This is a genomic window from Legionella cardiaca (assembly GCF_029026145.1).
Taxonomy (GTDB): domain Bacteria; phylum Pseudomonadota; class Gammaproteobacteria; order Legionellales; family Legionellaceae; genus Tatlockia; species Tatlockia cardiaca.
Genome location: NZ_CP119078.1, coordinates 2,293,086 through 2,350,756, shown reverse-complemented (window position 1 = coordinate 2,350,756; position 57,671 = coordinate 2,293,086). Strand labels below are relative to the sequence as shown.

Genomic DNA, 57,671 nt, shown 5'->3' with positions numbered 1-57,671 from the left:
ACTGTTTAGCCAGTTGCTTTGAAGCCATTGCTTCCATGGCTGCGATAGATGGACCAATAAATACAATACCCGCTTCTTCACAGGCTTTAGCAAAAAGAGAATTTTCAGACAAAAAACCATACCCTGGATGAATGGCTTGGGCGCCACTGGTAATGGCCGCAGCAATGATCGCTTCAATATTCAAATAACTGGCCTTGGCGGGTGCTTCACCTATGCAAAAAGCACTATCAGCTTCTTTGACATGACGACTGTCTTTGTCGGCTGTTGAATAAACAGCAATAGTATGAATTCCCATTTGTCGGCAGGTTTTTATAATGCGACAGGCAATTTCACCCCGGTTGGCAATAAGAATTTTGGTAAACATCGCAGGTCCTAGTTCCAGTTTGGTGTTTCTTTATTAAGAAAGGCATGCAAGCCTTGCTGCCCTTCCGCTGAAACACGCTTTTTAGCTATCAAAGTCGCAGTATAGCGTAATAATTCTTCATCGATTGGTTTGTTGGCGACATCAGTGACTAAAAGTTTACAATCACGTACTGCAAGTGGTGCTAGTTTTGTCATTTGTTCAGCAAAAGTTAAGCTAAAACCCCACAGCTCATTTTCAGCAACGCAATGATGGACAAGTCCTAATTGTTTAGCATGTTCAGCATCAAAAGTTTCGGCCGTGATAAACAACCATTTGGCAGCTCGCTCACCAATTGCTTTAACAACATAGGGACTTATTACCGCCGGAATTAAACCTAATTTAACTTCTGAGAAACAGAAGCGGGCAGTCGTTGCGGCAATAGTAATGTCACAGGCGGCAGCAAGCCCGGCGCCTCCCCCAAAAGCGGCACCCTGGACAATGGCAATGGTTGGCTTAGGGCTTTGATTTAAAGTTGACATGACTCGTGCTAAAACCATCGCGTCGCGAAGATTTTCTTCTTCACTAAATTGCGCCATGCGCTGCATCCATCCCAAATCGGCACCAGCAGAAAAATGACGACCATTTGATCTTAATAAGATAACCCGTACTAATGGATTATTAATTGCTTCATCCAATGTGGTTTGCAATGTTGCTAATAAATTATCGTCAAAGGCATTGTGTTTATCGACTCGATTTAACGTAATGATAAAAATATGATTATGTAATTCGCTGAGTAATAAATCAGTCACCAATTATCTCCTTTTGAGCTCCCTGGTAGTCTAATAATATGGATATGGTTAATCCAGGACTCCTTAATTCTTTACATGCGAAACACGCCAAAATGGGTTGTTTCAATAGGTGCATTTAGGGCTGCAGATAAACTTAAACCAAGAATTGTGCGTGTATCTTCAGGAGCAATAACGCCATCATCCCAAAGTCTGGCGCTTGCATAATAAGGGTTGCCTTGAGTTTCGTACTGGGCGCGTAACTCGGCTTTAAATGCTTCCTCTTCTTCAGCAGGCCAGTTTGTTCCTTGTTTGTTGTGTTTGTCACGGTTGACTTGAGCTAAAACATTGGCAGCTTGTTCACCACCCATTACTGAGATACGAGCATTGGGCCATGACCATAAAAAGCGTGGACCGTAAGCACGTCCACACATGGCATAATTTCCTGCTCCAAAACTGCCGCCAACAATTACTGTAAACTTGGGAACATTTGCATTCGCTACTGCTGTCACCATTTTTGCGCCATGTTTCGCGATTCCAGCTGCTTCATATTTACTTCCTACCATGAAGCCTGTGATATTTTGTAAAAATAAAAGAGGTATTTTTCGCTGGGTGCATAGCTCAATAAAATGAGCCCCTTTAAGAGCGCTTTCCCCAAATAAAATGCCATTATTAGCAATAATCCCAATGGGATAGCCAAAAAGATGAGCAAAGCCACAAACGAGAGTCGTGCCGTAGAGTGCTTTAAATTCATCAAATTCAGAGGCATCAACAATACGTGCAATAATTTCACGAATATCATAGGGCTTACGTGGATCTGCAGGTACAATGCCATTGAGTTCCTTAGGATCATAAGCTGGCTCACGACTTTGAATGCGACAGAGCGATTGCGGTTTTTGACGGTTTAAATGACTTACCGCGATACGTGCCAGATGCAGCGCATGGGTATCATTTTCCGCATAATGATCGGCGACACCAGAGTGACGGCAATGAACATCGGCCCCACCTAATTCTTCAGCGGTGATAACTTCGCCTGTGGCTGCCTTAACAAGAGGAGGACCACCTAAAAAGATGGTAGCTTGATTTTGTACCATAATAGATTCATCAGCCATGGCGGGTACATAGGCACCACCAGCAGTACATGAGCCCATGACTACGGCAATTTGTGGAATATTAGCTGCTGATAAAGTAGCTTGATTATAAAAAATACGGCCAAAATGATCCCGATCAGGAAAAACTTCGTCTTGCTGAGGTAAAAAAGCGCCTCCTGAATCAACAAGATAAATGCAGGGTAGATGATTGATTCGCGCAATTTCTTGTGCACGTAAATGTTTTTTGACTGTTAAAGGATAATAGGTACCGCCTTTCACCGTCGCATCATTCACAACAAGCATGCATTCAATACCGGCTATACGTCCAATGCCCGTGATAATGCCAGCAGCAGGTACATAATCATCATAAACTTGAAAGGCTGCTAACTGTGATAATTCAAGAAAAGGACTTCCTGGATCTAATAACTGTTGTAAACGCTCACGAGGCAATAATTTGCCATGCTTTAGATGCCGTTGGCGTGCTTTTTCGTCGCCACCTTGTGCAATTTTTTTTATGGTTGCTTGCAACTCGGCAACCAGGTTTTGCATGGTTACCTGATTTTCTTTAAATTCGCTACTGCCAGGGTTTAGCTGACTAATAATTTTGCCCATGTTTGTCCTTTAACGTATCAAAATATTGCTGAGCACAATTACAAGCCACAAACACCAGGTTAATTCGATAAGATGAGGCATATCTTTACCTTTAACCAGCCTATAGGTCAGTGCTGGAATTGCAGCAATAATAACGGGGATAAATACCAAAAGAATAACTTTTCTTATGACTAAACCCAAACCAGTATGGCTAAAGATAGGGGTTAATTTAACATTAATAAACGCATAGAGCATATCAATGTAGACAATAAGCATATGGGCAAATTTAGCAAAAACCACGACTAAAATACTTAGTATCAGGTAAATTAAACTTTGTCTAAGCATGTACATCCTTTGTTATATTTACTAATAAGCGTTTATTATTCCAATAACATTTATGTTTTTCCACACCGGCGGAAATTCATTTTAAATCTGTCTTCTGGGTGGATTCCCTCCTGCGTGGAAATGACAAATAGGGAGCAGGTATAAAAATCACTGTTCCGCATAGGTTATGTCATTCCCGCGCAGGCGGGAATCTATTTTTCATTCAAATTTTGAACCTATTTTGCTGAGTAGATTCCCGCTTATGAGGAAGGACAAAAATAGAGTCAATTTTTTAAAATTACTTTTTCGCAGTATGCTTAATTGCTTAAAGCATTTCAATAGCAATAGCAGTTGCCTCTCCACCGCCTATGCACAAGGAAGCAACACCTCGTGTTTTTTGACGTTGTTTAAGAGCATGCATTAACGTCACGATGATACGAGCACCAGATGCACCAATTGGATGACCCAATGCACAGGCACCGCCATGAATATTAACGATGTCGTCATTAAGCTCTAATTGTGTTATTGCAGCCATGGCAACCACAGCAAAAGCTTCATTGATTTCATATAAATCAACATCGTTGGGACGCCAATTGGCTCTATTTAAAACTTTACGCATTGCATCTACCGGTGCCGTTGTAAACCATTCTGGCGCCTGAGCATGACTTGCATGGGCGACAATACGTGCTAACGGTTTTAGGCCACGTTTTTTAGCATTAGCTGCACTCATCAAAATAAGACTTGCTGCACCATCAGAAATAGAGCTTGAGTTTGCCGCAGTCACCGTTCCATCTGCTTTAAAAGCAGGACGAAGCTGAGAAACTTTAGCTAATTTGCTTTCATCCGGGCCTTCGTCTTTATCGACAATGACATCACCTTTGCGACCGGAAATGGTCACTTTGGCAATTTCTTCGTCAAATGCATGTTCTTTTTGTGCTTGTATGGCACGAGTCAAAGAGCGAATCGCATAATCATCCTGTTGTTGACGGCTAAAATTGAAATGCTTGGCAGTTGCCTCGGCAAAACATCCCATCAACTGACCTCGATCATAAGCATCTTCCAAACCATCGAGAAACATATGATCTTTAAGTTCTCCATGGCCCAGGCGATAACCAGCACGGGCTTTACTTAACAAATAAGGTGCATTACTCATACTCTCCATGCCACTGGCCAACACCACATTTGCAGAACCTACTTTAATTAAATCATGCGCTAACATAACTGCTTTCATTCCGGAGCCACACATTTTATTAACTGTGGAAGCGCCTGCTGAGTTTGGAATGCCAGCAAAGATTGCTGCTTGTCGAGCAGGTGCTTGACCTATACCTGCCTGTAATACGCAACCGCTAATTACTTCATCAATTTCTGAAGGAGAAATTCCTGCTTGTTCTATAGCTGCACGATGAGCCACAGCACCTAATTCAGGAGCTGATAAACCAGATAGAGTGCCTAACATTCCACCCATGGGTGTTCTTTTGGCGGCAACAATAACAATATCATTCTGTTCCATGTTTTATTTTCCTTATGCAGTTTCGTTAAAAAGTTCACGTCCTATTAACATTCGTCTGATTTCAGAAGTGCCAGCACCAATTTCATATAATTTGGCATCGCGTAACAGACGACCAGTAGGGTACTCATTAATATAACCATTGCCCCCTAGAGTCTGGATAGCCTGCAGAGCCATTTGTGTCGCTCTTTCGGCTGTGTACAAAATTACACCAGCTGCATCCTTGCGACTCACCATGCCTTGATCACAAGCACGGGCAACAGCATAGAGATACGCTCTTGATGCACTTAATTCGGTATACATATCTGCCAATTTACCTTGAATGAACTGAAATTCGCCAATCGCTTGATTAAACTGCTTGCGCTCATGGACATAGGGAAGCACGATGTCCATACAGGCTTGCATGATACCAACTGGACCTGCTGCTAATACCGTGCGTTCATAATCTAATCCACTCATAAGAACTTTGGCGCCCTTGTTAACTTCGCCTAAAACATTTTCCATAGGAACTTCACAATGTTCAAACACGAGTTCGCAAGTGTTTGAACCGCGCATTCCTAGTTTATCAAGCTTTTGTGCGGTGCGAAAACCTGGGAATCCTTTCTCGATAATAAATGCGGTAATTCCTTTACTGGCGGCTTGTTTATCAGTTTTTGCATACACGACTAAAACATCAGCATCCGGACCATTCGTTATCCACATTTTTGTGCCATCAAGAATAAATTTATTCCCCTCAGCACGTGCTTGTAATTGCATGCTGATGACGTCTGATCCCGAATTGGATTCACTCATGGCTAAGGCGCCAACGTGTTCTCCACTTATTAGTTTAGGCAAGTAATCTTGTTTTTGCCTGCTACTGCCATTTAAATAAATCTGATTGACGCAAAGATTAGAATGTGCGCCATAACTTAAACCCACTGACGCAGAAGCTCGTGAGATTTCTTCCATTGCAATGACATGAGCGAGGTAACCCATGTTAGCACCGCCGTACTCTTCACTAACGGTGATGCCAAGTAATCCCATTTCCCCTAACTTGCGCCATAAATGATTAGGAAAAGCATTATCTGTATCAATTTGCGCTGCTAAAGGGGCAATTTCTCGGCTTGCAAATTGATAAACGCTATCGCGCAAAAGATCGTAAGTTTCACCAAGTTGATATTGTAGGCCTGTGTGCATAAATTGACTTCCTGTTACTTAAGCAAATAGGCTAGACTATACCCAATCAAATTCAAGTTGCAATAGACTTCTTTAGAAACTGTCATGGGAGGGCTCTCATTATGAAAAAATGCCTTCAAAATGCGCATATACTCCATGTACACTGTAATTTTAATAAGGTTTTTTTCAATTGCAGGGAAGTCTAAATCAAAGAGTAGGTGTTGTTAACTAAGGAGGGAGGCATTCATGCGTAAACTTGTGCTTTGGGGACATCATGCCGATGAATATCAGGAAATGTTTCATCTGGCTGATACTGATAAGAATGCCCGTATTTTAGAATATGGTTGTGGACCCAGTGCGGTGAATGTGGAGCTTACAAAACAATCTCGCCCAATCATCAGTGTAGACCCACTGTTTAACCTGGATAAAGATACACTTTATAGCAAAGTAGATTTAATTTTTGCTGACATGATTAATCGTGTTACCAGAGATCAAGATAAATTTGATTTTAGTTTTTATGGTAGTCTTGATGCATTAATCAATAAAAGACGTGAGGGAATGAGGCAATTTTTTGATGATTATGAAAAAGGAAAAAAGGAAAAGCGTTATTGTGGTATTAATGATTATAATTTGCCGTTTGCTGATTTTTCCTTTGATTTTGCCTTAAGTTCTCATTATTTATTTGCTGATCTTGATGATCAGGATGTTGAGTTCCACTTAAAAGTTATCAAAGAATTGGCACGCGTTGCCAAAGAAGTCAGAATTTTTCCTCTTATTGACCGTCATAATCATCCTTCACCTTTTCTTGGGCCTGTTCTTCTTGGCTTGCAGCAGGAAAATTTTGGTGTAGAAGTGAAGGAAGTTGCCTACCATTTGCAACCAAGTGGCAATGCCATGTTGAGAGTGTGGGCACAACAATGTCCAGTTTAACCTGGGTTTGTCAGAGGTTTAGCTCTTACTTGCAAAGGATAATAAGTAAATAACAGGATGACTAATAAAAAAAGACTGAGCCAGCCCATGAGATAAAAACAATCATCGAGCGCTAAGGCAGTAGCCTGTCGTGTGAGGAAAAAATTTAATTGGGCAATAGCCTTTTTTCCCTCCGCATGCCATTGTTGCGCGCGATTAAGAAAATTAATTGTATTATGAGAAAAAGCAGTTAAATTTTCACCTAAGCGCTCGTAATAAAATACCTGGCGACGATGCCATAAAATAACAAATAAAGACGCACCCAACCCGCTGCTCAGTAATCTTATAATATGAAAGAAATTAGCAGATTCCCCTCGTTTGTCAGAAGGCAGGTCCTGTATAGAAAATCGAAAAAGAGGGGGGAGGAAAAGAGGAAGACCCAGACCTGCCAAAATTCTTGAAAAAGCAATTCGATTGAAGTTAATTTCTGTATTAAAAGATGTAGTGTAAAAGCAAGAGATGGCAAAGAATATCAAAGCAATCGCTAAAGGCAGCCGTGGGTCAAAACGTTTATAATTTAAAAAAAAGGGTACCCAGGCCGCAAAAGCCATCGTTCCAATGATTAACGCAATCCAGTTAGGTGTGTAATTGACATACAGTTTAAGCCACAAAGATAGCAGAATGACCATGCCAAAGTACATACCAAACAGAAAACCAATATTAAACATGGCAAAAGAGAAATAAAAATTTTTTAATAGCTTCAAATCAATAATGGGATTGGGAGATGATAGGCTATAAACAATAAAAAAAAGTAGACTCAAGCTGCCAGAGACAATGAGGAAATTAATGAGTGAAGAGCGAAACCAATCAAGTTCCTGTCCTGTAATTAAAGCGCTACTAATAAAAAATACGCCGATGAAATAGAGAGTGTAGCCAATTCCATCAAAAACGATTTTTTCTGTTGGTTTATGAAAATCTTTAAATTTATAGCTGATATAAATAATGAGAAGAAGACACCAGGGAATATTGGCAAAAAATAGTAGACGCCAGTTATAAGAATAAGCAATCCAGCCCCCCCAACTTGCACCTAATACAGGAATGAAGGTAAAACACACAAATATAACAGGAAGCAAGTTAGCCTGTTTTTGTGGAGAGCAAATACTGGGAATCAGGCTTCCCAGAATAATTAAATAAAGAGGCCCTGAGGCAAAACCCTCAAGAAGACGAAACAAAATGAAATGAAAATAATCCTGGGAGGTTGCGCACTGCCAGGAAAAAAGAGTCATTAACACCAAACACAGCAAATAAAGTTGCACTGCACTTAGGCGGGTCATATTAGGTTTACCTAAAGGCATTCCTAGTACATTGCCAATGCAAAAAAAACTAACCCCGTAAACACTAAGAAAAGTGCTACTACCCAAGTCGCCAACAATATAAAGACCTGCCATGATAGGCAGGGTAAGATTAAAGATAACAGCGCACAGAGAGAGAACGAGGATAAAGAGTGTCATTCTTCTTTTCCGGCGATAGAAATTTCGTTAAGAGGAAGGGGATTATTCGCGTAAGCTTCTAAATTGGGATCAATATTACTGGCAATAATATCGGCAATGAGTTCTCTATTCCCTGTTTCTTCATTGTTAAAAATATCCGTTGTGTAAGTAGGAGAATTCACTGAATCAGGAATCAGGAGGCCATCGGTAGAAATGTCAGTGGTAGTCTCAAGTGATAAGCCAATTCGTAAAGGATGCTCCTTTAACTCCTTAGCATCCAGTGCTACACGTACGGGTAGTCGCTGGACTATCTTTATCCAGTTTCCTGATAAATTTTCCGGCGGTAATAAAGCAAAGACATTTCCAGCAACCCCGGGTAAACCGACGATTTTTCCATGAAAAACGACACCTCGACCATACAAATCAGAGGTAATATTCACATGTTGGCCAATGCGAATGTGCCTTAATTGTGTTTCTTTGTAGTTGGCGTTAACCCACATCTGATCCAGGGGAATAACAAACATAAGCGAATCATTTTGCTTCACTGTCGTTCCGACTTGCACTGTTCGTTGCGCAATAAGACCATCCACGGGTGCGTAGATTTTACAGCGATAGAGTTGAACCCAGGCATCTCTGACTTCTTGGGCCGCATGTTGAACTGAAGGATGTTGGGTAATTGAACTTCCTTGGACAAAAGCCAGGATTTTCTGATAATGATCTTTGGTGCTTCTTAATGCAGAAAGGCTGGCTTTTAAATCATCACTCGCATTCTGGTAATCCTCTAAAGAAACTCCTCGGGCCTTGATAACTCCGGCGCGATGGCGAAAATTCTGCTTTGCTTTTAGGTGTTCTGCTTTCCTGACTCCAACTTCAGCTTTAAGTCGGAAAACATCATGAAACGCCTGACAAACTTCCCGCACAGTTAGTGCAAGTTTTGCTTTGGCTTTCTCCAAGGCAATGAGAGAATCAGTTTCATCTAAAGTAACTAATAACTGGCCTTTTTTTACAAGAAACGTATCATCTGAATAGATTGAGGTAACAAATCCTTCTCGCAATGCATTAATGCGTACCTGATTACCTTGAACATAAGAGTCATTGGTATAGACCTGAAGTCGCCAAACGAATAACCAATAAATAAAAACACCTAGTAACAATACCAAAGTGATAATAGCTAAATAATAGATTGGTTTCCTTTGTTTCATGCCTGCCTCACCAAGGGAACATTAGCGTCACAATAACCACCTCCTAAAGCTTTTGTTAATTTGATGGAGGCCAAATATTGATTGTAAAGCAAAGTGAGATTAATAAGTTTTTGTTTAATCAATTCTTCCTGGAGAGAATAAATATTAAATCCATTGTCTAGACCTTTTTTTTCCCGCAAGCGAACTAAGTCGTAGCGTTTAATAGCATAATTAAGAATGCTCATTTGCTCGTTTTTCTGCTTATAAACACTTTGAGTAAATGCAAGAATATCAAGGATTTCCTGAGTACTTTGCAATAACAAATTATTGTAGGCAAAAATTGCTGCATCAAATTCTGCTTTGTTTGCCCGAATATTTGCAGCAATAGCGCCTGCTGTAAAAATAGGTAAATGTATGGCTGGCCTAATTGCCGTTGTAAAGCTGGAGACTCGTAAGAGTTTATCCCAATGCGTGCTCTCTAAACCCACTAAACCTATGAGATTAACATTGGGATAATAATCTGCCATTGCGGCACTGGTTTTGTAAGCTAAGGCTTTTGCACGCCAAATTTGCGCCATAAGATCGGGGCGGCGTGCTACAAGATCAAGCGAAAGTGTTTTGGGAATCTGTAATTTTTGTGGGAGAGGGGGCAAGCCCTTGTCGATTAGTAAAGGGGAATCCGGGGCTCGTCCTGCTAAAATATTAACCAGATGCTTATCAATAGCAATTTCTTCATCAATACTCGCAAGCAATTTTTTAGCTTCGACCAGGTTTTCAAAAGCCGAATAAGCTGGTAAGTCGTCGGCAAGACCTTCCGTAACCATTAAATTTTGCAATTTGACGATATTATTTCGCACTTGAACTAGCTGTTCGTAAAATTGCTTTTTAACTAGATTTACTTTATAGGCAAAATAGGCTTGGGCAATTGCCGTTGTAATTATCAGTTGCACTTCAGCGGCTTCAGCTTCCTCAGCTTTTTCACGTCCGATTGCTTCATAAAAAAGATTATGATTTTGACCCCAAAAATCGAGATCATAGGTAAATGCCAGGGATAAATCCAAGAGATTGGCGTTTAGGGGAATTTTGTGATTTAAAGCTCGATATAGACCATTTTTACTTAAATATTGCTTGTTTTCTTTTGCATTAAAAAAAATCAATGGAAATAGGGTCGAGCGGGTAACGATTGCTTCTTGCTTTGCCTTTTCAATACGGCTTTTGACTTCCTGGATAGAAGGATTGCAAAGCAAAGCTTCTTTAATTAATTCATTTAGTTGAGGTGAGTTATAAGATAGCCACCATTGTTGGTTTGGCCAATCTCCTTGCTGAAAGAATTGTTTTTCTTTTAGTTTTGCATGAATCGTGTTGTCCATTTTAGGCGTTGCTTGCAAATGCTGCACTTGTTTTTGTGGAGGGAGGGCAATGCGGCAGGATAGCAAGAGGCATAATCCAAGATAAGTTGCTAGCTTAATGATGCCCCGCATGCACTGCCCCATAAGTTGTAACAAAATAAAAATTAAAAATTTACTTTAACTCAGAATAATAAGAATGACTATAAGGATTGGTATTTTGTCGTATATTAGGAGCGAATACAGTGGCTACCTGCAGTAGTTAATTAATAATTTGTTAATCAGTTTATGCTATTTTTGTTGATTATCTGGTCAGTAAGGATGATTTATGCCTAACCTCAGAAATAAAAAACAGTACCAACAAAATAGCCAAATCATTGCGCTTCTAGTAAAGGAAAATGCTTATGTAGTAACAGAGTATGATCAGTCGCGGGTGGTTAAGTACTTTGCTGAAGCTAATTTTTTATTTGATTCAGATTATGATGATGAATTGTGGAATCTTTTAGCGGTGCCTTATTTTTTAACCAATGCCATGAAGCTTCATTCAGATTTTTCTGCCGAGTTACTAAATTACCTTAAGAAAAAATGCCTTGAGGGGAAATTTCAATCTGCGCAATTACAAGGATTATTAAAACAAGCGGTTAGGGCGCTTCCACATCAACCGCAATTAGTTTCCGAAATGATAGAATTATTAAAATTCCTACCTGAAAACGAGAGAAAAGAGATTTTTCAGGACAAATATGTGATTGAAACTATAGGCTGCAATACGCAGGCAATTTCTTTGTTAATGAGAGAAATCAAACCTTTGGATTCAGAGTTAACCAAGAGTGTCTTGAGAAAGGCTTTTGTACATGCCACTTTCCACGCGAAACCCAAGGTAATGGTAGACTTAATAAAAGCTGTCGAAAGTTATGGTGATGAGTTCTTACAAGAAATCATTCAAAAAAATACATTAGCTAATGCTATAAACAACAATCCACATCTCGTTCCTTTGTTATTAGAAGCGGGTAAAAAAGCTGACTTGAATGTTAGAAGGAGGATAGTTTCTCATGTCTCTATAGGAAATATTTTAATGTCAGCTACAAAAACGTTATTACCAGATGTTTTTGACGCGTTGTTAAGAGAGATAAAGGACATAGGTCCAGACTGTTTAGCTCCTCACTTATTGGCTGCTAATGCTGATGGGTGGAACGTTCTAATGCATGCAATATTTCAATTACCGCAAGTAGTACCTTCGTTAATGGCGACAATTAGAGAATTGCCTCAGGAAATCCAGGAAAAAATTTTTACGAAACAAATTAGCTGTGGCTATACAAAAAGAAAATTGGATCCTCCCTATGAAGAAGTGTACACAAAACAAGGGATGACTGCACTAGATCTTGCCCTGGCCTGTCTTGAAAATGCGCCTTCTCATACTAGTCTTTGCCAGCGTTTAAAACGCAATGTATTTCTTATACTTGATGCCATAGGTCTTCTCTCTATTGCAACTCGTTTTCAATGTCTTCGTAGAGCAGCAATTTCTTCCCGACAATTGCAGTTGCCTCACCAAGTTAAAGAAGCTCTTTTTACGAGTATATTTTCATTAAATAATGAAAAATTAATCGCTAAAATTTTACCAGAGGAAAACCTCTCATTTTCGCAGGTTCCTCCTGGCGTGTATTGGATGGTTACCTATTTAAACGGAGATTATCGCCTGGCCTTAAATAGTTTTTTTATGGATAAAGGGGCAAAAAATGATTTTCTTCTAGGACGAGCGTGTCAGGGGCTTATTGAGGAATATACCTCATCTCCCTTATCTAGCAATTCATGCGTGCGATTTTTCCAACGCCCAAAATATAACAATACTGAATTGCTGATTCTCAATGGGATTATGGCTATTTCCGATATTGAAGGTCTTGATCCGAAAGTATGCGAAACCTTGGGAAATTTCCTGATGCTTGATGAAAACTATGAATTGCATGCTGTTAAATTTTTACTTAAAGCGAGTGAGGCGATTAGAGAGGAAGGCGCCTACAATATTTATGACAAGCTAGTTTATAATATCTTACGTAAAAAATTTGCCCCTGAGTTACCTGAAGTTTCACCTCAAGATAATATCGGCCCTCCTCCAGTGCAGTGGGCGATATTGCCCCCTGAACAATTATTTGCACAATGGCAAGCTAGTTCATCTGCAAATCCCGATCCTTTAAATTCAGAATTTGGGGTTGGATGATAAAAATCAGTTTTTTTCTTCCTGCTTCAAATAGGTATAGCGTAAAAAGCATGAGGACCTAAGAAATCCTGATATCACTTACCATAAACTTAAGTTATCATTCGCTCACTTGACAGCGTTTGCTGAGTTATATTTGTGATTTGGAGTTTTAAGGATGTATTCACTCATTCGTCCTCTGCTTTTTAAGCTGGATGCCGAGAAAGCTCATGAGTTGACATTGTCAGCGTTACATTGGGTACCCAAATGTTGCTTTAAAAAGCCTGTAAGCCAACCCATAAATGCTATGGGTTTGACTTTTCCTCACCCAATTGGACTTGCTGCAGGTTTGGACAAAAATGGTGCGCATCTTAATGCTTTAAGCAAATTAGGCTTCGCCTTTATCGAAATTGGTACGGTAACTCCTCGTCCACAATGGGGAAATCCCAAGCCACGACTATTTCGTCTACCTCAATCAAAAGCAATCATTAATCGCATGGGCTTTAACAATTTAGGCGTGGATGCACTAGTAACGAATGTTAAAAAAGCGAATTATAAGGGCATATTAGGCATTAACATTGGTAAGAATAAAGACACACCATTAACAAGTGCAAGCGAAGACTATTTATATTGTTTGCGTAAAATTTATCCCTATGCTTCCTACGTGACGATTAATATCTCCTCGCCTAATACACCTGATTTGCGTCTATTGCAGCAAGATAAATTTCTTACTCAACTATTAGGTAATTTAGGTGAAGAGCAACAACGTCTATACGATAAATATCAACGCTTTGTCCCTTTAGTGGTTAAATTATCGCCTGATGAACCTGATGAAACCTTAAAGCAAATGGCGGAAATTGTATTGCAAAAAAGGCTTGCGGGAATTATTGCCACGAACACTACTTGCACGCGTGAAGCAGTTGCTCATCTTCCTCATGGTAATGAACAAGGAGGGCTGAGTGGGCGTCCTCTTGCTGAACGATCAACACAATGTTTACGTTTATTAAAAGAAATCGTTGGCAACGAAATCACCCTAATCGGTGTCGGGGGAATAGATAATCCCGCGGTGGCACAAGAAAAATTACAGGCCGGTGCTTCCTTGTTACAACTCTATACCGGGCTGATTTACCAAGGGCCAGGATTAATTTCAACATTAATAAAAAGTCTGAATAACGTAGCAGTTAACGCTTAATGTCCTGATTATTTTTGTGTTTTCCCTCTGGGAAATGACATATTAGACATAAGAGTGAAAAAAATTTACAATGGTGAAATTTTTTTTAACACATTCTTTATTTTAAAAGCATTTAATATGTAGTACAATTTGTACTAATTTTTATCAGCAGGGGGCTGTAATGACCAATCGAGTTAAAAAAGTTAAACCTAACGCAAAACATACGCAAGATTATTTTAACAAAGTTGAATCGCGTAAAGGCATATACATTAGACATCTGGAAAATAATAGCCTTAGTAATTCCATGGAGGCTTTGATTAAGGCTAAAACTACATATCAGGAAGAATTAGCTAAAATCAAAAAGAAAGACACGGTTAGCCTTAGTAGTGAACAGCAACAAGTGTTAGACGACTTAGATAAAAAAATTCTTGAATTAGAAAGGATGCGAATTATTAAAATTAATGAAAAGGCAAAGCAAAAACCAGTTGTCACTGATACAGTTACTCCGCCTAAGGAGCAGGTTGAAGCAACGAAGGAAACTGTTGTAGTAACTGAGATACCTAGTGAAGTAACTAAAGAAACTGTTGTAGTAGTTGAGAAATCTTCAACAACAGAAAAAGAGGTTTTAGACGAAAAAAGTAAAAACACTCAAGAGACACCATTATTCTCTGCATCTGAGAAACAAGAGCCTTTAACTATAGAAAAAGCAGCTCGAGCAATCAAGTTAAAAATAGTCAATGAACGCTTAGGCGAGTTAGCGAAAAAGATAAAAGACCTTGATGCTTACCCAGATGCTGCTAAAGCCGTAACTGGTATTCATAAAAAAATGATGGAGCTTAATGAGAACTTTATTAAGACTGGTGATGCTAAAACTTATGGAGAAGAAGCAAAAAAACTATTTTCTCAAGAAAATCTTACTGAACTGGAAAAGTTTCGCGGTTTTAAAATGAAAAAAGTTGGTGAAGTATGCCTGAATATTTTAGCGGCTGTTGTTTCTTTAGTGATTCCTTATCTTGCAGTTGCCGCATACAGAAAAGACTTAAGTCTCTTTAAATTTAAGCCTGAAAGCTATAACCGAGCAAAAGCTCTTGAGGCTGCCGTTGAAACAGCCATTGCTCCTTCCGCTTAATTCTTCCGAACTGGTTTGTAAAGCTTGGCTGTACAGACCAGTTCTTTTATCTACTCCCTTTGCAAATCTTTAGTTGGCGTACCTGTCATTTAAGAGTACAATCCGGTCTTTCATCGATTCCAACCTTATTTTAGTGCTAATGAACAAAAAGCCCCATGGCAAAACAGGTCCTCTTTATCGGCGTCTGTTATCTTACGTTAAACCTTTCTGGTCTATTTTATTATTAGGTATTTTTGCCAATATTCTCTATTCAGCGATTGATGCCATTTTTACTTATATGATGCGACCTTTTCTTGATAAAGGTTTCATTGATATTGACATGGCATTCGTTAAGCAAATCCCTTTAATTGTGCTTTTAGGCATTACCATTCGTGGTTTAGTAAGTTCTGCAGGTAGTTATTGCATGACTTGGGTCGCCAGATCTGTCGTTAAGGTCTTACGTCAACGGGTTTTTGCGCATATCGTTAGACTTCCTGCGGATTATTATGATGAAGCAACTTCAGGGCAGCTACTCTCAAAAATTTTATATGACGTTGAGCAAGTCGCCCAAGTTAGTGCGGACGCATTAACGGATTTTGTGCAAAATACCTGTCTAGTAATCGGATTGTTAATTGTCATGATGGTAATTAACTGGCAATTGTCCCTGATGTTTTTACTCACTATCCCTTTTGTTGGCATCATTGTTAATTACACTAATAAACGCGTGCGACGCATTAGTCACAAAGTACAAAAATCCATGGGCGAAGTGACCGAGATTGCTGGTGAAGTAATCGAAGGTTATCAAGTCGTTAGAATTTTTGGTGGTGTTGACTATGAATTGGCCAAATTTAATAAAGCAACAGAAATGTCACGCAAAAATGACATGAAAGTTGCTGTAAATAAAGCAATTAATGTTTCAGGGGTACAGTTTGTAATTGCGGTGGGAATTGCTGCTATTATTTTAGCGGCTATTCAATTAGCTACGGTGATCACGATTACAGCAGGCTCGTTTTTAGCAATTATTGCGGCCATGCTTCAGTTGATTAAGCCTATGAAGACCTTAACAACATTAAATGCGACCATTCAACGAGGATTAGCTGGTGCTGAAAGTGTTTTTGATCTTCTAGATAGACCTGTAGAGAACGAACAGGGCAAGCAATTGCAGCAAAAAGCAAAAGGAGCTATTGAATTTGATAAGGTAAGTTATTCTTATCGTAAGGGACAAAGGGTTCTTCATAATGTTAGTTTTAGTGTTGCCGCTGGAGAAACGGTTGCCCTGGTCGGTCACTCGGGTAGTGGAAAAACGACAATTGCTAGTCTTCTGCCTCGGTTTTACGAGCTAAATACAGGTAGTATACGCTTAGATGGTGATTCCATTGCTGATTTGGCACTTAGTAGTTTGCGTGAGCAGATTGCCTTGGTCAGCCAACATGTGACCTTATTTAATGATACCTTGGCCAATAATATTGCCTATGGATGCGCAGATGCCAGTCGAGAGCAAATTATTCAGGCTGCGAAACTTGCTTTTGCTGATGAGTTTATTTGTCGTTTACCAGAGGGCTATGATACGAAAATTGGTGAGAATGGGGTTCTACTCTCAGGAGGGCAGCGGCAACGTCTTGCTATTGCACGCGCTATATTAAAAGATGCACCAATTTTAATCCTGGATGAAGCAACCTCGGCCTTAGATAGTGAGTCAGAGAGGTATATTCAGGCGGCTCTGGAAAAGGTTATGCAGAATCGCACCACACTTGTTATTGCTCATCGATTATCAACCATTAAACGAGCAAATAAAATCATTGTAATGAATCAAGGGCAAATTGTAGAGCAAGGTACTCATCAACAGTTACTTGCCTTAGAGGGACAATATGCTCAGTTATATAGTACGCAAAAACTGGGGATTGAACATGAAAAAGCTATCGCATAAGCTTTTGGAAATAACTGGTCCACATGAGTAACCGTAGCGTAATCAACTTCGATAAATTATGGTATGGTAAACACCCAATGCGTTGGTTGTTATGGCCTTTAGCCCAAATTTACAAAGCAATAATCTCAATTCGCCGGGTTTACTTACGGTTCTTTTATCAAAAAAAATTTCCTGTTCCTATTATTGTCATTGGTAATTTGACTGTTGGAGGGGTGGGAAAAACGCCATTAGTCATTGCCTTGGCAAAACAATTGCTGGCAAGAGGTTTGCGTGTCGGTATTGTTAGCCGGGGTTATGGGGCCACAATAAAACAATTTCCTCATGAAGTTTCCGTTACCGATGATGCCCGATTGGTCGGAGATGAGCCTTTATTACTTGCCAGAAAGAGAATTTGTCCCGTTGTTATCGCACCAAAGCGCAATGAGGCAGTACAATATTTGCTTGATAAATATCAGAGTGAAATCATAATTAGTGATGATGGTTTACAGCATTATGCGATGGGGCGAGCTGTAGAAATTGTGGTTATTGATGGTATGCGTGGTTTTGGCAATGGATTATGTTTACCGGCAGGACCTTTACGTGAAACACAAAAGCGATTGAAAAAAATTGATTTAATCGTGGTAAATGGTGGCGAAGGAAATAATGGATACTCAATGACCTTAGAGCCAGGAAAGCTAACTAATATTTTAACTGGGGAAGAAATTAATCAGGAAGCGGTTTCTACTCCAGTGGCGGCAGTTGCCGCTATTGGCCATCCACAACGTTTTTTTTCCACCTTGCATAATCTTGGAATATCCTTTAAAAAGTATCCTTTTCCCGATCATCACAATTTTCAGCTGCATGAACTACACTTCAGGGAAAGGACCGTGGTGATGACAGAAAAAGATGCAGTCAAATGTCAATCATTTGCAGATGATTCCTGGTATTTTTTACCAGTAGAAGCAAAATTAAGTGATTCTTTTTGGCAAGCATTATGGTCTCATGAACAATTACAAGGCTATATTTAAGATGAACGTACGATGGCAGAAGTTGTTTCTATGCTTTGCACTATTTACAGGAAGTTACGCGATTGCGGATACAGTAGAACCTGAAACGAGCAGCTCAGAAAAGAAAATTCTTTCTTTAGAGGCGCCACAAGCAGAGTGGGTATTCGCCGGGACTGTAACAAATGAAAGTGGTGAACGCTATAGTTATTATTTTCAAATGCATCGCAAGAATACACAATTTCATGCAGTGGCAGCGCTTATTGATGGACAAACTAAAGATCTTTTATTATTTGAGGAAAGCAGTGCAACCATTGAAAAGCCTGATGTTAGTAACTGGCATGTAGGACATGCTTTTTTACAATTTAACCCAATTAATAACAGCTGGGTCTTTGGTATTAAGACCAGGGAGAAAAAAGGCTTTAATTTCAAAGCTGACATGCTAAGAAAAGTACCTACCACCGCAACGGTCCAAGGCTTGCGCTCAGGCGTAGAATTATTAGTCAACCAAACTGGTAGATTAAATGGTCATGTGCAAACTGGTGCAGACAACAACGAGCAATTCGTAACCGCTCCTAAAGCGTGGTTTCGTCAGATCTGGGTAAGTAAACCTCAAGATACGTTACATCCCTTTACGGGAGTTTTGTGTCAATTTAATGATGGCAGTGCTTTTTATGCGGTGAACTTACAGGAAGCGGATGCTTTACGAGGTGCAATAGCCGGATGGCGCGATGCTCAGGGAACACCCCTATCAATGTCTCAATTTGTAACGGTCAAAGAAGCCAAAGAAGGTATGTGGAGTATTAACATTGCCTCCCCGAAAGTTAAATTGTTGTTGCAGGATGCTCTTGCTAAAGAGACGGAAAAACACCAACTTATTGCAGGTCTTACTGATGATTTAAAGCCCGGCTTTTGCTCCATCAATAAAGATGAATTTGGAAAAAAAGTGCAGGAAGATAAAAAATTAAGTTAAAAAAATGGTAACTGCTCACGCCCTATGTTATCCACAGCCCCCGTGTCATCCAGAGTTCACCCGTCATCCAGAGCGAAGCGAAGGATCTCCTAAATGTAAGATATTCATGCCACATTCAGGAGATCCTTCGTCGTAAACTCCTCAGGACGACATGGTTTGTGAATGGGGTACAAAAAATAAGAATATGTTCTCAATCATAAACAAGATTGAGGATATTCTTGGTTGGCAGCTTTATCAGGCAAGAAAAAGACAAGGCCGCCCGCAATAAGAACACTGACTGGAATAATAAGTAAGGCTGTTTGATAAGCTTCAAGTAAGGAGCCTGAGTTAAGCCTATCTAGAAGAAAACCCACTAATGGTTGTAGTAATGGGGCTGTCAGCATTGCTAAGGTATTTGTAAAGCCAGTACATGTGGAGAGTGATTCGGTTGGTGCCAATTCATTCGCTATGGAAAAGGCAAGCATATATGCCCCACAGCACAAACCAATCATGAACATTAATAATCCCATGATTAAAGTACTATGAATAGGTAAATAAAGAGCACCCAATATTAAACCCGTTGTGGTAAGGCAAGAGGTCAGCATTAGTGGTCTGCGGCGTTTAAATAACGCTGCTAAATATCCGAAAAGAGGACAACTTAAAGCAGCGCCAAGAAAAATCAAAGAATCAGCCAGGCTTGCTAATTTTAAACTGCAACCCAGTTTTATTTGGATAAAAGGAACCGCCCACATCGCTCCAAAAACAGTGATGACAGTAAAACTTAAACCCACAAATAAACCATTAATCCATGCGCGACCGTTCGTAAAAATTTGGAAAATCTGTTGGCTGTATTTAAATTTAGGTAACTCTTTGGGGTAATCAGGTAAATATTGCCAAATAAAATAAGCAATACAAAGACCAATAATAGCAGCTCCATTAATAAAACTGCGCCATCCCCATTCGGTAATTAGACTTCCCATACTTATCATGCCAACCATGGTTGCGATGAAGCCCAAGGTTTCTGATAAGCCAATCATAAAACCAAATTGTTTTAAGGGAAAATGCTGCCGCAATAGTTGAGATAAACCGACAAAAGCAAAGGCAGAACCTGTGCCTATCAAAATACGACCAATCATTAAAAAGAGAAAACTATGACTATGTGCAAAGAAAAAGCAACCAATACTACAAAGGGTAGCATTTGAAGCCAATAAAAGTCGGGTGTTTTTACGATCAAACAGCATACCAACTGGAATTTGTAAGCTAGTATAAACATAATAAAATGCACTACTTAAAAGTCCTGCGCTCAAAGCTGAGAGAGGCATCTCGTGCATAATGGAACCAATGACTACACCAGATGACAATTGTAGGAAAAATTGAAACAATACAAATGAAACACCGATTAACCAGATACCGTAGCGTTGTACCGTTTTTACAAGAGGAATACTAACAAGAGTCATTAGTTTTTTGTTATATATTAGAAAAGGGGTGACTATACACAACTTCATAGGGATTGGATATATCTAAAATAATATTGTGAGCGAGTATGAATTTACGTGACCTGCATTATTTTGTTGTTTTGGCAGATGTTATGCACTTTGGCGAAGCGGCAAGACGCTGTCATATTAGTCAACCAACGTTAAGTATGCAGATAAAAAAACTTGAAGATGAGTTGGGTATTCTTCTTTTTGAACGCAATAATAAACAAATTATGCTAACAGATGGAGGACGAGCCCTTTTGGGACGAGCACAACAAATCTTAGCGCAAGTTCGTGAAATGAAGGAGGTTGCTCGCCAAGTTTCCGATCCTTTTGCAGGTGAATTGCATCTGGGTGTTATTCCTACTCTGGCCCCTTATTTACTTCCGCATGTAATGCCCTTAATTCAAGATGCATTTACCCAATTGCGAGTTTGGCTGGTGGAGGAAAAAACACATCGTTTAATTGAAAAATTAATGACTGGCCAATTAGATGCAGCTCTTATGGCAACGCCTATTGCTGAAGAATTCGCGATGCAAGTTCTTTTTGAAGAACCTTTCTTTTTTGCTGCTAAAAAAGGGGTTTGCAAAAATAAATCAGAAATGAAGCTTCAAGATCTAATGGATCAGCAGGTGATGCTCTTAGAAGAGGGACATTGTTTGCGTGAACAGGCAATGGCAATTTGTCAATTAGCGAAAGCGAAAGCGCGAGCTGATTTTACAGCGACGAGTTTAGAAACATTACGTTTTATGGTACAAGCTGGGGTTGGGGTGACGCTGTTACCAGCTTTATCTGTGCATGATAATAAAGAGGGATTACAGATTATTCCTTTTGCAGAACCAGTCCCGTTTCGTACTATAGCGCTTTACTGGCGTCCGGGAACTGCAAAATTGCAATGTTTGCAGGCTATAACAGAAATAATAACGAAGGCCGGCAACAAGTTGCTAGCCTAGGCCGCAAGTTTTAACTTACTTGATGTACCTTAATAAGCACTCCCGCATGAGGGTTATCCAGGTAATAAATGCTGCCTCCTTTTAATCGCTGTTTTTGTACAAAAGCAAAGGAGGCATCATTAGATGCAGTAGAAAATAATAAATTGGTATCCAATAAATAATAATTTGAACGTCGAATTCGAATACTACCCTCTAACTGCCAGCCATCTTTACTGAGTTTAGGCAACAAAACGGCTTGTTGATTATTAAAGGGTTGTAACCAACTGTAATGTAAAAGTACATGATACTGTGGCTTGCGATTCAAAGCCCAATACTCTTGACGTAATTTTGAAGCAGAAGATGGTAATAAATGATAAGGGACATTGGATTTTGCTTCTGTACGCAAGGGAATACCCTGTAAGGTGTTAGGAGCGGCCTCGTTTAGTTCATTTAGTAAAGAAGAGGCATTTTGATGCGTAAAGACAATCAGATCAACTTGATAAAGCGGCGTGCTTTTTCCTTGCGCCAGACATGAGAATAAAATCATGGCTGTGGAGATTAATATTTTAAACATGGTTTTTTCTTATTGTTTGTTAACCCGAATTTAATATTCGGCTTGTATTAAATCAATGATTATACACATCTCTTTTCAATCCTGTCACGGATAGATTTGGAAGCAATAATTAGGGTTGCTCTTAAGATAATCTCTTTGTTACATTGAGAAATTTTCTTATGCATTGACGTGACAAGATGACGCAATTAGCTGAAATAAAGAAGTTAAGTGTTGGCTTTCAAACTCCAGAACAGACTGTAATGGCGGTGGATAATGTAAGTTTTTGTCTGAATCCGGGAGAGACTTTGGCAATGTTAGGTGAGTCTGGTTGTGGAAAATCATTAACATCACTCTCCTTGATGCGACTTCTACCTATGAATGCTGCTTATGGACAAGGCAGTGAAATTTCGGTGCAAGGGGAAGATATTCTTGTCCTCCCTGAAGTTGTGATGCGTAGTTTGCGAGGACGCCGTTTGGCAATGATTTTTCAGGAACCAATGACCGCCCTCAATCCAGTTTTAAATATAGGTGAACAATTACAGGAGGCGTTACCTCAAAAAAAACACCTGACACGAAAACAAATTAAAGCGCGTTTAATTGAGTTATTGAATGAGGTGGAAATACCTAACCCGCAGTTGCGTTTGCGTCAATACCCTCATCAATTATCAGGAGGCCAAAAGCAGCGTATTGTAATAGCTATGGCATTGGCAAGTAACCCAGAAATACTCATCGCTGATGAACCTACAACTGCGTTGGATGTTACTATTCAAGCGCAAATTTTAACGTTGTTAAAAAAACTGCAACTCCAACATCATATGAGTATGTTGTTGATTACCCATGATCTTGGCGTAGTAAAAGCAGCGGCTGATCGTGTATGTGTCATGTATGCGGGACAAGTCGTTGAACAAGCTTCTGTTGATGAATTTTTTACTCAAGCTAAACATCCTTATTCGCAACAGCTCATGGCTTCTGTGCCTAATTTTAAAAAACGTGGCCAGCGCTTACAGACTATTTCTGGAGCAGTGCCGACACTCGATGCTTTACCACAAGGATGTCGATTTCATCCGCGCTGTGCTCATGTATTTGCTCCTTGTGCGCAACTGGAACCACAATTACAAGGAATAGAAGATCGTGTGGTTCGTTGTCATCTCTATCCACAACTAACTCAGCCTCCTCCTTTGCCAATTTATCAAGAAAATTGGCAGGCTAATTTTACTGGGGAGAAGGAATTGTTGCTAAGTGTAAAAAATTTAGCAGTCTATTTCTCCACAAAAAGAAACTTATTCAAGAGAGGAGAGGTTATTAAGGCAGTTGATGGGTTGTCTTTAGAGTTGTATCAAGGAAAAACATTAGCACTGGTTGGAGAGTCTGGTTGCGGTAAAACCACAGCCAGTCGAGCCTTGTTACGCTTACAATCTATTAGCGGTGGTGAAGTTTTCTACCGTGGTGAAAATGTAAGAACGCTAAGAGGGGAAAGGTTGCGTAATTACCGGAAAAAAGTACAAATTATTTTTCAGGATCCCTTTTCCTCGATGAATCCCAGGATGACTGTGGCTGAAATTTTAGCAGAAGGAATGCTTGCTCAAGGGACAAGTTCATTGCTTATCAGAAAAAAACAACATCAATTGCTCGAACAGGTTAATCTTCCGCGAAATAGCTTGCATCGTTATCCTCATCAATTTTCAGGTGGGCAACGTCAGCGTATTTGTATTGCCCGAGCACTTGCAATTGAGCCAGAATTATTAATCTGTGATGAGCCAACCAGCGCGCTTGATATTTCTGTTCAAGCCCAAATTCTTAATTTACTTAAAGAGTTGCAATATGAGACGGGTTTGTCTTATTTATTTATTACCCACAATATGGCTGTCGTTTCGTATATGGCTGATGATGTTTTAGTAATGCGTGAGGGTCGAGTGGTCGAAAGTGGTCCATGCGAACAAATACTAAAACATCCACAACATGCTTATACACAGCAGTTACTCGCCAGTGTTTTGCAAATTTAGTGGTTTTATCTTCAGGCACTGGAACAGTAATAAATTACAGAGCGGTGGGTGGTTCATCGCTTTTTAGCAATGTTTTTTTTCGTGATAATTCAGCCTTCAATGCTTCATAACGAGCTTGCAAATCAGCAATAATTTTTTCAGGTTGACTTTGCTGCAATTTGTTGTCCAGCGTTGCAAGTGCCTGTTTTAATTCAGACAGTTGTTTAGCGAGTTCTTTTGATGGTGCATGTTCATATTGTTCGGATAATTGTTGGAAAAGGGCATGCTTAGTGTCTGAAAATGCCAAAATTTCCTGGAGTTTTACAAGACGATTGTCTATTTCCTGTTTCAATTGCTGTAATGCTTCTTCCGCCTTTTCAATGCGCTTCTTGCGAACATTTTCTTCATTTTGTCGCAATAATTTATCATAACCGGAAGTGGCTTTTTTATCAAAGAATACATTCATCTACGATCCTAATCAAACTGTATGCTCATGCCCTGTTGATGGTAAAATGTGCTCTGAAACATCTTTTTCTTTAGGTGTATGGCTGGCAATGACCAGATCATTTGCTGAATGTCCAGGATCAGGGATGCTGTTAATTAATTTTTCTGCATTTTCCAATTGTGCCGGCGGGGATGCTAATATTGCCAGGGATTCCAGTCTTTCCATTAGTTCTGGGTTCTCAGCCAATGCTTCTTCCATTCTCCGACGAAGTGAGGAAAATTCTTCATTATTGAGGCCAGAAAATTCTGATTCTAATTCAATTAGTGCTTCTTTCACCTTCTGACAAAGTAAGGCAAATTCTCCATCCTTAAAGTCAGCTGCTAAAATGGCTCTTAGCACGGCCTCTGGTTGATTCTCAAGAACAATGTCAATATCGGCGATTATTTTAATTAGCTCATTTTTGGTTATTGATCCTTGTAAATGGCTAATATCGATGTCTGGATTAATTTCCTGCAATTTCCGCTGATAATTACTAAGCGACTCTTGTGTGATAGATTCGCATGCTTGTTGATAAACTGACAATTCTTGCTCATCAAGTACTAATTTAGTTACACTGCTAATCGTAGCAATTGTCGTAACTACTGCACCAACAATGCCGATAATAGATGCTAAGCCGGTTAATGTGAGACCAAGTGGAGCAAGTACTCCTGTTAACGTTAAAATAAGTCCTATGGTAAGCAACAATGAAACTATCCCAACAGATAGAGTCCCTGCATGCCTTGCCGGAAATGATTGCTCCGCTTTATAATCTAACTCTGGATCTACAATTTCACTGGCACGTTTCTTATATATGGGAGCTAATTGGGATTCAAACCACTGCTGAGCTTCCAAAAAACGTTGTTTTTGTTTTTCCTTTAAGGCTTTTTCTATTACGGCAAATTGCTCTTGTGTCAGTTGCGGCCATGCGGATAAAACCCTATATTGCTGATCGAGGCGTGCTGTTCTGTCATTCTTGTGAGTGTGAAATTGTGTCCCCAGTGCTGTTAATCTCTCAATATTAATAGTTCCATTAGTTAAGAAAAGTCCTTGTAGCTTTTCTTCCATTTGCCTGGAGTGCAGAAATCGTAAAAATGCTTTTCTGGCTGTCGTTGCCGATTTGGGCTTATCTTGCGGTGAGTCAATAATATCTTCAGGACTGAGTAAGAGGACTTCTCTGTCTTTAGGGTCGGCATTCGTGTTACGAATAATTGCTGCAGTCCATAATTCAGGAGCTAACTTAGAGGCAGTAATACTTACACCACAAGGAATTCCATCGTCATCATAAAAAGCAACGCTTACATTAAGGTTTGCAGAACCTGCACTAAAATTTTCCCGAGTTTCTTCTGTACGGTTTGTTCCCGCTTTAATAAAGTTGGGACTGTTTTTAATAAAAAGGCCAAGGATGAGTGAATAAAATGATCCATTCATATTGCCTTGAGAATAGGATTTAGAGGTTGTCGGAGACATCCAGGTGGTAAGAAAATCGCTAAAGGTTCTACCATTTGAATCAATAAAAGGTTGGCGCGTCAGATCTTTTATTAGTTCGTGAGCAATATCAGTAGACGGCTGGGTAAATACTTCTGCATAGTCTATTTTTGTATCTTTAAAATCAGGTTGTTCGGTAATGAGATTTTTTCTTAATAAATCAACATAGTTACCATACATTATTCTAACTTTAGACGTTTTACGATTCGACATAGTATTGGATTCAGTAATACTTTAAAATCACTATAGCATAGCTACATTAACTGAATATGAAGATAACAGTTTAACAACTATATTACAAAAAATATGTCATGTTATGCAGGTGGCAGCCATGGTTCTAAGTGAACTTCTGGTAACTGATTATGAAAGATTCGCACCGAGTGAAGTTGAGCCTTGTTCAAGCGATTTTTCTCGGTTGCCTGACAGACTGACAGAGGCAATGCCAGACAGATTATTAATCGATTTTTCCGCCTCGCTTAGCTCAGGTGCAAGAGATTCCAGCCCGTTAATGGTATGAGTGACGTTATTAAACTCTTCTGGTAAATCGTCTACTTCTTCTTTTAAAACATGCTCCATAATTTTAGATGTTAACTCAGTAAATTCGAGTGAAAATTTCTTGGTCTGACGTTCATTCTTTTCCTCGGCTTCGCCCAACTCCTTTTTATACTTGTTGGAAGCACTAAAAAACTTTTGTTGACTAGCTAAAAACTGTTTTTCATCATAACCCACTTTAGCACTTGCAGCTATGCCAATAACTCCAGCAATTGCTGCAACAACTAATACGATGGGGCCGGCTGGAACAAAAAAGAGGCTAATGATAACTAATAACGAAAAAACTTCTACCAGAAGGGATGGGTAGTGGCGCTGCAAAAAACTTTGACTAAATTCAGGCGGTGGGAGAGGCTTGTTAGCATTAAGATGTTCTAATGCTTTTTTATGTTCTTCTAGACGAGCAGCTATTTGCTTTTGATAGCTCTGGTTTAACGCTTCTTGAACCCACTCAGAGAATTTGCGATTTTTAACAGTCTCTGGTGTTGTTGTTAAGCTCTCACGCTGTGCTAGAAGTTTTTCTGACTGTTCATTGAGTGCTAAATTTATAGGCTCCGAAGCTACTGAGCTTGCAAGAAGTTTGAGTCGAATTGCAAAGAAGGTAAGTTTATTATTAAGTTCCAGAGTGGCTGCTAATTCTTTATTAGCTATTTTTGAAAGAGAGATGTCTATTCTGTTATACATTTCCTGTAAGGTTTGTTCAAAGTCACCCTTTTTAAAAAAATCAATGTCTACATTCGATTGCGTTTCTAATTCGTTAATGTAGCTTTCTAAAACGGTATTGCTGAGGCAACGTGTTCTTATGAATTGAATATAATCGTGTAATTGCGCCTTTTTAAAATCGCGATTATCAATGTTTGCATTGTTCATAATCCTTTGATTTAGTTCTGTTATTTTTTTAAAAGAAACAGTGCCATCTTCCTGTATAAGTGTGGAAACTAATTCAAAGACTTTCATAGAACCCAATGCTTTTTTAATTTGTTGGGGTAATTCAAGTAACTCAACTTGGGTGCCGGTTTCGGGAGAAGTGAATTCATCATTGGCAAAAAGATTCATTGTTCTGTTTGCAATGGGTGCAGTAGTATTCTTGGAAATTTGTAAAACCCATTTGTCTGGATAATGTTTATTAGCAATAAAACCAAAAGAGCATAATTGTCCGTCATCATCTCGATAAGCGAAGCGTAATTCTTCTTTGTTATCTTGTCCAAACCAGGAACTAATAAAATTTTGGGTTTCTATATCTTTTTCTGTTCTTGGAGCGGATGTTTTTGAAAAACGTTCTGCCTCCTCATAAAGAGCAGAAACTTTTTTATTGACATAGTTTGTGTAAATATCAACTGCTAAGCCACCATCTAGATTTCCTTGTAGATAGTGCTGTTCAAAGGTAGATTCTGAGAGACAAACGGCTGAAAAATCATCAAATGTCCCAGTAAAATCGACTAAAGACGTCCTTGGGATATCCCGTTGTAAGACATCTTTATTTTCTTCTTTCCCTCGATGGTGTGCAAACTCCTGTAAACTACTTTCGTCTTGCCACTGCGCATTAAAGACTTCCAGTAAGTTACCAGCTAATTTCTTAACCATTTGAACACTCAAAGGTGGGAGTAGTAAATTTCAGTATAAATGGTAAACATTAAGTCAGTATTACGTGTCGCTTTCAAATAGCGTGTTTAGTAAAGCATCTAAATTTTAATCAAAAATCTCCTGCCTTATACGGGGCATCCAGGCGAGAACCAGATTCCGCGCATAAAGCGCGGAACGTATACACTTGAATATCTTCAAACCATTCGAGGCGTTTCCTAAGAAGGTATTTTTAAAGGTTGAACAAATCACAAATAAATTTATTTAAATCAGAGAGCGATATACGACTTATTTCTTCCTTATTTCTGGCTTTATATTCCACCGCATTTTGTTCTAAATTGCGCTCACTAACTACCAGGCGGTGAGGGATACCAATAAGATCACTATCGGCAAACAAAACCCCAGGACGCTCATTACGATCATCAAGCAAGACATCAATTCCTTTAGCACTTAACTGTTGATAAAGCGATTCAGCAGTTTCCTTGACGATTGTTGAGCGATGGCCGTTAATAGGAATAATAACCAATTGGAAAGGGGCAATGCTTTGTGGCCAAATAATTCCGTGGTCATCATGATGTTGTTCGATGGCGGCAGCGACTACACGGCTGATACCCAAGCCATAACATCCCATGATCATGGTTTGTAATTGCCCTTGTTCATTAATTACTGCAGCATTCATGGCGCGTGCATATTTATCACCTAACTGAAAAACATGGCCCACTTCAATACCGCGGCAGGCGTGTAAGTTACCTTTGCCATCAGGACTTGGATCACCTACTTTAACATTGCGTAAGTCATAAGCATCTTGATACCTGGCATCTCGTTCCCAGGCAACATTCATATAGTGTTTATCAGCTTGATTGGCTCCACAAATAAACGAGGTCATGGTCAGGGCATGATAATCAGCAATAACAGGAATATCCAATTCTACTGGACCTAGAGAGCCGATAGGTACTTTTAATTTTTGTAAAATAATTTGCTCGTCGGCAAACTGTAGGGGCGCTTTAACTAAGGGATGTTTACTTGCTTTCACTTCGTTAAGTTCATCATCCCCTCGAAGTACGAGTGCTACAAGAGGATGCTCTTCGCCGATAACAATTAAGGTTTTTACCGTTTGAGCCGTGTCAGTTTTTAAGAAGTTAGCAACTTCAGTGATAGTCTTTTGGCCAGGCGTATTAACAAGAGTCATTTTTTCTTGCGTTGTTACAGTCGCTTTCGCAGGAATTATTGTAGTCGCTTGTTCAATATTCGCAGCATAATCGCTGGCATCGCTATAAAAAATTAAATCTTCACCAGAATCAGCTAAAACCTGAAATTCGTGAGAAGCCGAACCACCAATAGCACCAGTATCTGCTTCTACAGCACGATAATGCAGACCTAAACGATCGAAAATACGACAGTATGCTTGATACATTGCGTCGTAAGTCTCTTGAAGGGACTCTTGACTTAGATGAAACGAATAGGCGTCCTTCATGATAAATTCACGAGCGCGCATGACGCCGAAGCGAGGACGGATTTCATCGCGAAATTTCGTTTGAATTTGATAGAAGTTCGCTGGTAATTGTTTATAGGATTGCAACTCATTGCGCATTAAATCGGTAATGACTTCTTCATGAGTAGGGCCAAAACAATAATCGCGGCCGTTGCTATCTTGCATCGTTAAAAGTTGACCGCCAAACGTCTCCCAGCGCCCTGTTTCTTGCCACAGCTCTGCCGGTTGTACAGCAGGCATAAGCACTTCCATTGCGTGAGTACGATTCATTTCTTCACGTACGATTTGTTCGACTTTACGCAATACTTTAAGGCCAAGAGGCAACCAGGTATAAAGGCCAGAACCAAGTTTGCGGATCATACCAGCCCTCAACATCAGTTGATGTGAAACGATCTCAGCATCATTGGGGGTTTCTTTGAGAGTAGCTAATAACCATTGCGATGCGCGCATGCCTGCTCCTGCTGATTACAAAAGCAAGTATTATATACCGCAGTGGTTAACAAACAAGATGGGTTCTTGCAATAAGAAAAGAGTTCGTTATTCTTGTAAGAATAACAGTTCACCGATTGATCAATGAATACTCTTGCCCTTATTCAAACCTTTTGTAAAGTGGTCCAGTGTCGCAGTTTTACTGCTGCAGCAAAATTACTGGATATTTCCGCGGCCGCCGTTAGCAAGCAAGTCAGTCTTTTAGAAACAGAATTAGGAGCTACTTTACTTGAGCGTACAACCCGTAAAGTTTCTTTGACTTCAGTGGGGGAGGCTTATTTTCAGGAAGTACAAGCAGTTTTACAAGCTTTGGAACAGGCAAAAAGTGTCGTGGCTGCAGCACATGCTGAACCAAAAGGCGTTTTGCGCGTAAAGAGTTCACGCTATTTTGCAGAAAATATTATTTTGCCTCGTATGCCTGCGTTGAATGCGCGATACCCACAGTTAATTTTAGATTTACAAGTAGCAGAGCAGGTGCCTCATTTGTTGGAAGAGGAACTTGATGTTGTTTATGGTATGTCTATGCAGGTTGCTTCCAATTCAATACAAAAAAAAATCACGACTACACGCTATGTATTTTGTGCCTCACCTTACTATTTAGAGCGTTGTGGTTGTCCACAAAGACCTGCTGATTTACAGCAACATGCTTATTTAACGCATAGCATGCGTAATCCTAACAATAACTGGACGTTTGCTTCGGGAGAATCAGTTAATCTAACGCCAACCTTGTATTTAAATGATGCAGCAGCATTAGCTGACTGTGCACGACGTGGACTGGGGATAGTCGCCCTACATCATTATCAAATAGCCAACTTTCTCGCTTGTGGTGAATTGATTGAGCTATTTCCTGGTTTAAAAAAGTCTATCATTCCAGTTTATCTTTTTTATCACCCAGCCCGATTTCTACAGCCAAAAGTACGCATCTGGATAGAAACCATGACGAAGGATCTACCCGAATTTATGTAAAGAAATGTTACTGTCATTCATTGTGAAAAGTAACTTTGCGCCTTGATTGGGACTGGCTTTCGATGGATGAATTGCCCGCCTGCGCGGGCATGAGAAATTTTTGTTCGTACTTTTATTTATTATTGGGAACAACTACTGGCATTTTGTGGGCTGCTTCAATGACTTTTTTGCTCTTTTCTAGTAAGGACGTATTTTTATTACCTAAATTACAAGAATAATCATCAAAATCAACTTTACCCGTTTTAACATCATAAATTGCTCCGACAATTCCTATTCTCTCCTCTTCGATCATCTGCTTTAAGATCTCACTATCTTTATAAATCTCTTGTAAGGTATTGCTTACATTAAGTTCAGTAACGTGTTTTACAAATTCACTATTTTTACTTGTCCGATTAAGTTTTGTTTGGGTTTCGGCGGCAACAGCGGGTTGAATTTTATCTAACAATTGCGTGATATGTCCCATTTGCACGTTGTCACAAGCAGCCTGAATAGCACCACATCGTGTGTGCCCCAAAACAACAATTAATTTGGCTCCGACAACGCTACAAGCATATTCAATACTGGCTAATACATCATTATTAACTACGTTACCCGCTACACGGACAATAAATAAATCACCGAAGCTCATGTCAAAAATGGTTTCCACCGGAACGCGCGAGTCAATACAGCCCAAGACCACGGCAATGGGATGCTGCGTCTCTGAGGTGTATTTTATATCCATTTTAGCGCTGCGATGAATTCTTGTGTCCTGTAAGAAGCGCTGATTTCCTTCACGCAGCAAGCTTAAAACTTGATAGGGCTCTAATGTGGCTAATACGTCATAAGTTGTGACATTGATGAAATCGATATAATTATGAATATCATATTGCTCCTGAAAACCAATGAGATTCAATGAAATTTGTTTCAAGGGAGCTTGTTCTTCTTTAAATTCCTTGAGTAATTCGATAATTTCTTTATCAATATAATTGGAGTAGCGGGCATCAATAATGAGTTGCGAATTTTTAGGGATGGAATCAAGCTCTGCTACTAAAGAAGCTTTATTTAAAAAGGTGATTTGTTGAGGAAGTACTAAACGGTTAGTAATTCCCGTAGGATAGATTTCTTTAATAATGTCTAAACGAGCTTTACTATTTGACTTTAAAATATAGAAAAGACTAATTGTTAAGCCAATTAAGATACCTGCAAGTAAGTTAAAGGCAACGATGCTAATTACAGTTGCTATAAAAGGAATAAATCTATCTGTACCTTGCGCATAAATATCTTTATAGATTGATGGCTTTGTCAATTTATAACCAGTAAAGATTAGGATTACGGCCAACGATGACAAGGGGATTTTATTAAGCCATTTAGAGAGCATTAAAACAGCAAGGAGAATAAAAAGACCATGTAAAATAGCCGATGTTTTTGTCTTGGCACCTGATTGAATATTTACTGAAGTGCGTACGATGACAGAGGTGATGGGAATGCCACCAACAAGTCCTGCTGTGAAATTACCGCAACCTTGAGCAACGAGTTCGCGATCTTTTGAACAATATCGTCTTTTCTTGTCGAGTTTTTCCCCTGCTTTTACATTAAGTAAGGTTTCTAAAGAAGCGACGATAGCTATGATAAATGCATATAAATAAACTTTGGGATTATTCCATGCGCTCCAGTCTGGAAAATCCAGCTGACTTAAAAAGTCTGAAAAACCATCGTGGCGCGGAATATTGACCAGGTGTGGATTATTCTGAGCAAGCGACGAATTAGAGAAAATAAAAATCTCATTAATCAAAATACCAGCAATGACGACAATAATAGGCGCTGGAACACTTTGTACCCACGCGGCTTTTGACTTATCAGCAAAGATTAAAATTGCAAATGAAATGAGAGAAATAATCGCAGCACCTTCATTAAGATGATAGGACAAAAAATAAAGGGGGCTAAGTGCTAGGCTTTCTGTCGATTCTAGTAAGTGTGTTTTTAATTCGGCTAAATCACTGGATAAAGTAAAAGCTAAAGGTAATTGTTTGATAATAAGAAGAATACCGATAGCACACAGTAGACCCTGTACGACATTGGAGGGCACATATTCCGCTACAAAGCCTGCTCGTAAGCTGCCAACAATAATTTGTAAAATTCCCGCTAATGTTAATGCGAGAAGGAAAGAATTAAAGTCACCTAACTGGCCAATTGCAGTAAAAACAACTGCTGCCATTCCTGCGGCGGGACCACTAACGCTGACATGCGAACCACTAATTGTGCCTACTACAATGCCGCCTATAATGCCACTCACAATCCCAGAGAATAAAGGAGCTCCTGATGCCAGGGCAATGCCTAAGCATAAAGGAATGGCAACCAGAAAAACTACAATGGCAGAGACGATATCAAATTTCAGAAAACGATGTTTATAAATGCGAAATTTCCGTAAATTTGTAGTAAATGCTTCACTCATGATTATCTTATCCTAGATTTAATGCACCCAATGCTAACGCAGTTTGTGCATTTTGTGAACCTTTTTCTTTACAAGAAAGATAACATTCTTAACTTTTATGTTAAGTAGCTAGAGTTAAATAAAGCATAAATTCAAATTTTTCAATACAAAAATAACTATAGTGGATAAAAAATCGTAATTCCAAGTTCTTAATAATATTAAAAATTAATACCCCCCTTGATGGAGATTCATCAAGAGGTTTTATTTACTCTTCGAGCGGAATTAGCTCATCCTCAGAGAAAAGAGCTTCCTGGTCAAGAAGTGAAGGAGTTATTAAATGATTTTCTAAATTTTTGAATTGCCAAAGATCTTGGTCCATCAGCTGACTTGGCTTGATACTCTGCAAAGCGTGTAAAATATTGCTAGGAACTTTAGGATTCTCTTCTGCCAGTTGGTCGATAAGTTTAGCCACACGTTTACGCATTAAATTTTCCTGCGATCCACATAAATTGCATGGGATAATGGGGTAAGCCTGCTCTTTTGCGAAACTAATAATATCTTTTTCCTGTACGTAACAAAGGGGACGAATCACGATATGCTTTTTATTGTCACTCAACAACTTAGGTGGCATTGAACGAATATCGCCATTGTAAAGAATAGACATCATAAGAGTTCGAATAAGATCATCACGATGATGGCCTAGAGCAATTTTGGTGAAGCCATGTTCTTCTGCATAGCGATAGATAATTCCTCGGCGCAAGCGTGAACAGAGTGAGCAGTATGTTTTACCCTCCGGAATTTTTTCTTTAACAATGCTGTACGTATCCCTCATAAGAATTTCATGGGGAATGTTTCTCTCATTGAGCCAGAGTCGTAGTTTGCTGTCATCCCAACCAGGTTGTGCTTGATCCAGAGTAAAAGCAAAAACGTCGAACTTATTATTTGAACGGCGTCTTAATGTATGTAATAGAGTCAATAGGGTAAATGAATCTTTACCTCCAGATAAGCACACCATCACTCGATCACCCCGTTGAATCATATTAAAATCGGCGATAGCTTTACCAGTGTAATGGAGCAGTTTCTTTTCAACAAATGAGGGTGTGGCAGACATAATTACAACCTAAAAACGAAATAAAAGAACAAGTTTATCGCAAATTTTACTGAATTGCCCATAAAACCTTTGTTGTGTAATTTTGGTTTTGCTTCTGTCGCCGTTTTGCCCATTACTGTGTCTAATAAAATATCGTGCCTTGATAAAGCCCTCGTCTATTCGCAAGCTGAAGTGTCGTCACATTTTATGTATAAATTAATAATTAATATTAAATCATGTCATTTCCGCGTAGATGGGAATTCATCTCACAAACAAAGTAAAGAATTAATAGGATGAATTAGATTCCCACCTACGCGGGAATAACATTCTATGCGGGAATGACACTACTTTTAAGGTATTAGGGGGATACCCCACTATTTCCTGGTTGCACTTCAGTGTCAACCAGGCTACTTAATTTGTGGAAGTTTTAAGCACCAAGAACTCAATTGAAGGGTTCTTTAGATTGAGTCTCAAATAAATCCATTTGCTTTTGCAAGTCCTCTTTGCTCTTATTTTTATTGTTGAGCAAATCGTTCTTATTGGGCACAGCCTTATTGTTGGTTGTATCTTTGCTGTCGAGTGTATCGATGCTGTTTAAAATATCTTGACTACTCTTGATTGTATCATCAGGTTTTTTCGTCATTGTATCCACAGCGGATTCAACAGCTTCATACTGTGTATTGGCTTCGCCATCAACTTTAGTAATAGATTGATCCTTGCCCTTTGTTGTGGGTTTGGCCGATTTTTCTGGTTTAATCGCGGCTCTGCTTATCTTCGCTCCCATTTGTGGGGGAAAGGCAGTAATGCGAGTTGTTTCTAGCCAGGAATTTACTTCTTCCAAATCATTAACATTTAACGTTCCTGCAAGATATTTTAAATTAAGTATGGCGTTGATTAAACCGTATTGATCGCGTGCTAACTGCTCTTGTGCTTCAAACAAGCGTTGTTGTGCATTGACAACGTCCACCATTGTGCGCGTACCAACCTGAAACTGAGCTTCTGTGCTTTCCAATGAATTTTGTTGCGAAATAATAGTTTGCCTGTCTGCCTTAACTTTACTAATACCGTCAATAATAGTATTAAAAGCAATACGGCTGTTCACAACCACATCGCGATAAGTTTGCTCCATTTTTTCACTTGAAGTTTGGAAATCAAATTGTGCCTGGCGAGTTTGTGATTGCACTAAGCCGCCTTGGAAAACGGGAAAATTAAGTGCAATAGCCACATTGGCAGTAGTCTGTTTACTTGGAATAAAAAAGGAAGATCCAGAAGATTGATTATGTGTCTGGAGGGCATTTCCCTGAATTGCCAATGTAGGCCAGGCGCCCGCATTCTGAACTTTAATATTGTCGCGAGCTGCTTGTAAGCTATATTTAGCAGAAAAAAGTTTATAGTTTTGCAACAGGCCAGTATTCACCCATTCATCCACATTGTCTGGTTCTGGTTTGATCAAGGGAATACGACTGTCTCGCAAAGGAGACAAATTTTCGTAGATATGATTTGTTAACTTGCGTAAATCTTCATTTCTATTAATTTGGTTATTTTTTGCTGAAATAACTTCAGCTACTGATTGGTCGTAGGCTGCCTTTGCTTCATAAACTGAAGTAATTGCATCCAAACCCACTTTAAATCGCTGTTCAGCTTGTTCATATTGACGTTTGTTAGCACGCTTTTTAGCCTCGGCAAAATTTAATGTATCCCTAGCCAAAAGCACATCAAAATAAGCTTTTGCGGTTCGCAGAATTAAGTCTTGAGCGGCATCATTAAATGTTGCTTGCGCTGCTTTAACAGAGGCTTTGGCCTGCTGAACTTGCGCCCAGGCTTGATAATTAAAAACAGCCTGCGAGGTAGTAACTTGCCATTGATTACTATTATAAGTAGCTTCTACTGATGCTCCACTTGCTCGAACATTTTCCACATTACGTGCGGCCTGCGTATTGAAAGTTAATTGTGGAAAAAGCGCTGCTCGCGCCTGTGGGATAGCTTCTGTGTTAGACATGTAGGTGCTATAAGCCTGTTTGAAAGTAGGATCATACTCTAGTGCCTGCTGATAGATATCCATGAGATCAGTTGCATGCAACAAAGAAGAAGAGCCAACAGTCAATATCAAGCACAAAAGCGTTTTTTTCATACGGGCTTGTCCTAGAAAACAAATTCTTTCGGTTTTAATTTATCAATCAATGGAGGAATATTGGTTTCAAATAATAATTTTGCATGCCACTTGCCATCATAGTCCAAGCTGTGTAATTGCCCTTGCATGACAGGCTCCTTACCGATAATGGCAAACAACCTTCCACCAGGTAAGAGTTGCAAGCGATGGGTTTCAGTCAGTGCTTCAATAGATCCAGTAAACACCATTACATCGTAAGGAGCTTTATCAAGCCATCCACGGCAAGCATCGCCCGTGATTAATTCAACGTTTGTGCAGTGATGTTTGTGCAATTTTCGTCGGGCATCATTTGTAAAGTCTGAAAAATAATCGACACTAATCACTTTTTTGCAAAGCTTGCTTAACAAGGCAGTCAAGAAACCTGTGCCAGTTCCTACCTCTAAAACTGTTTCATGTCCCTGTAAGGCCAAGGCCTGTAATAAAATGCCTTCCTCAAGAGGAGTCATCATGCGTTGCTCATGAGCTAGCGTGATTTGCAGATCAGAGTAGGCAAAATGTTGCAGATTATGAGGCACAAATTCATGACGAGGAATTTCCTCATAAAGGGCAAGAATGGTTTCATCAAGAACATCGCCTGTGCGAAGTTGTTGTTTGACCATATTAATTCGTGCATTTTGACTAGTCATTGAAAATTCACCATTACTTTGATTGTGTAGGTTAAAGCGTTGCGGAGATTTTAGCAAGAATTGAGAAAAGGTGCGATTCCTTAAATAAATATTCGCTCATTTTATGAGGATTTATTTTGTCAATTTTTATAGATGCATGATTTCATAGTGGTGTTGTGTAAAATTTGTTATTATCTGCCGCTTTGCTACTACAGGAGATTGACGTGCTTGAGCGATTTACTGAATTTTTGCAGTCTGAGTTGGACACACTGAAAAAGGAAGGTTTATATAAAGGGGAACGTGTGATACTCAGTCAGCAGCAAGCTGCAGTAACAGTAAGGGAAGGGGAAGTCATAAATTTATGTGCAAATAATTATCTAGGATTGGCTAATCACCCGGTTTTAATCGCTGAGGGACAAAAAGCTCTGGAAAAATATGGCTATGGTATGGCTTCTGTTCGTTTTATCTGTGGCACCCAAACACCCCATAAAGAATTGGAAAAGAAGATTAGTCAATTTTTAGGAATGGAAGATACAATTCTTTATTCATCTTGTTTTGATGCAAATACTGGACTATTTGAAACCTTACTGGGTCCTGAAGATGCTATTATCAGCGATGCTCTTAATCATGCCAGTATTATTGACGGCATTCGCTTGTGCAAAGCTGCTCGTTTTCGCTATGCCAATAACGATATGAAAGATTTAGAAGAGCAACTTAAGGCCTCTAAAGACGCCCGTTTTCGTTTAATAGCTACGGACGGTGTTTTTTCTATGGACGGGATTATTGCCAATTTACCAGCAATTTGTGAATTAGCAGAACGCTATGATGCCATGGTGATGGTGGATGATTCGCATGCAGTTGGTTTTATGGGTGAAACAGGCCGTGGAACGCCAGAATATTGTGGCGTTGCTGACAAGGTACATATTGTTACGGGGACATTGGGTAAAGCATTAGGTGGTGCATCAGGTGGCTACACTTCAGCAAACGCCGTGATTATAAATTGGCTGCGTGAACGGTCCAGACCTTATCTTTTCTCAAATACTTTGGCACCGATGATCGCTCAAAGCTCAGTTGCTGTATTAAATTTGCTACAAAATAGCAATGAATTAGCGCAAAAACTGAAGCGAAATAGTCAATATTTTCGTGAAGGAATGACGAAGCTTGGTTTTAATTTGGTCCCTGGTGAGCATCCGATTATCCCTGTGATGTTAGGAGATGCAACTCTAGCCGGAAAAATGGCTTCCCGCCTTCTTGAAGAGGGAATTTACGTTGTTGGTTTTTCTTATCCTGTGGTTCCCAAAGGTAAAGCGCGGATTCGAACGCAAATGTCGGCAGCTCATGAGTTGGAACATTTAGATAAGGCATTGGATGCATTTGCAAAAGTAGGTAGGGAACTTGATGTTATTAATTAGCATCTGCCTGATTGAGATTTTTAGTGACACTATTTTTCAGAGGTAAAATGCATGAAATCCTTAGTAAAAGCAAAACGTGAACCAGGAATATGGATGCAAGAGGTTCCTGTACCAGAATATGGGGTAAATGACGTTCTTATTAAAATTCATAAAACTGCCATTTGTGGTACGGATATTCATATTTATTCCTGGGATGATTGGGCGCAAGCGACAATCCCTGTGCCAATGACCGTAGGGCATGAATTTTATGGTGAAATCGTTGAAATAGGTCGTGAAGTTCATGGTTTAAGCGTAGGTCAGCGAGTTTCCGGTGAAGGTCATATTACTTGTGGAATGTGTCGTAATTGTCGAGCTGGTAAGCGACACTTATGTCGAAATACATTAGGGGTTGGTGTGAATCGTCCTGGTTGTTTTGCGGAATATCTTGCCATGCCCGCAAGCAATGTGTTGGTGCTGCCAGATAATATTACAGCTGATCAGGCTTCTATTCTTGACCCTTTAGGAAATGCTACTCATTGTGCCTTGGCTTTTGACGTTGTCGGGGAAGATGTATTAATTACCGGCGCAGGTCCAATCGGTATTATGGCTGTTGCTATAGTGCGCCATATTGGTGCTCGTCATGTCGTTATTACTGACGTTAACGAGCATCGTTTGGAGTTAGCTCGTAAAATGGGGGCGACAAGAGCAGTCAATGTTAAGCACCAGCCTATTAAAGAAGTAATGAATGAATTAGGAATGGTAGAAGGCTTTGATGTGGGCTTGGAAATGTCTGGTAACCCCATGGCTTTCAACGACATGGTGAGAGCCATGAATCATGGTGGTCATATTGCCATGTTGGGTATTCCTCCTCAGGAAACGGCAATTGATTGGAATCATGTCATTTTTAAAGGATTAGTTATTAAAGGAATTTATGGTCGCGAAATGTTTGAAACTTGGTATAAAATGATAGCCATGTTGCAAAGTGGTTTGAATATTGAACCTGTAATCACGCATCACTTTCCTGTCGCTGAGTACCAACAGGCTTTTCAAATTATGGCTTCAGGACAATCTGGAAAAGTAATCCTTGATTGGTCTTGAGTAATTTAGAGCTTAATTGAAGTCATTTCTAATGGTATAACCAGGACAGGGAGGTCTTGAATAATTATGTTGCAGTGTTTAGCAACGGTTATATCGAATTATCTCTTGAGAAATTAGGCTGTTTAGTTTAACTTCTGCGCCTGCTTTAAAGATGGAGCATCCTATGTCGCAATATATTTTTACCATGAATCGTGTTAGTAAGGTAGTTGACAATCAACGCTTTATTTTAAAGGACATCTCGTTAAGTTTTTATCCAGGGGCCAAAATTGGCGTTCTGGGTATCAATGGTTCGGGTAAATCAACTTTATTGCGCATTATGGCGGGTGTTGATAAACAATACGAAGGTGAAGCAAGACCGCAACCGGGCATTAAAATTGGGTATTTGGCTCAGGAGCCGGAACTCGATCTAACGAAAACAGTTCGTGAAGTTGTGGAAGAGGGTGTTGCAGAAATTAAAAGCAAACTTGCAAAGTTTGATGAAATCAGTATGCGCTTTGCTGAGCCAATGAGTGATGATGAAATGACTGCCTTGTTGTCTGAGCAAGGTGAATTGCAGAATGAAATCGAAGCCTGTGGGGGCTGGGATCTTGATCGTAAATTAGACATTGCCGCTGATGCGTTGCGATTACCCGATTGGGATGCAAAAATAAATCAGCTTTCTGGAGGTGAGCGACGTCGTGTAGCGCTATGTCGTCTACTATTATCAAGCCCAGATATGTTGTTACTCGATGAACCGACTAACCACTTGGATGCTGAAAGTGTTGCGTGGCTTGAGCGTTATTTGGAAGAGTTTACTGGTACTGTTGTCGCGATTACTCACGATAGATATTTTCTAGACAATGCGGCAGAGTGGATTTTAGAACTTGATCGTGGCGAAGGTATTCCTTACAAAGGAAATTACACTTCCTGGCTGGAGCAAAAAGAAGCACGATTAGCGATGGAAGAGAAGCAGCAGTCCGCTCATCAACGTGCCATCAAACATGAGTTGGAATGGGTACGGACATCTCCCAAAGGACGTCACGCCAAGAATAAGGCGAGACTGGCACGCTTTGAGGAAATGAACTCCAAAGAGTTTCAAAAACGTAATGAAACTAATGAGCTTTATATTCCACCTGGAGAGCGTTTAGGCGATTTGGTAATCGAAGGAATTCATTTGCGTAAATCCTTTGGTGACCGCCTGTTGATAGACGATTTGAATTTTCTCTTACCGAAAGGTGGGATTCTTGGCATCATTGGTCCTAATGGCGCAGGTAAGTCAACCTTCCTAAAAATGATTACTGGTCAGGAAACACCTGATAGTGGTGAAATTCGTATTGGTGAAACGGTTGATTTGGCTTACGTCGATCAAATGCGTGATGAGCTCGATGGTAGTAAGTCTGTTTGGGAAGAAATTTCTGATGGCCATGATATTATGCAGATTGGTTCTTTCCAGATGCCTTCACGCGCTTATGTTGGTCGCTTCAATTTTAAGGGTTCGGATCAACAAAAGAAAATGTCCCAATTATCTGGTGGTGAACGAAACCGTGTGCATTTAGCCAAGCTTTTAAAGCGTGGTGCGAATGTTATTCTACTTGACGAACCCAGTAACGACCTGGATGTTGAGACGTTAAGAGCCTTGGAAGAGGCAATTTTAAATTTCCCGGGTTGTGCCATTGTTATCTCGCATGATCGTTGGTTCCTTGACAGGATTTGTACTCACTTGATGGCTTTCGAAGGTGATTCACAAGTTGTCTTTATTGAAGGAAATTACACCGATTATGAGGCTGATAGAAAACGACGATTGGGTGATGATGCTGATAAGCCTTCACGCATTAAATACCGTCGCTTAAAAGAGTAATTGTATTTAGGATTATTGTTCGTAGGGCAGGCCGCGACAATAATCCCAGGAAGCAAGTAGTCTAGATGGATTTGAGGAATTAAAAAATTAAGATGAGGTATGCTGAATACCTAGAACTTGATGATATCAATAACCAAAAAGAGAGAATGATTTACCATGAACAAGTTGTTGTGGGCTAGTTTATTATGTTTTGTACTTGCAGGCTGTACACAGTTTTGTGATGAGTCTTGCTATATTACCGATGATGTTGGCGTGGTTCATCGCACAACGCATTATACAGTTGATACACGCGGTAGAGATTATTTCCCCGAAAAGGCACCAGCAACAGGCAAAAAGCAATTTATTTTTGATCCACGTGCCTATGCTTGGGCTGCTTATGATCCGGATGGTAATAGGGTAATGACTGGTAGTGCTTCAGGTGGTAAAGATGTTTGTGATGAAAATAACAGTCAATCATGCAGGACTGTAGTTGGTACTTTCCATGTATATAATAAAAAGGGAATCGATTGTCGTTCCGGAGAATATCCCGTGGAAACAACCGGCGGTGCAAAAATGCCTTACTGCATGTATTTCTTCCAAGGTTATACTATCCATGCCGGATATGAAGTTCCCTATGCTAATACCAGTCATGGATGCGTCCGCGTATTACCGAGTGCTGCAAAATGGCTTAACGAAGAGTTTATAACCATAGGCACACAAGTTACTATTCTTCCTTACGCCGATGACGATAAGGCTGCTTAAATCAATAAGCAAATCAGCTTGATGTGAATTTCACATCAAGCTGTACATTACCCCTGCTTCTGCTTTTCTTCAATAAGCTTAACACGCGAATATTGATTTATATTTATTCTACGGATGGAGGTCATGATTACTTCCTTAATAGTTTGATTTCTTTTTTTTATTTATAGTTTTATTGACAAAGACCACATAGATATTTTTTATTTGTGATGGATAACGTACCTTATCCATCACAAACAGGGTATAATGGGGAAAAAATAAAAATGAGACCCTATGAATTTACTGGATGAGCCAAATTCGAAAAATCGAAAGTTTGTGATAGATAAGATTTTCCACCCCTTGGATGTTCATTTTGACACCAATTCACTTTCTGCTTGGTTGACTTATTATTACTCAGTGCATGTTAGAGGGGCGCCTGAGAAAACTGAACAAGCCAAGATGAAAGACTTAAGTAAATTTATCAATTTCTTTCAAATGGAAGTAGGGCATGATTTGGTGGATAGCTGGACTCCGGCTGTAAGCAAGCATTTTCAAAAGCATTTGTGTAAAACCATTTCTGAGAAAACAGGAAAACCTTATAAAGCCACCTCTATTAATAGAACGATGGCAACGATTCGTCATGTGGGAAGATGGCTGCATCAACAACGCCCTTTATTAGCAGGTGACCCGTTAGCCCAAGTCAAAGATTTACAAACTGATGCACCGGATTGGAATGGTTTAACTTCACGTCAATTAATGAGACTAAAGTCAGCTTGTGAGCAAAGGATTAAAAGTTGCACTCGCAAAAATCAAAACCCGTTAATGGAAACTGCACTTTTTTATTTGTTACTTGGAACGGGTCTTCGTGAGTCCGAAGTGGTTTCTTTGAATGTTAGACAATATCGGCAAAAGGGTTTGTGCGATGTAATGCGTCACAAGTCAAAACGCATTAGTCAAAAAATTCCATTATCACAAGAGAGTAGGGCGTATTTGGATCAATATCTTGAAAAAAGACAAGCTCATGAAGACCAGCCATTATTTATTACACGCTATGGAACACGCTTGCAAACCTTAGATGTTTATAGAATATGTCAGCGAGTTTTAAAACAGGCTTTGGCGTTTTTGCCTGAGAATGAGAAATTTGAATTTACTCCACATAAACTGAGGCATACTTTTTTAAAAAAAGTCACTGATAAACATGGAGTGCATTTTGCTCAGGAATTAAGCGGCAATGTTTCGATAAAGGAAATTTTTCGTTATGCCAGACCAAGTGAGGATGAGATGCAAGCCTCTATCGAAACACTGTTTTTATAGCATACTAAATTGAAACAATTATGAACAATAATCGGCGTCAATAAATTTAAAGGAGTATTAGCTTTTTAACCTTAATCCGTAACTAATTTTCTTACTAATAATTTTTATTCCCTATTGATAGAACTAGGGTTTTGGTAGGGAAGGTAATTCCATCCAATGGGTTACAGTTACAGGTATTAAAGGAGCAATATCATTTTTCCACTGATCTTTGAATTTGTTGTAATTACAAATTTGTATTTGAGAATTTGCAACAACAGTCAGATATTGTCCGTCTTTTCCTGGTTTGAGCTGTTTCATAGAATTCCATTTCATTTGTTTTCTCCCTAAGTTAACTGTGTAATGTTATTAAATTGTTCTATGTTTCAAATTTCGAAATATATGAAATAAAATCTTGTAACTGATCTAGTGGCTTATTATTTGGTAATGGAAATGATTCACATGGAACTCCTTCCGCCATTGGATACCATAAAGATTCACATGTGCGTCTTGGCCAATTCCAAAGTCGTGATTCATGGAAGTCTCTACAATAGAGAAAGTGAAAAGTTGGAGAGAAATCAGCCCAACGGCTACAAAGCACGTCTTTTTCTTCTATATCAATAATTTCAATATGTTCAAATTCTCGTGTACTACTATTTTTCCAAGCTAGTTTTAATAATTCCTTTGCATCAACATCAGATGTAGGTGCTGAATAACCAAAAATTGTTAGAGTAAAAGCTTCGGCTAGTTCTTTTTTAGCCCTTGCCCATTGAGCTGCAATGTAAGAATTATTTTGGTAATTTTTTTTTCCTATTGGATATAACAAAGGAACTTTTGAATATGGCGTACTACAATCAGGACAAATACCGTATAAATCTCCGAACCGATAAGAATGATTGGGACAGGCACCTATTCGAACATTTCCATGGAGAAAAAAAATTCCGGGTAAATTACCTAAATGCCTATTTCTTTTATATGCATCGAATAAAAATGGATCCCAATTAAAAGAAAATATAGAATCCTTTTTCCTCAAAGAAAGTAGCATCCTATCATAATGTGTAGCCTCTGCAGGAAGATTAAGGCCTGAAAAATAGTCATGGATTATTTCCTCTATTTCTAGTAGCAGCTTTTGATTCTTTTCATCTGAACTCAGGTTGGAATAAAGTTCCTCAAAATTTTCAAAGAATGAAAATGCGTTGCTTTCGAGTAATGTTTTAATTCCAGTAGTTTCAACTAATTCGTTCATAGTGGGTGATCTATGACCAATTGCTGCTCGACTAGCTCCTGCTCCAAGTATAACTATATGCCTACCGATATCTTTCGGGTTTCGTATAAGTTCATCTTTTTGTTTCATAATCGTGTGATTGCTAGATAGAATATTTTCAGTATAGTTTTATTTTTTTAATCGCGTCTATTGTGGCGCATATCAATTATTGATATATGTCAAAACTTGTCATATAATTTCAAATATGAACTGGAATATAAAAATAACTAAAAAAGCAGCAAAACAAATCGAAAAGTTGCCTATATCTGCTAAAGCAACTTTATTCCTTTTGGTTCGGGATCTTGAGAAAAATGGACCAGGCACAAGCGGTGGGTGGAAGAATTACGGAAAATTAAAAGGGATGGTAGGGGATAAGCGACATTGTCATTTAATGAAAGGCAACCCTACTTATGTTTGTTGCTGGGAAGTTATTGATAAACAATTAAAATTAATAGAGGTGTATTATGCCGGCACACATGAAAAAGCCCCATACTAATAACATTGCAAATGTTACTTGGCATGGTGTTCGTTATGCATTGCCTGTAAATGTAATTGAAAAATATAGAGTAAGCGAAGATTCTGATGTAAGCATAGCGGATGTTTTTGGAAATTTAATTGATGAGTATACAGAGCCAGGATTACTATTAAAGGGATTACGACATAGAGAGGGCTTGAGCCAGAATGAATTTTCAAAAATTTTAAATATATCTCAAGCCAATCTATCTGCTATGGAAAATGGAAGAAGAACTATTGGTAAAGAATTAGCAAAACGTATAGCCGAAAAATTTGAGGTAGATTATCGTTTATTTCTATAAACTTGTTAAAGTTTGTATTATGTAAGCTATGAAAATATTTAATGGTTAAATTTATTTGAGTTCAGAGTTTACTTTCAATAGTAGTCGTTTGAGTATACAGGTGCAATATTAATGTGTTTTGTGATAGTTGGATGGATAGGAGAGGATTACAAAGATTGAGACATCGAAAGTTCTCACAATAAAATTTAAATGCATCGATTAAATAGATGTGAGGATAGTCTAGTTTTCTCGTGGATTCAAACAATAAACGCAACAGCCTAATTAAAACGAAAAAACTTCCTCTTAGAAGTAATTTGTTCCATGTTAAGCTCACTTCGAAGATCTGAAACTAACGTATCAAGTAGCCTAGTTGGATCGCCACCTTTATTATAACTATCAAGAAAGTTATTAAGTGTATTAATTACTCTATTAGATCCCAATAATTGTATATCTGCAATAACACCTTCAATTTGATCTTTTTCATCTTGTGTTAAATTCTCATTATGGACCCAGTTTGATAAAACTCTATGGGCATTTATTAAATAGCTTATGTTGATTTCTCTTTGACGCTCCTTTATCGCTTCTTTGTTTCTTTGCCAGCTAACAAACAACCATCCTAGGATGGTAACAACAGCTGGAATAGTAATACTGAAAAAATTCGAATTTAAAATATAACTCCAATTAATATTCATATTATTCCCTGTTTTGATTACTTGAAAAAAATTTCCTTAGGTGTTGCATAGCCTAAATTTTTTCTTGGCCGATTGTTTAATTTATCCATAATTAAATTAATTTCTTTTTCGTCTATATGCTTAAAATCAGCACCTTTTCTTAAATATTGTCTAATTAAACCATTTGTATTTTCGTTAAGCCCTCTTTCCCATGATGCATAGGGATGGGCGAAGTAAAATTGCGCTGCTAAACTTTGACTTATGGCTGCATGCTCAGCAAATTCGACACCATTATCTCCCGTAATAGTAAATACTCGATCAGCGAAAGGCTTTAAAATACTAATAGTTGCATCTCTTGTCACTGTTGCTTTTCGACTACTAATTTTCTTGCAAAGAGTCATTTTAGAAACCCTTTCAACTATAGTAATAATCGCTTCTTTTCGGTTTTTTCCAATAATAGTATCTATTTCCCAATCACCAATTCTAGTTTTACTATCCACAATCTTAGGTCGTTCTTCAATGAAGATACGATTTTTTATTGGGCTATTTCTTTTAGGACTGCCATACCGTTTTCGGTATTTTTTAGATTGATGGCGCAAATGAAGATATAAAGTCCCACCTTGTTTTTTGTCTTTTAATATATGTTGATAAATTCGCTCATGGCTAATCGTGAATAGATTATGTTTCTTTGCATAACCACTAATCTGATCTGGACTCCAATCTCTTAATAAATGTTTACGTACAAATTCTTCTACGCTTTTAGTGAATTTAGTTCGCTTTTGTGCACTTTTTCGTCGCATCTCACTAAAGCATTGAGCTTGTTCTGGAAAATAGCCATTCCAACGACTATTTCGTGAAAGCTCTCGGCAAATAGTTGATTTATGTACTCCAACTTCTTTAGCAATCTCTGTTTGTGTACACCCAGAGCGCCAAAGACCATAAATATGATATCTTTGTTCACGGGTTAGTTGTTTATGACTCATCGCCAAACTCCTATTGACCAGATAGGTTTCGCGCATAATAGCTAACCCACTGATTTTTAATAAGAGTTGCGTTTATTACTTGAATTCACCTCAAATCAAAATAAGTTGTTGTAATTGTAATTACAAAAGGTGCGCTATAAATGAGCTTAACAGTTTCTATCATTGGCAAGCCTTTAAAAGAGCATAGTCCCAAGTAATTAATTATAATTTTTATTCTCGGGTTTTATACCTTAAGGGAATAATCCTCTCTATAAAGCGTATTTTTACGTAGATAACTTATTTTTTGCTTAATATGGCCAAGGTAAAATGGTTATTAATGGTGCAATTGGGGCAAAAAATGTCATATTATATCGTGTATAAAGGTGTATCTTTAGAGATAGTTAATGATGATTCCATGCTTAACATTAGATTTCTCAGAAATTCTAAATTAAAACCATCTGTTGATGAGCTCTTGGTTCAAGGTATCTATAACAATTTACACATTTTACAGTCCAGCGAATATGATCAGTCAGCCCTTGATACTAACTATTCAATTCCTACAGATGATGTTTCTTCATACAGCAAAAAAATTATTGAAGGTGTTGAGATAGAACATTGTATAAACGGTAATAACTCAATATTTACGGCAGAGTGCTACCCATACAGACAAGTTCTTCAAAATGCACTTTTAGATTTCATAAAGAATAATCTAGCGGATATTACATTTCGAAGAGGAAGAGAGAAAGGAAAGGATAGAAGCGCATTAACTCAACATTTCCCAGAGCTGGGTGCAAAATTTTATTCAGAAAAAGAGTCAGCTAATTCTTTATTAAATGAAATCGGCCAAATCACAGCTGATTATATAAATACTGGACACAAATTCTTATTTTTTTCTCAGCATGATGATCGAGGGAAAACTATTAATATAATGAAGACTAGAATCTGTCGAGTAATAAAAAGCAAATCCCATCTGGAACAAGATGATTATCGTCAAGTGGCCGAAATTATTCAGGATGCTATAAATGAAACTGTCAAGTCCCACAAAGATAATAGCATTGCTGGAGCTTTGGGATGGACTGAATCGCGTTTAGCAAATTCATTAACTACTTATTTAAATCAATTTAAACTGGAGCACCTAACGGAATCAGTAGACTTTGATAATGAAGAACAGCCATTACTTTCTTACGGACTAAGTTAGAATATTTAGGTTTTCATTAAAGCTATATTTGCTTCCTCCGTATTTGCTTCATGAACGGCATTTACGAGCTCTATCCAGTGAAGACTAGATTCAGGGCAAAGCGCGAAACGTGGGCACACATTATTTATGGGTGGGTTAGCCCTCTTTGCGACATAAGTAATTTAGCATTTTTTTATAAAGTCGTTGATAGTAATATTAGTTCTTAATAGCTGGGGAATTATCTGTCCTGTGCTTTCACAATTAAGCTTTTTCTTGATATTTTCAAAATGTTTATCAACGGTTCGTTTTGAAATTTCTAAAATGTCAGCTATTCGATAGAAATTAAAGCCAAAATAATATAAATAAATCATTTCTTTTTCTTTATGGGTAAGCTCTTTATAAGCTACAAAATTGAAAGGCAATAAATTAAAATCAAAAGATTTATCGTTTACGCTCTCTTTTAATTTTGATGAAGCCTGTGTCGTTTCTAAAATTATATCGAGTAATCCCGAAGGCTTCGTATCTTTTTGCAATTGAAAAATTCCATTAATTTGAATAATAAAATCTTTTGGTAGGAGTAGAACATTTTCTTTCGTTAATAACTTTCGGCAGCGAGCGCCCAGATCCTGGCTAATTAATTTTAAAATGTCGATATTGTTTAATGAAAAATTGCCTGCCTGGTGCGGATCAACACTTGTTGCAAAGGTATAGATTTCTATAAAATCAGGTTGTCTATTTATGATGTCAAAGAAGTAACTATATTTATTATCAATTAGAATCTGTCTAACTTTATCAGAGGTAAATTGGTCAGTTAGCACATCCGACGAAAAATAGTTATTCTTATTGTTGGAAACATCAATAATCTGATCGATGTATAAATCATTTTTTAAAAAAAGATCGAGCAAATTTTTATCAGACATTAATTGCAAATATCGGCCATTTAAATCAAAGTATAAATATCCCCAGCTATTAATAATCGTCTGTTGGAAAATATGCTGGTAACAACCATTTAAATAAGATGTATACAGCTTCATGTTGTTATAGCTATTCATATTTTGATCTTGCAATATGGAAGTCTCTTACTTGGGAAGTATAGCAGAAACCTATCTTTGAAAGATTAAACATGTTCAAGCAGTAAAATTGATTAATGAAAGCACTAAATCCCAATTTGATTGGAAATCATCAAGAAGAAGTACTGGCGATGGCTCGCAAGACTAAGCCGGTGTCTTCTTTACCTCTCTTATAAAGTAATTGATAGAAATCCATTAAAATCTTTGCTTGCACCTGTCTATTAAGTGATGGATCCTGGGGATTTTCAAAACTGTTTTTGACAACTGTTTCCCCATAACGTTGTATTAATGTTTGAAATATATCGCTTAAGATAATTTGTGCCTGATGAAATTTTTCTGGTGATAAAGCAGGTTGTGGTGAGTCTAAAGCGCTTTGTATGATAGCTTTTTGTGAATCATAAAGTTGCTTTGCTGTGCTATCAGAAAGTTGGTCTAATTGTTCCAGATTCACAACATTGGCAAATTGATTCGGGAATTCAGAGTAAACGACCAAGAGAGGGTCAATTTGATAAATTTTATTATAGTAATCAATGATTCGTTTAGTTTCATGGTAAAGTGATTCATCAGAAGCCTTTGCTTCATATTTTGCTATTTCACTAGTAACAAATTCATTGGTATAAGCGATAAGATGTTTCGAATGGAAATAAATAATATCTCGCTTGGCTTTATCAATATAATTTTGAAAGGCAGCGGGCGATGTTTTTTCAAGTAATATAAACAGCGGTGCCTCTTTTTTTAAGTCGTCTTCAAAGGTCCATGCCTGGTAATAGGCAATTCCATAAAGCTTTGTCATTGCAAGAGTAAAAACGAGAGCGAGGATAATTGTCCAAACCGAATGTCTTAGTTTTACTCCACGAAAATATTGGATAACTACAACTATCAAAATGGTTAATAAGCCAATAAGGGTATATAGCCAAGCCATAATCTAAATCCTTCATTGATTCTCTTTAATCATAGCTTTCAAATTGATTAATTACTTGATTATTAATCAGCTAGTATTACACAACGAATTTTTGTTGTTGTTTTATAAGATAAAATGCTTTTAAATTTCCTACATCGTTTCATTTTTGTATATAATCGAAGTTAATATAAATAATTACCGATAGACTAAAAGATGAGCGTCAAATGGTAAAAAAGACTAAAGAGATTCCCTCTCTAAAAGAGCTTGCCGCAGAGGCTGTGCAGAAATTAAATCCACATTTGTTTTTTCGTTTTAGTGACAGACCCCTTCTTCCGGAGATTCAAACTAACTACGTGGACAAAGCTATAGATGCTGAAGTTACAAAAGCCATGCAGGATTATTCCAAGAAGAATAAAATTCGCAACAATGAAGTAAAAGAAGAATTTGAAAAGAAAGCACAGGATCCTTGTTTTGTTAAATCAATGGGGTGCATAGGGGGAATTTTTTTTACTGGGATTTATTTAGCGATTAGCATTCCCGTTTTACAAGCAACAGAAGCTTCAGCGAATACGCAGGCAATATGTTATAGCGCTACTCTTGTCCCCCTCTTTATAGGAAGTTGCTTCGGCATGTGTTTTTCTGGTCCGATAGCTAAGCAATTAGCTAAATGTTTGATACCTATAGTCCCAAATCCAGTTGTGGATCTGAACGCTCTAAGCTTGGCTATCAGCGCAATCTCTCAGCCAGTAGGGGATAATTTAAATTCAGACATTGAAGCAGATAATAAAAGCAACATGGCAATAGGGTAATTTGGAATGAGTAAGCGGTTTTAAGGGACACTGATGAGGTTTATCGTTTCCAGAAACGATTCATGGCCGGCAATTTTCTTGGCGAGGATAGCTTTTTCAGCTCGCTCGCTTAGTTTCTCAGGCTGGCTGGATGAAAAAATAGAAAATAGTCCTCTTGAGTGGGTTGATGACCATGAGGTCATTGGATTTGCCTGGGCTACCTTTTCCTGCTCCTGTTCTTTAAGCTTACCTGGTAGACATTTTTTTTCATAATAGTTAGTAAAATTAGCAATCCTTGAAAGAGTTTTTCCTTTCTTCTGCAGTAGCTTATTAAGTTGCAATTTTAAGTCACGACATTCATTAGCCATTTTTTCGCGAGCATCGAGGAGTTGCTTTTGAGCCTCGTTTACAGTGTTTTTTCCAGCTAGCGATAAGTCGGTCAAAGCAACATTAATATCTTCGGCAAAATCAGCTGGATTATAATTTTGGCGAAATTCTTCAAGTCGTTGAAATGATTTTTGCGTGACAAAAAGATTAAATAATAAAAAAGCAGATTCAGGTATCCTGGTTTTAAACCATTCAAGTAAAGAAGAGTGGCCGCATGTACCATTCGTTTGTAACGTTAAATGGTGTGTATCATCATGAAGTTTTCCTTCTTGGTATAACCGCAAAAATAAACTTGTCATTTTGCTTTGTGCTTCCAATTGATCAGTTTCAATAATCAATGGCGTTAATAATTCTTCGATATAGTTATTATTAATTATCTCATGAATACTTAGGGGACTAGTTACTTTAATTGGTCTGGTATTGCTCGCAGTAAATAACGATTTAAAAAGAACTCGATAGCTTTCCGTTTTTTCTTCTCCCGCACCCGTATTAATAATCTTAAGGACAACGTTGTTTTCATCAACACGCATGCATTCAATGACGGTCGCATGTCCACCGTTCGTGGAGTGAAAGCCATGAGGAATGATCAGTGAATCGCCTATGGACATTTCTATAAGGGCTTTTAAAATTCGATAAGTTAAATCACTAATAAATTCTTGCTGAGTGTTTTGTTGACTTACTTGATTAAGAATAAAAATGGAATCGAGTTCGTTTGCTAATTTCGAGCAATCACCAATCTGTGTAAGCAGTTTTTTAAATAGCTCTTTTGTCTCCCCATCAAGACGAGCTCCTTCTTGTTTAATAAAATCGTTGATGTCATTAGCGAAGTGCTGGTAGGCGCTTGATTTTGCTTTACCCTGCAATATTTCATGGTGATTTAGATCCGTTTTACCCATTAGGTGATGAGATAAATAGGTGAGCTTTTCGTGAGGTCGATATTCATCATAATGTTTGCGATGTAATATCTCCTTCAAATTAAAACCAAAAAATCTCAATACTCGAAGTAAAAAATTAGGATAATAAATGCGGTCGTGTTTTTTTACTGCATCAGCAACTGAAGATTTCACTTGTTTAATGACGCGCTGTAACTGATTTTCTTCTTCAGGAAGAATCCCAAAAAATCCAATCAATCGTTGCCACCAACTTTTTTTACTAATAATTGCTGCCTTATAGGTTGTAAGTGTGTTTAATAATTCTTGAAAGTATTCAGATTGAGCAAGATTGCTTTTTTCGGGTGATGTGCAATAGTTTTGATAAATTAATAAGGCTGCTGTTGCAATACGAATGGTTTCATGAGAGGAGAGATTTTCTACTGAAACAGTGCTATGAAATTGCGCTAACATCATTCTTGCTTTGATATCATAATTCACTGAGCCATCTCCATCTATTAGAAGCGTGGGTATTTTAAACAAATAATATTAAGAAAGTCTTAATAACTCTTTAAGTCGGAGCGGTCCCTCAGCAGTTTATCCAGATAGATGGGATTCTTGGATGAATGTGTCCGCCTGTATTAACAGCTTAAGCCTCTCGTGACAGAAGGCTGGAGGAGGTTTTAATAGCAATGATGTCAATTGCAAAACAGAAACATATTTAGTGAAATCTTGCGGTGGAAATAATGCCTTCCAAAGTTTTTGCTATTTCTTTCATCTCATCGGTTTTTGTATTAAGCGCCTGCTTGAAGAGTTTATAAGGATTGTGACTAGGCTTATGATGATTAAAAATAAAACCCAAAGCATTGTTACTATCCCTAATATCGCTTAGATATTTAATTTGAACATTTTCATCAAGATTTTTTATGAAGTTGATACATTCGCGCAGTAATTCCTTTCTGTATTTCTGTAACGTATTTAATTGAGTTTTAGTTAAATCACGGGGATTGATGGTTGTAAGAATAACTAAAACCATTCTCATTTGCTTGTTTTCCAAAGCTAAATCAAGGGCTGATTTATTATCAGGGCCTATTTGCAGAACGTTGGCTCCGCGAGCCATCATTTTACAGAGCATTTCTGTAAAACCTTCTTCTGCAGCAATATAAGTTGCCGTTACGCCATCGTTGGCGGCAACATTTAAAGCATTCGTCGATTGCAAAAGGAGCTCCATAGCCTCAAGTTGATTGCTTCTGGCTGCAAAGTGAAGAGGGGTATATCCTTCGTTTGTAGTTTTATCAAGAGGGATTTTAAATTTGCTATATTTCGCTAAATAATCAAGATGGCCGTAATAGGCTGCAATATGGGCTATTGTCATTTCAGTGTAAGAGGTCTTTTTTTCTGCTCTTTGTTTGTTAAATGCTGTTAAGTGTTGTTCTCTAAATTGATTTAATTTCTCTATTACAGAATTGGAAGGAAGTTTGTTATTAGTTGCAAAAATATCAATATTAAAAATAACACTCTCGTCTGTAAGGAAAACTCCTTTAATGAAAGAGGCTAAATCTTCAGTTTCAAATTGATAGCGTTCAATTTTTTCTCCCAAAAGGGTCTGTTCAACCATGATCCATTGCTTTGAAGGTTTATCATAACGAAGTCCAAAGCGATGTTGACCCGAGCTGATTGAGATCGCCAATTTATCATATTCGTCAGCAATAATACTGCAAAGGTCATTCAAATAATTTTCTAACTCTTGTTTATTGTAGGCTCCTGGTTCACTGAATATTTTTTTTAAATTCCCAAGTGCTTGTATGGCATCCGAGGCGGTGACTATCGAGATAGTTTCAATGTCTACTTGACTTAGATGTTTCCCGAGTAAGAAATCAGGATGCTTTGAAGGTTTTTGATAAAGTTGAATTCCATCAAAGAAGGCCACAATTTCCAATAAATTATATTCTTCGTCGGTTAATTTTTTAACTGGAAATCCTGCTTTAATTTTTTTTCTAACAGCTTCTATTTCAATAGCTAACTCTTTATTGCTTTTATTCGAGTTGAGAATTCCATTTAACCGATTAAAAAATTTAATTTCCTCTTCCCGACCACTTAACCAAGCTTGCATCCACATTAACGTTAATCCTGCACAAATTCCCTTTTCAGAAATATTTTTATACTTTAGCTCGGTCATCAGATTAATAACTTTCAGCATACAACAGGCCCATAAAATGGAAGTAGTGTCGTGTTGAGTTATAAAAAGCCTAATATGTATAATTTTATTACAGTTAAACCAATTATGTTGAAAATTGATTACAAAAATAATGGTGAGATAGGAGTTGGGAGATAGATGGATTAATTAAGGCTAGATTACCAACCTTTGCTAGCACAGATTTGCTCATAAGCTTTACGAATTTTTTGGGTTTTATCATTGGCTATCTTTATCATTTGTTCAGGGAGACCTTGAGCAATTAATTTATCAGGGTGATTGCGACTAATTAAACGCCGGTAAGCACGCTTGACCTCTTGTTTGTTGGCATTTTTATCAACTTCTAAGATGGCGTAAGCATGGGCCAAACTATTGGGTGGCGTTTGATAACTTTGATAACGTTGCTTTTCGCCAGTGGAATGCTGGGATTGGGATTGCTGTGATGATGACTGGGAATTTCTAAAGCCAAAATCTTCATAAAAACGATACTGCTGGCGAATGGGTGCAAATCCCAAACGTCGAAAAACGACATCCAGAGCATGCATTTTAGCTTCAGAAAAATTATCAGTTTTAGCTGCACGGTATTGAATATCCATAAACAGTTTTAAAAGTTCCGGGTTGTCGTAACAAGCTTCATCCAGGCGTGTCAGGACGTTGGCTAAGTCAAATGTAAAGGCTTTCCCTTCGTTAAAAAATTGTTTTGCTAATTTTTTTTGTTCATGGCTTAATCTCATTTCATCCATCAATGTTTTTGCCATGCTAATTTCTGCCTCGGATACCCGGCCATCTGCTTTGGCAATATGCCCCATTACCGAAAAAGTTGCTTCAAAGAAAACTTTCTGTACGGCCTCACGACGCTCTTTATAATAATGCCAATGAGGTTGATTAAAATGCTCTATTAGACCGCGATCGAAAAAATTACCAATAAGAATACCAAATAGGGCACCGGCAGGACCTCCAATGAGATAGCCGAATAAAGCGCCTATTATTTTTCCCCACCAGTGATAGTGAGTAAAGAAATCACGTAAATTCATGTGGTTAAGTATCCAATCTTACTGTTAATAACTGTTCCATTCTAAGCTTAATTATATGCCTATAACTTCAAATATGCTGGAATTAACTTTTTCTTAGCAATGTCGCGTTATTTAGCCAATTAATTCGGCTAAATCTATTTGAATACACTATTTTTTATTAAAAAATAAAAATAGATTAAAATTTTAAACGCAAGTGAATGAAATAAATATATACTTGCTTTTTTTTTTCTGGATAAGTTATGCGATACCTCTATTCTATTTTGTTGTACCTGTTAACACCCTATTTACTAGTTAGATTGTGGTGGAAGGGGCGGCAAATTCCAGCCTATCGTGAGCGAATCCTTGAACGGTTTGCATTAAGCAATAAAAAAATAGAAGACATTGATTTGTGGGTTCATGCTGTTTCATTAGGTGAAGTTATCGCTATTACCCCTTTAGTTGATGAGTTACTTCATAAACAGTGGCGAATTTTATTTACCACAATGACACCTACAGGCGCTCAGCGGGTGCAGCAGCGCTTTGGTGCGAAAGTTATTCATCAATATGTTCCTTATGATATACCAAGTGTTGTACGCCGTTTTTATAAAAAAGTAAAACCCAAAGCTGCCATTTTTGTAGAAACAGAGTTATGGCCAAATTTAGGCTACTATGCTCATCGCGCTAATATTTCTCTTTTCCTGGTAAACGCTCGTCTTTCAGAGCGTTCCTATCAAGGTTATAAGAAAGTTAAATTTCTTTTTAAACCATTATTGCAACAATTTGACTATATTTTGGCTCAAACTGAGGATGATGCAAAACGCTATCAAGCCCTCGGCGCTAATGAAAATACGGTGCAGGTATTAGGAAATATGAAGTTTGATCTACAAACTCAAGACATTAACAGTCAGGTTTTTAAGGAATTAAAAGAAGCCTGGGGAAATAAGCGAGTGACGGTAATGGTTGCCAGTACCCATGAAAACGAAGAGGAACTCATTTTGTCACGTTTAAGAAAGCTTCAGAATGGCATTGCAGATGTAGTACTGTTAATTGCACCGCGTCATCCTGAACGTTTTCAAAAAATATATCAGTTAAGCGTCGAAATGGGATTTAATACCGGGCTGCGTTCAAAGCGCGAAACGATAACACCCACTAATGAAGTGATTGTTCTGGATTCTCTGGGAGAGTTGTTGGGATGGTATCAAATGAGTGATTATGCGTTTGTTGGCGGGAGTTTTGTACCGGTAGGTGGTCATAATGTACTAGAGCCTATTGCAATGCAGATACCGGTCTTCAGTGGTCCACATGTGCATAATTTCAAAGCTATTTGCCGTGATTTAAAGAATGCAGAGGCAATTGAGATGGTGGAAAATGCAGATGAATTGATTGAACAAATTTTTGTTCTACACCATGATGAAAAGCGTAAAGCCCGTCTGATTCACAATGCAAGCAATGTCCTGGAGGCAAATAAAGGCGCTGTCGCTAGATATGTAGAACAAATAGATACCACATTAAAACAAACAACAAATGAGATTGCAGCCTTGGACGTGAGGTCTTAGAACAAAAATTTGGTAACCGTTCGCAACACACGTCATCGTGAGGAGTTTATGACGAAGGATCTCCTAAATGTGGCGTTATCTTTGGGTACAATAACTACTCACATTCAGAAGATCCTTCGCTTCGCTCTGGATGGCGTAACACGTCTAAAATGACGTGGCTATGAACGTAAAAGAAACGGGGATATGAAGTGCAGAATCCCCGATGCTTGCGATCAGCAAGGGTAATTAGCTGCCTTGATTTTGGCGTTCTTTAATTTCAGACAAGGTTTTGCAATCAATGCATAACGTGGCAGTGGGGCGTGCTTCCAGACGTCGCAATCCAATTTCAATGCCACAAGCTTCGCAGTAACCAAAGTCTTCATCGCGCAATCGCTCAAG

Annotated in this window: 48 protein-coding genes and 1 pseudogene (2 of these 49 cut by a window edge); 20 read left to right on the top strand and 29 right to left on the bottom strand. The window is 38.5% G+C overall.

Annotation, left to right across the window (positions count from 1 at the left end; translation table 11 throughout):
- From PXX05_RS10010 to PXX05_RS09985, 6 genes are all read right to left on the bottom strand, one after another.
- On the bottom strand, positions 1 to 364 hold the 5' portion of the coding sequence (locus tag PXX05_RS10010; RefSeq protein ID WP_275088085.1) for an acetyl-CoA carboxylase biotin carboxylase subunit. It extends 1,592 nt beyond the left edge of the window; the window shows 364 of its 1,956 coding nt (coding positions 1-364); it begins with the start codon at positions 362 to 364; its stop codon lies beyond the left edge, outside the window.
- 8 nt (positions 365 to 372) lie between these two features.
- Positions 373 to 1,152 carry an enoyl-CoA hydratase-related protein gene (locus tag PXX05_RS10005; RefSeq protein ID WP_275088084.1) on the bottom strand — a complete coding sequence of 260 codons (780 nt, stop codon included), beginning with the start codon at positions 1,150 to 1,152 and terminating at the stop codon, positions 373 to 375.
- 71 nt (positions 1,153 to 1,223) lie between these two features.
- Complete coding sequence (locus PXX05_RS10000; protein WP_275088083.1) at positions 1,224 to 2,831, bottom strand: carboxyl transferase domain-containing protein; 1,608 nt, start codon at positions 2,829 to 2,831, stop codon at positions 1,224 to 1,226.
- A 9-nt stretch (positions 2,832 to 2,840) separates the two neighbouring features.
- Positions 2,841 to 3,155 carry a hypothetical protein gene (locus PXX05_RS09995; RefSeq protein ID WP_275088082.1) on the bottom strand — a complete coding sequence of 105 codons (315 nt, stop codon included), beginning with the start codon at positions 3,153 to 3,155 and terminating at the stop codon, positions 2,841 to 2,843.
- A 304-nt stretch (positions 3,156 to 3,459) separates the two neighbouring features.
- The gene (locus PXX05_RS09990) at positions 3,460 to 4,644 is read right to left on the bottom strand and encodes a thiolase family protein (protein ID WP_275088081.1); all 1,185 of its coding nucleotides are present in this window, start codon (positions 4,642 to 4,644) and stop codon (positions 3,460 to 3,462) included.
- Between the two features lie 12 nt (positions 4,645 to 4,656).
- On the bottom strand, positions 4,657 to 5,817 hold the full coding sequence (locus PXX05_RS09985; RefSeq protein WP_275088080.1) for an isovaleryl-CoA dehydrogenase: 1,161 nt from the start codon (positions 5,815 to 5,817) through the stop codon (positions 4,657 to 4,659).
- Positions 5,818 to 6,042: 225 nt separating this feature from the next.
- Here PXX05_RS09985 and PXX05_RS09980 point away from each other — a divergent pair, with 225 nt between their 5' ends.
- Positions 6,043 to 6,726: a class I SAM-dependent methyltransferase gene (locus PXX05_RS09980; RefSeq protein ID WP_275088079.1), complete on the top strand. Its 684-nt coding sequence runs from the start codon at positions 6,043 to 6,045 to the stop codon at positions 6,724 to 6,726.
- Here PXX05_RS09980 and PXX05_RS09975 read toward each other — a convergent pair.
- The 3 genes from PXX05_RS09975 to PXX05_RS09965 are packed head-to-tail and all read right to left on the bottom strand — an operon-like array spanning position 6,723 to position 10,857.
- On the bottom strand, positions 6,723 to 8,216 hold the full coding sequence (locus tag PXX05_RS09975; protein WP_275088078.1) for an MFS transporter: 1,494 nt from the start codon (positions 8,214 to 8,216) through the stop codon (positions 6,723 to 6,725). The two genes, PXX05_RS09980 and PXX05_RS09975, sit on opposite strands and share 4 nt — an antisense overlap.
- A complete protein-coding gene (locus PXX05_RS09970; RefSeq protein ID WP_275088077.1) occupies positions 8,213 to 9,397 on the bottom strand; it encodes an HlyD/EmrA/EmrK family protein in 1,185 nt (394 codons plus the stop codon). The genes PXX05_RS09975 and PXX05_RS09970 overlap by 4 nt, the downstream gene beginning before the upstream one ends.
- Positions 9,394 to 10,857: an efflux transporter outer membrane subunit gene (locus PXX05_RS09965; RefSeq protein ID WP_275088076.1), complete on the bottom strand. Its 1,464-nt coding sequence runs from the start codon at positions 10,855 to 10,857 to the stop codon at positions 9,394 to 9,396. Before PXX05_RS09965 ends, PXX05_RS09970 begins: the two co-directional genes overlap by 4 nt.
- Positions 10,858 to 11,050: 193 nt before the next feature.
- Between PXX05_RS09965 and PXX05_RS09960 the strand changes: the two genes are divergently transcribed.
- From PXX05_RS09960 to PXX05_RS09935, 6 genes are all read left to right on the top strand, one after another.
- Positions 11,051 to 12,934, top strand: coding sequence for a hypothetical protein (locus PXX05_RS09960; RefSeq protein WP_275088075.1), 1,884 nt, complete (start codon positions 11,051 to 11,053; stop codon positions 12,932 to 12,934).
- Positions 12,935 to 13,088: 154 nt separating this feature from the next.
- The gene (locus tag PXX05_RS09955) at positions 13,089 to 14,102 is read left to right on the top strand and encodes a quinone-dependent dihydroorotate dehydrogenase (protein WP_275088074.1); all 1,014 of its coding nucleotides are present in this window, start codon (positions 13,089 to 13,091) and stop codon (positions 14,100 to 14,102) included.
- 160 nt (positions 14,103 to 14,262) lie between these two features.
- Complete coding sequence (locus tag PXX05_RS09950) at positions 14,263 to 15,210, top strand: hypothetical protein (protein ID WP_275088073.1); 948 nt, start codon at positions 14,263 to 14,265, stop codon at positions 15,208 to 15,210.
- Positions 15,211 to 15,349: 139 nt separating this feature from the next.
- Positions 15,350 to 17,116 carry a lipid A export permease/ATP-binding protein MsbA gene (msbA, locus tag PXX05_RS09945; protein WP_275088072.1) on the top strand — a complete coding sequence of 589 codons (1,767 nt, stop codon included), beginning with the start codon at positions 15,350 to 15,352 and terminating at the stop codon, positions 17,114 to 17,116.
- A gap of 23 nt (positions 17,117 to 17,139) precedes the next feature.
- On the top strand, positions 17,140 to 18,123 hold the full coding sequence (lpxK, locus tag PXX05_RS09940; protein WP_420844583.1) for a tetraacyldisaccharide 4'-kinase: 984 nt from the start codon (positions 17,140 to 17,142) through the stop codon (positions 18,121 to 18,123).
- Positions 18,098 to 19,072 carry a hypothetical protein gene (locus PXX05_RS09935; protein WP_275088071.1) on the top strand — a complete coding sequence of 325 codons (975 nt, stop codon included), beginning with the start codon at positions 18,098 to 18,100 and terminating at the stop codon, positions 19,070 to 19,072. Before lpxK ends, PXX05_RS09935 begins: the two co-directional genes overlap by 26 nt.
- A gap of 194 nt (positions 19,073 to 19,266) precedes the next feature.
- Here the strand turns inward: PXX05_RS09935 and PXX05_RS09930 are convergent, their stop codons facing one another.
- Positions 19,267 to 20,508, bottom strand: a complete 1,242-nt coding sequence (locus PXX05_RS09930; RefSeq protein WP_338034418.1) for an MFS transporter — start codon at positions 20,506 to 20,508, stop codon at positions 19,267 to 19,269.
- 86 nt (positions 20,509 to 20,594) lie between these two features.
- Here PXX05_RS09930 and PXX05_RS09925 point away from each other — a divergent pair, with 86 nt between their 5' ends.
- Positions 20,595 to 21,479: a LysR substrate-binding domain-containing protein gene (locus PXX05_RS09925; RefSeq protein ID WP_275088070.1), complete on the top strand. Its 885-nt coding sequence runs from the start codon at positions 20,595 to 20,597 to the stop codon at positions 21,477 to 21,479.
- Between the two features lie 10 nt (positions 21,480 to 21,489).
- On the opposite strand, the gene PXX05_RS09920 is transcribed toward PXX05_RS09925, so the two are convergent.
- A complete protein-coding gene (locus PXX05_RS09920) occupies positions 21,490 to 22,032 on the bottom strand; it encodes a CsiV family protein (protein ID WP_275088069.1) in 543 nt (180 codons plus the stop codon).
- Between the two features lie 176 nt (positions 22,033 to 22,208).
- On the opposite strand from PXX05_RS09920, the gene PXX05_RS09915 reads away from it, so the two are divergent.
- Entirely contained in the window at positions 22,209 to 24,014 is a 1,806-nt protein-coding gene (locus tag PXX05_RS09915; protein WP_275088068.1) for an ABC transporter ATP-binding protein, read from the top strand.
- A 34-nt stretch (positions 24,015 to 24,048) separates the two neighbouring features.
- Here PXX05_RS09915 and PXX05_RS09910 read toward each other — a convergent pair whose 3' ends face one another.
- The 4 genes from PXX05_RS09910 to PXX05_RS09895 form a co-directional block, all read right to left on the bottom strand.
- Entirely contained in the window at positions 24,049 to 24,459 is a 411-nt protein-coding gene (locus PXX05_RS09910) for a hypothetical protein (protein ID WP_275088067.1), read from the bottom strand.
- Between the two features lie 12 nt (positions 24,460 to 24,471).
- Positions 24,472 to 26,175, bottom strand: a complete 1,704-nt coding sequence (locus PXX05_RS09905; RefSeq protein ID WP_275088066.1) for a ubiquitin-activating E1 family protein — start codon at positions 26,173 to 26,175, stop codon at positions 24,472 to 24,474.
- Between the two features lie 147 nt (positions 26,176 to 26,322).
- Complete coding sequence (locus tag PXX05_RS09900; protein WP_275088065.1) at positions 26,323 to 28,095, bottom strand: hypothetical protein; 1,773 nt, start codon at positions 28,093 to 28,095, stop codon at positions 26,323 to 26,325.
- A gap of 229 nt (positions 28,096 to 28,324) precedes the next feature.
- Positions 28,325 to 30,034, bottom strand: coding sequence for a proline--tRNA ligase (locus PXX05_RS09895; protein WP_275088064.1), 1,710 nt, complete (start codon positions 30,032 to 30,034; stop codon positions 28,325 to 28,327).
- Between the two features lie 123 nt (positions 30,035 to 30,157).
- Between PXX05_RS09895 and PXX05_RS09890 the strand changes: the two genes are divergently transcribed.
- Positions 30,158 to 31,039 (top strand): LysR family transcriptional regulator, encoded by an 882-nt coding sequence (locus PXX05_RS09890; protein WP_275088063.1) that lies wholly within the window; start codon positions 30,158 to 30,160, stop codon positions 31,037 to 31,039.
- Between the two features lie 112 nt (positions 31,040 to 31,151).
- On the opposite strand, the gene PXX05_RS09885 is transcribed toward PXX05_RS09890, so the two are convergent.
- The 4 genes and pseudogenes from PXX05_RS09885 to PXX05_RS09870 all read right to left on the bottom strand — a co-directional run bounded on the left by PXX05_RS09885 (position 31,152) and on the right by PXX05_RS09870 (position 37,335).
- Complete coding sequence (locus PXX05_RS09885; protein ID WP_275088062.1) at positions 31,152 to 33,470, bottom strand: bifunctional SulP family inorganic anion transporter/carbonic anhydrase; 2,319 nt, start codon at positions 33,468 to 33,470, stop codon at positions 31,152 to 31,154.
- A 244-nt stretch (positions 33,471 to 33,714) separates the two neighbouring features.
- Positions 33,715 to 34,560, bottom strand: coding sequence for a tRNA 2-thiocytidine(32) synthetase TtcA (ttcA, locus tag PXX05_RS09880; protein WP_275088061.1), 846 nt, complete (start codon positions 34,558 to 34,560; stop codon positions 33,715 to 33,717).
- Positions 34,561 to 35,326: 766 nt separating this feature from the next.
- Positions 35,327 to 36,670: pseudogene (locus PXX05_RS09875) on the bottom strand (TolC family outer membrane protein); the annotation flags it as partial.
- Between the two features lie 11 nt (positions 36,671 to 36,681).
- Positions 36,682 to 37,335: a protein-L-isoaspartate O-methyltransferase family protein gene (locus tag PXX05_RS09870; RefSeq protein ID WP_275088060.1), complete on the bottom strand. Its 654-nt coding sequence runs from the start codon at positions 37,333 to 37,335 to the stop codon at positions 36,682 to 36,684.
- Positions 37,336 to 37,538: 203 nt separating this feature from the next.
- Here PXX05_RS09870 and PXX05_RS09865 point away from each other — a divergent pair, with 203 nt between their 5' ends.
- The 5 genes from PXX05_RS09865 (at position 37,539) to PXX05_RS09845 (ending at position 43,671) form a co-directional block, all read left to right on the top strand.
- The gene (locus PXX05_RS09865; protein ID WP_275088059.1) at positions 37,539 to 38,726 is read left to right on the top strand and encodes a glycine C-acetyltransferase; all 1,188 of its coding nucleotides are present in this window, start codon (positions 37,539 to 37,541) and stop codon (positions 38,724 to 38,726) included.
- A 51-nt stretch (positions 38,727 to 38,777) separates the two neighbouring features.
- A complete protein-coding gene (gene tdh / locus PXX05_RS09860) occupies positions 38,778 to 39,803 on the top strand; it encodes an L-threonine 3-dehydrogenase (protein ID WP_275088058.1) in 1,026 nt (341 codons plus the stop codon).
- Positions 39,804 to 39,966: 163 nt separating this feature from the next.
- Positions 39,967 to 41,640: an energy-dependent translational throttle protein EttA gene (gene ettA / locus PXX05_RS09855; RefSeq protein ID WP_275088057.1), complete on the top strand. Its 1,674-nt coding sequence runs from the start codon at positions 39,967 to 39,969 to the stop codon at positions 41,638 to 41,640.
- 156 nt (positions 41,641 to 41,796) lie between these two features.
- Entirely contained in the window at positions 41,797 to 42,381 is a 585-nt protein-coding gene (locus PXX05_RS09850; RefSeq protein WP_275088056.1) for a L,D-transpeptidase, read from the top strand.
- 270 nt (positions 42,382 to 42,651) lie between these two features.
- Positions 42,652 to 43,671, top strand: a complete 1,020-nt coding sequence (locus tag PXX05_RS09845; RefSeq protein WP_275088055.1) for a tyrosine-type recombinase/integrase — start codon at positions 42,652 to 42,654, stop codon at positions 43,669 to 43,671.
- Between the two features lie 123 nt (positions 43,672 to 43,794).
- On the opposite strand, the gene PXX05_RS09840 is transcribed toward PXX05_RS09845, so the two are convergent.
- Both PXX05_RS09840 and PXX05_RS09835 read right to left on the bottom strand, forming a co-directional pair.
- Positions 43,795 to 43,983, bottom strand: coding sequence for a DUF551 domain-containing protein (locus PXX05_RS09840; RefSeq protein ID WP_275088054.1), 189 nt, complete (start codon positions 43,981 to 43,983; stop codon positions 43,795 to 43,797).
- Between the two features lie 43 nt (positions 43,984 to 44,026).
- Positions 44,027 to 45,001: a hypothetical protein gene (locus tag PXX05_RS09835; protein ID WP_275088053.1), complete on the bottom strand. Its 975-nt coding sequence runs from the start codon at positions 44,999 to 45,001 to the stop codon at positions 44,027 to 44,029.
- Between the two features lie 115 nt (positions 45,002 to 45,116).
- Between PXX05_RS09835 and PXX05_RS09830 the strand changes: the two genes are divergently transcribed.
- Together PXX05_RS09830 and PXX05_RS09825 are read left to right on the top strand one after the other, a co-directional pair.
- A complete protein-coding gene (locus PXX05_RS09830; RefSeq protein WP_275088052.1) occupies positions 45,117 to 45,407 on the top strand; it encodes a type II toxin-antitoxin system RelE family toxin in 291 nt (96 codons plus the stop codon).
- Positions 45,376 to 45,726 (top strand): helix-turn-helix domain-containing protein, encoded by a 351-nt coding sequence (locus PXX05_RS09825; protein WP_275088051.1) that lies wholly within the window; start codon positions 45,376 to 45,378, stop codon positions 45,724 to 45,726. The genes PXX05_RS09830 and PXX05_RS09825 overlap by 32 nt, the downstream gene beginning before the upstream one ends.
- Before the next feature lie 257 nt (positions 45,727 to 45,983).
- Here PXX05_RS09825 and PXX05_RS09820 read toward each other — a convergent pair whose 3' ends face one another.
- A complete protein-coding gene (locus PXX05_RS09820; RefSeq protein WP_275088050.1) occupies positions 45,984 to 46,397 on the bottom strand; it encodes a hypothetical protein in 414 nt (137 codons plus the stop codon).
- 17 nt (positions 46,398 to 46,414) lie between these two features.
- On the bottom strand, positions 46,415 to 47,359 hold the full coding sequence (locus tag PXX05_RS09815) for an IS30 family transposase (RefSeq protein WP_275088049.1): 945 nt from the start codon (positions 47,357 to 47,359) through the stop codon (positions 46,415 to 46,417).
- 292 nt (positions 47,360 to 47,651) lie between these two features.
- On the opposite strand from PXX05_RS09815, the gene PXX05_RS09810 reads away from it, so the two are divergent.
- Complete coding sequence (locus PXX05_RS09810; RefSeq protein WP_275088048.1) at positions 47,652 to 48,536, top strand: hypothetical protein; 885 nt, start codon at positions 47,652 to 47,654, stop codon at positions 48,534 to 48,536.
- A 161-nt stretch (positions 48,537 to 48,697) separates the two neighbouring features.
- Here the strand turns inward: PXX05_RS09810 and PXX05_RS09805 are convergent, their stop codons facing one another.
- Both PXX05_RS09805 and PXX05_RS09800 read right to left on the bottom strand, forming a co-directional pair.
- The gene (locus PXX05_RS09805) at positions 48,698 to 49,549 is read right to left on the bottom strand and encodes a helix-turn-helix transcriptional regulator (protein ID WP_275088047.1); all 852 of its coding nucleotides are present in this window, start codon (positions 49,547 to 49,549) and stop codon (positions 48,698 to 48,700) included.
- 148 nt (positions 49,550 to 49,697) lie between these two features.
- The gene (locus PXX05_RS09800; RefSeq protein ID WP_275088046.1) at positions 49,698 to 50,507 is read right to left on the bottom strand and encodes a hypothetical protein; all 810 of its coding nucleotides are present in this window, start codon (positions 50,505 to 50,507) and stop codon (positions 49,698 to 49,700) included.
- A gap of 203 nt (positions 50,508 to 50,710) precedes the next feature.
- Between PXX05_RS09800 and PXX05_RS09795 the strand changes: the two genes are divergently transcribed.
- Positions 50,711 to 51,295 (top strand): hypothetical protein, encoded by a 585-nt coding sequence (locus PXX05_RS09795; RefSeq protein ID WP_275088045.1) that lies wholly within the window; start codon positions 50,711 to 50,713, stop codon positions 51,293 to 51,295.
- A gap of 20 nt (positions 51,296 to 51,315) precedes the next feature.
- Here PXX05_RS09795 and PXX05_RS09790 read toward each other — a convergent pair whose 3' ends face one another.
- The 3 genes from PXX05_RS09790 to djlA all read right to left on the bottom strand — a co-directional run bounded on the left by PXX05_RS09790 (position 51,316) and on the right by djlA (position 55,758).
- Positions 51,316 to 53,031 carry a hypothetical protein gene (locus PXX05_RS09790; RefSeq protein ID WP_275088044.1) on the bottom strand — a complete coding sequence of 572 codons (1,716 nt, stop codon included), beginning with the start codon at positions 53,029 to 53,031 and terminating at the stop codon, positions 51,316 to 51,318.
- A gap of 220 nt (positions 53,032 to 53,251) precedes the next feature.
- Positions 53,252 to 54,730, bottom strand: a complete 1,479-nt coding sequence (locus tag PXX05_RS09785; protein WP_275088043.1) for an ankyrin repeat domain-containing protein — start codon at positions 54,728 to 54,730, stop codon at positions 53,252 to 53,254.
- A 155-nt stretch (positions 54,731 to 54,885) separates the two neighbouring features.
- Positions 54,886 to 55,758, bottom strand: coding sequence for a co-chaperone DjlA (gene djlA, locus PXX05_RS09780; RefSeq protein WP_275088042.1), 873 nt, complete (start codon positions 55,756 to 55,758; stop codon positions 54,886 to 54,888).
- Between the two features lie 239 nt (positions 55,759 to 55,997).
- Here djlA and waaA point away from each other — a divergent pair, with 239 nt between their 5' ends.
- On the top strand, positions 55,998 to 57,293 hold the full coding sequence (gene waaA / locus PXX05_RS09775; protein WP_275088041.1) for a lipid IV(A) 3-deoxy-D-manno-octulosonic acid transferase: 1,296 nt from the start codon (positions 55,998 to 56,000) through the stop codon (positions 57,291 to 57,293).
- Between the two features lie 225 nt (positions 57,294 to 57,518).
- On the opposite strand, the gene dksA is transcribed toward waaA, so the two are convergent.
- A protein-coding gene (gene dksA, locus PXX05_RS09770; RefSeq protein WP_338034417.1) for an RNA polymerase-binding protein DksA crosses the window boundary here: on the bottom strand, positions 57,519 to 57,671 show its 3' end. 324 nt of this gene lie beyond the right edge of the window; 153 of the gene's 477 nt are visible here — the last part of the coding sequence; its start codon lies beyond the right edge, outside the window; the stop codon is at positions 57,519 to 57,521.

Coding starts and splice junctions, on each gene's coding strand:
- PXX05_RS09920 (WP_275088069.1), bottom strand. CDS start 22,032: ATGTTTAAAATATTAATCTCCACAGCCATGATTTTATTCTCATGTCTG.
- PXX05_RS09810 (WP_275088048.1), top strand. CDS start 47,652: ATGGCCAAGGTAAAATGGTTATTAATGGTGCAATTGGGGCAAAAAATG.
- PXX05_RS09990 (WP_275088081.1), bottom strand. CDS start 4,644: ATGGAACAGAATGATATTGTTATTGTTGCCGCCAAAAGAACACCCATG.
- djlA (WP_275088042.1), bottom strand. CDS start 55,758: ATGAATTTACGTGATTTCTTTACTCACTATCACTGGTGGGGAAAAATA.
- PXX05_RS09910 (WP_275088067.1), bottom strand. CDS start 24,459: ATGAATGTATTCTTTGATAAAAAAGCCACTTCCGGTTATGATAAATTA.
- PXX05_RS09965 (WP_275088076.1), bottom strand. CDS start 10,857: ATGCGGGGCATCATTAAGCTAGCAACTTATCTTGGATTATGCCTCTTG.
- msbA (WP_275088072.1), top strand. CDS start 15,350: ATGAACAAAAAGCCCCATGGCAAAACAGGTCCTCTTTATCGGCGTCTG.
- PXX05_RS09795 (WP_275088045.1), top strand. CDS start 50,711: ATGGTAAAAAAGACTAAAGAGATTCCCTCTCTAAAAGAGCTTGCCGCA.
- PXX05_RS09845 (WP_275088055.1), top strand. CDS start 42,652: ATGAATTTACTGGATGAGCCAAATTCGAAAAATCGAAAGTTTGTGATA.
- PXX05_RS09995 (WP_275088082.1), bottom strand. CDS start 3,155: ATGCTTAGACAAAGTTTAATTTACCTGATACTAAGTATTTTAGTCGTG.
- PXX05_RS09900 (WP_275088065.1), bottom strand. CDS start 28,095: ATGGTTAAGAAATTAGCTGGTAACTTACTGGAAGTCTTTAATGCGCAG.
- ttcA (WP_275088061.1), bottom strand. CDS start 34,560: ATGTCTGCCACACCCTCATTTGTTGAAAAGAAACTGCTCCATTACACT.
- PXX05_RS09930 (WP_338034418.1), bottom strand. CDS start 20,508: ATGACTCTTGTTAGTATTCCTCTTGTAAAAACGGTACAACGCTACGGT.
- PXX05_RS09785 (WP_275088043.1), bottom strand. CDS start 54,730: ATGCTGAAAGTTATTAATCTGATGACCGAGCTAAAGTATAAAAATATT.
- PXX05_RS09975 (WP_275088078.1), bottom strand. CDS start 8,216: ATGACACTCTTTATCCTCGTTCTCTCTCTGTGCGCTGTTATCTTTAAT.
- PXX05_RS09985 (WP_275088080.1), bottom strand. CDS start 5,817: ATGCACACAGGCCTACAATATCAACTTGGTGAAACTTACGATCTTTTG.
- PXX05_RS09805 (WP_275088047.1), bottom strand. CDS start 49,549: ATGAAGCTGTATACATCTTATTTAAATGGTTGTTACCAGCATATTTTC.
- lpxK (WP_420844583.1), top strand. CDS start 17,140: ATGAGTAACCGTAGCGTAATCAACTTCGATAAATTATGGTATGGTAAA.
- PXX05_RS09835 (WP_275088053.1), bottom strand. CDS start 45,001: ATGAAACAAAAAGATGAACTTATACGAAACCCGAAAGATATCGGTAGG.
- PXX05_RS09950 (WP_275088073.1), top strand. CDS start 14,263: ATGACCAATCGAGTTAAAAAAGTTAAACCTAACGCAAAACATACGCAA.
- PXX05_RS09870 (WP_275088060.1), bottom strand. CDS start 37,335: ATGACTAGTCAAAATGCACGAATTAATATGGTCAAACAACAACTTCGC.
- PXX05_RS09915 (WP_275088068.1), top strand. CDS start 22,209: ATGACGCAATTAGCTGAAATAAAGAAGTTAAGTGTTGGCTTTCAAACT.
- PXX05_RS09935 (WP_275088071.1), top strand. CDS start 18,098: ATGAACAATTACAAGGCTATATTTAAGATGAACGTACGATGGCAGAAG.
- PXX05_RS09820 (WP_275088050.1), bottom strand. CDS start 46,397: ATGAATATTAATTGGAGTTATATTTTAAATTCGAATTTTTTCAGTATT.
- PXX05_RS09830 (WP_275088052.1), top strand. CDS start 45,117: ATGAACTGGAATATAAAAATAACTAAAAAAGCAGCAAAACAAATCGAA.
- PXX05_RS09905 (WP_275088066.1), bottom strand. CDS start 26,175: ATGTCGAATCGTAAAACGTCTAAAGTTAGAATAATGTATGGTAACTAT.
- PXX05_RS09890 (WP_275088063.1), top strand. CDS start 30,158: ATGAATACTCTTGCCCTTATTCAAACCTTTTGTAAAGTGGTCCAGTGT.
- PXX05_RS09925 (WP_275088070.1), top strand. CDS start 20,595: ATGAATTTACGTGACCTGCATTATTTTGTTGTTTTGGCAGATGTTATG.
- PXX05_RS10000 (WP_275088083.1), bottom strand. CDS start 2,831: ATGGGCAAAATTATTAGTCAGCTAAACCCTGGCAGTAGCGAATTTAAA.
- PXX05_RS09980 (WP_275088079.1), top strand. CDS start 6,043: ATGCGTAAACTTGTGCTTTGGGGACATCATGCCGATGAATATCAGGAA.
- PXX05_RS09895 (WP_275088064.1), bottom strand. CDS start 30,034: ATGCGCGCATCGCAATGGTTATTAGCTACTCTCAAAGAAACCCCCAAT.
- PXX05_RS09955 (WP_275088074.1), top strand. CDS start 13,089: ATGTATTCACTCATTCGTCCTCTGCTTTTTAAGCTGGATGCCGAGAAA.
- PXX05_RS09970 (WP_275088077.1), bottom strand. CDS start 9,397: ATGAAACAAAGGAAACCAATCTATTATTTAGCTATTATCACTTTGGTA.
- PXX05_RS09800 (WP_275088046.1), bottom strand. CDS start 50,507: ATGGCTTGGCTATATACCCTTATTGGCTTATTAACCATTTTGATAGTT.
- PXX05_RS09960 (WP_275088075.1), top strand. CDS start 11,051: ATGCCTAACCTCAGAAATAAAAAACAGTACCAACAAAATAGCCAAATC.
- PXX05_RS09840 (WP_275088054.1), bottom strand. CDS start 43,983: ATGAAATGGAATTCTATGAAACAGCTCAAACCAGGAAAAGACGGACAA.
- PXX05_RS09885 (WP_275088062.1), bottom strand. CDS start 33,470: ATGAGTGAAGCATTTACTACAAATTTACGGAAATTTCGCATTTATAAA.
- PXX05_RS09815 (WP_275088049.1), bottom strand. CDS start 47,359: ATGAGTCATAAACAACTAACCCGTGAACAAAGATATCATATTTATGGT.
- PXX05_RS09825 (WP_275088051.1), top strand. CDS start 45,376: ATGCCGGCACACATGAAAAAGCCCCATACTAATAACATTGCAAATGTT.
- ettA (WP_275088057.1), top strand. CDS start 39,967: ATGTCGCAATATATTTTTACCATGAATCGTGTTAGTAAGGTAGTTGAC.
- PXX05_RS09850 (WP_275088056.1), top strand. CDS start 41,797: ATGAACAAGTTGTTGTGGGCTAGTTTATTATGTTTTGTACTTGCAGGC.
- tdh (WP_275088058.1), top strand. CDS start 38,778: ATGAAATCCTTAGTAAAAGCAAAACGTGAACCAGGAATATGGATGCAA.
- waaA (WP_275088041.1), top strand. CDS start 55,998: ATGCGATACCTCTATTCTATTTTGTTGTACCTGTTAACACCCTATTTA.